This window comes from Methylobacterium sp. BE186, assembly GCF_031457035.1.
Lineage (GTDB): Bacteria > Pseudomonadota > Alphaproteobacteria > Rhizobiales > Beijerinckiaceae > Methylobacterium > Methylobacterium segetis.
The window spans coordinates 1-57,289 of sequence record NZ_JAVDVV010000020.1; the positions used below are offsets into that span (position 1 = coordinate 1).

Genomic DNA, 57,289 nt, shown 5'->3' on the forward strand with positions numbered 1-57,289 from the left:
ACAGGACCGGCCCCGGCGCGGGGTGGAGCAGCCCGGTAGCTCGTCAGGCTCATAACCTGAAGGTCACAGGTTCAAATCCTGTCCCCGCAACCAAAATTCGCTAACGATCAACCCGCCGGGCGCGCTGCCCGGCGGGTTTTTCGTGCGCTCAGCAGGAGGGGGTCTTGCGCAGGATCCGCGTCATCGGCATCGGCACCGGAAATCCGGAGCACCTCACCTTGCAGGCGGTGCGCGCACTCGAGACCGTCGAGGCCGTGTTCGTCCTCGACAAGGGCGCGGGGAAGGCCGACCTCCTGCGCATCCGGCGCGAGATCTGTGAGCGCTTCATCCCGAAGCCCTATCGGTTCGTGGAGGCGCAGGATCCGGAGCGCGACCGCGAGCCCGCCGATTACGCCGCCGCCGTCGAGGCGTGGCACGCCGCACGCGCCGCGCTCTACGAGGCGCTGATCGAGCGGGAGGTCGGGGAGGGGGCGTGCGGCGCCATCCTGGTCTGGGGTGACCCCTCCCTCTACGATTCGACCCTGCGCATTCTCGAGCGCATCGTCGCCCGCGGGCGGCTTGCCCTATCCTACGACGTCGTCCCGGGCATCACGAGCGTGCAGGCCCTGGCGGCCGGCCACCGCATCGCCCTCAACCGGATCGGCGGCCCGGTCCACATCACGACCGGCCGCGCCCTCGCGGACGGCCCGCCCCCGCGGGCCGACAGCACTGTCGTGATGCTCGACGGCGACCCCCGCTTCGACCATCTCGATCCGGACCTGACGATCTACTGGGGCGCGTATCTCGGCATGCCGGAGGAGATCCTTCGCACGGGCCGGCTCGGTGACGTCGGCGCAGAGATCCGGCGCGTACGCGCCGAGGCGAGGGCCCGCCACGGCTGGATCATGGACACCTACCTGCTGCGCGCGCCGGAGACAGGAGCCGGGACCGATTGAGGCCCGGCGCGACCGATCCGCCACGGACGGGACGCCCGATCCCGCGCTAGAGGGCGGCATGCTGCAGCTTCGGGATTATCAGCGCGCCAGCCTCGATGCGCTCGACGCCCATTGGCGCGGGGGAGGGCGGGACGGCCTCGTCGTCCTGCCCACGGGGGCCGGCAAGGCCTTCGTCATCGCCGCCCTCGTCCGGGAGACCCTGGCGCGCGCTCCCGCCACCCGCGTCGCCATCGTCACGCACAGCCGCGAGCTGATCGCTCAGAACCATCAGGAACTCCTCGCCCATTGGCCGGAGGCGCCGGCGGGCATCGACTCGGCCGGGCTCGGGCGGCGGGAATCCGGCGCCCGGGTCCTGTTCTGCGGCATCCAGTCGGTGTGGAGCCGGGTCGAGGCGATCGGCGCCCGCGACCTCGTCGTCGTCGACGAGGCGCATCTGATCCCGCGCTCGGCCGAGACCCGTTACGGCCGCTTCCTCGCGGGCCTTCGCGCCCGGCGCCCCGAGCTTCGGGTGGTCGGCCTGACCGCGACGCCCTACCGGCTCGATTCCGGCCGTCTCGACGAGGGGGAGGGGCGGATCTTCGAGCGCATCGTCTACGAGGCGAATGTCGGCGACCTGATCCACCGAGGCTATCTCAGCCCCCTCGTCTCGAAGGCGACGTTCACGGCCCTCGACGTCTCGGGTGTGGCCAAGCGCGGCGGCGACTACGTCCCGAGCGCCCTCGATGCGGCGGTCAACCAGGATTGGATCACCCGCGCCGCGGTCGAGGAGATGGTGACCTACGGGGAGCGGCGCCGGGCTTGGCTCGCCTTCTGCGTCAGCCTCGCCCATGCGGACGCCGTGCGGGACGCAGTTCGAGCCCACGGCCTCACCTGCGAGACGGTCTCCGGCGAAACCGGCAAGCGCGAGCGCGACCGCATCGTGCGGGCCTTCCGCGAGGGCCGTATCCGCTGTCTCACCTCGGTCGGCGTGCTGGCGACGGGCTTCAACATGCCCGCGGTCGATCTCGTGGCACTGCTGCGCCCGACCCAGAGCACCGGCCTCTACGTGCAGCAGGTCGGGCGCGCCCTGCGCCTCGCGCCGGGCAAGGCGGACGCGCTGATCCTCGACTATGCCGGGCTCGTGCGCATGCATGGGCCGGTCGACATCGTCACCGCCCGTACGGCCGCTTCGGTGCGGGGGCGGGAAGGCGAGGTGCGCGCCAAGCCCTGCCCCGGCTGCGGCGCCCTCATCGCCCTGAACGCCAGCACCTGCGAGGCTTGCTGGGTCGAGGAGGAGGCCGAGACCGAGCCGAAGCATGAGGCCGTGGCCGACGACGCGCTGCCGATCCTGTCGCGGACGGTTTCGGCCTGGACCCCGATCGAGGGTTGGACTCTTCGGGCCTGTCCCGGCGCGGGCGGCACGGAGAGCCTCGGGTTGAGCCTGCGCCGGGCCGATGGTGGCCGTCACGAGCTCCGGCTTGACCTCGAAGGCAGCGGCTACGGCCGCGAGAAGGCGGTGCGCTGGTGGCGCGGCCTCGGCGGCGGCCGCGACGCGCCGCTCACGGTCGCCGAGGCGCTGGGCCGAGCGGACGAGATCGCATGCCCCGTCGCCATCCGGATCCGCGCCAGCGGCCGGATCGCCGAGAGTGTCGAGCTGCGCTTCGCGGACGGGCGCAGCTTCGCGGACCTGCGGCGGACCGACGGGCTCGCGGCCTGACGGGGCGGGGCAGGGGGCTCAGGCCCCCTCGCCCGGTGCCGCCTCTGGCCGGAAGAACAGGCCGGCCTTCAGGCTGTCGCCGATGCGGTGGGCTCGCTCGACGAGAGCGGCGGCGGTCTGGGGCTCGAACGTCTCGCCCGCCGTCTGCTCGAACAGACCCAGCCAGCGGGTGAAGTGAACGGGCTCGAGAGTGCCGAGGGCAAGGTGCTTCCCGAAAGGATTTCCCTTGTAGCGGCCGGACTTGAGCAGAACCGAGGACCAGAAATCCTGGATCACCGCGAGATGGGCCGGCCACGCCGCATCGGGAATCGCCCGGGCGAAGACCGGACCGATCAGGTCGTCCTGCCGCACCTTCGCGTAGAAGGCGGCGAGGAAGGCCGACAGGCTCGCCTCGCTGAGGGTGGCACGCGGGCCATCACGGGCTGGGATTCGGCTCACGCGCGCCATTCCTGCTCCCCGTCGGTTCGGCCTCGGCCCGTACCGGGGCAGGGGAGATGCGCCCTCCCCGGGCCAAAGCCCTGCGGCGTTTCGACCATTCGGGCAATCGGGATCCGACCGGCTCGATTTCGGGGAGGCGCGTATCCGCGCCCGAGGCTCAGCAACTCCTTGACGCCGCTGAGGTCCCACCGGCGCGGCCTGCCAAGCGCCTGTTTCCGATCGGCCTGTCGAGAGGACCGAGCGTCGCAGGAGGGTATAAATTGCGGGTCTGCAGCATCGGAACCCATGAGGGTAACAATTGTTGTTTGCTCAGCGACGTGACAGCGTCGTTCTGCAAAATGGAGACTCGTAATGGCGAACAATCATCAGCAGAACAACGACAGAAACACGCATAACAATACGGAAAAGAACAACAAGAATACCGGAACTCCGCATCAGGGAAGCGTTCAGCACTCGGATGACGGCCGCCTGAAGGAGAATCGCGACAAGGGCGTGCATCGGGGCGACAAGGAGTGACCGACCGGCTCTAACACGTCCGGATCGGGGAGGGCCGCTGTCGAGGCGGCCCTCCTGCCTGTGTGGCATCCGGATCGGATCCGCAGAGTGGCGTTCGGAAACCCCTGGACCGCCACCGCGGCAAGCATCCCCGAACACGGAGATCCAGGCCCCCTACCCGACGATCCCAGACCTTCAAGTTCCATAATATATCTTATGCGAACGCATTCGGGAGGCCTTCGGCTGGGCTTTCCGGTGCTCCTCCGGGTCAGCGCACCGAGACTTTCACCTCCGACTCGAAGCCCGTCCCGTCCGGGTTGATGAGGAAGATCCGGTAGGTGTCGAGGCCCTCGAACCCCTCCTCCGACTCGTAGACCATCTTCAGGCCCGGGACGCGCTTGGCATTGCAGGCGGCGAGCGGCGAACCGGCCGCGTAGCGCGGAAAGGATTCGACTTCCGAGAAGCTGACCTTGCCGTGCTTGGGCGGCGCCAGCAGCCGAACCACGATCGGTCCCTGCGTGCTGCAATCCGGGAAGAGCGCGGCGAAGAAGCCGATGCTGCGCGCCTCGCCCTTCGGCACGACCCGCATCAGCGGCAGCACCGGCGGAGCCTGCGAGGCCGGGGCGCCGGCCGGCGCCTGAGGGCCGGCCGGATCCGGCTCGGCCCGGGCAGAGCGCGCGGAGGCTGCTCCCAGGAGAACTGCGAGCAGGGCGAGGGACGCGAGGCGCATGCTGGTCTCGTTCATGGGAGACGCGACCGGCTCCGGGCCGACCGTCCGACCTGTATCCGCCGGCCGGAGGCTCCTTCGCAAGCGGGCGAGGGCACCCGTCACTCCGCCGCCTGTGCCCTCTCACCCGCCGGAAGCCCCCTCGCCTCACCGAGCCCCCTGCCCTCGTCGGCCCGGAAGCGGCCGTAGCGGAGCGCGAGGGTCGGCAGGATCAGGAGGTTGAGGAGCGTCGAGGTCACGAGACCGCCGAGGATCACGATCGCCATCGGGCCCTCGATCTCGCGACCCGGCTCGCCGGCTCCGAGCGCCAGCGGCAGAAGGCCGAGGCCGGTGACGAGCGAGGTCATCAGGATCGGCACCAGCCGGTCCGCCGCGCCCTCGATGGCGGTCTTCCCGTCCCAGGCGCGACCCTCGACGCTCACCAGATGCTCGTAGTGCGAGATCATCATGATGGTGTTGCGCAACGAGATGCCGAACAGGGTCACGAAGCCGACGATCGAGCCGAGCGAGAGCACGCTGCCGGTCAGCGCCACGGCAAAGACCCCGCCGACGAAGGCGAAGGGCAGGTTCACGAGGACGAGGACGAGGTTGCGCAGCGAGCCCGTAATGACCGCGAGCAGCAGCACGATGCCGAGGCCGGCGAGCCCCGAATAGGTGAGGAGGTCCCGCCGCGCCCGCGCCTGCGCCTCGGCCGAGCCCGCGAAGGAGACGTAGACGCCCTGGGGCAGGCGCACCTCGCGGGCGATCTTGCGCTGGGCGGCGGCGACGAAGGAGGCGACGTCGCGCCCGACCACGTTCGCCGTCACCGCCTGGACGCGCTGCGCGCCCTGGTGCTGCACTTGGTAGCGGCCGGACGTCTCGTAGATGTCGGCCACCTGCGACAGGCGGATGTAGCTGCCGCCGGGCGTCCGCAGGGGCATGTCGCCGACGGCGGTGAGGCGCGCCCTCACCCCCGCATCGAGGATGACGATGACGTTGAAGACGGCGTTGCCCTCGTAGGACTGGCCGACGATGTCGCCCTGGTAGGCGGTGCGCACCGCCTCCAGCACCTCGATCGCGTCGAGGCCCCAGTGGCGCAGGTCGTTCGGGCGCAGGGACACGTTGATCTGCGGCAGGCCGGCGGGTGAGGCCTGCTGGATGTCGCTCGCGCCGCGCACCTCGGCGAGTTCCCTGGCGACCTCGCGGGCGGCGGCCTCGATCCGGTCGAGGTCGTTGCCGATCACGTTGACGACGACGGGGGCCGTGAACCCCGAGACCGTCTCCTCGATGCGCTCGGTCAGGAAGGTCTTGAGCGAGAAGGCAGCGCCGGGAAACCCCGCCATCAGGGTGCGGATCCGCGTCTCGACCGTCTTCTGGCCGGCGCCGTCGAGGCCGGATACGAGGTCGATGTGGATCTCGCTGTAATGCGTGCCCGCCGTGTCCTGCCCGGCCTCGGCGCGGCCGATCTGCGAGGCCACGGCGCGGATGCCGGGGATCGCACGGAGCTCCCCCGTGATCTGCACGCCGAGGCGCTGGGATTCCTGCAGCGAGGTGCCGGGCGCGGCCGCCATGTGCAGGATGAGGTGGCCCTCCTTGAGGTCCGGCAGGAAGGTGCCCCCGAAGAAGGGGGCGATGCCGGCGCCGAGGAGCGTCAGCACGAGGCCGCTGGCGATGACGAGGCGCGGGTGCCGGTTGATGCGGGCGAGGAGGGCGGCGTAGGCCGCCCGCGACCAGCGCATCGTCGGCGGCTCGCGGGTGTCGGCCTCGCGCCGCCCCGTCAGGAGCAGCATGGCGAGGGCCGGCGTCACCGTGAGGGCGACGCCGAGCGAGGCGACGACCGCCAGGATGTAGGCGAGGCTCAACGGGCCGAACAGGCGCCCCGCGACGCCGGAGAGGGCGAGCACCGGCAGGAACACGAGGAGCACCGCGAACGTGGCGTAGGCCACCGCCGTGCGAACCTCCAGGATCGCATCGAGGACCACCCTCCCCTCGGGCCGCGGGCCTCCGAGGCGCCGGTTCTCGCGCAGGCGCCGGACCACGTTCTCGACGCCGATCACAGCATCGTCGACGACCTCGCCGATGGCGATGGCGAGCCCGCCCAGCGTCATCGTGTTGAGGCTCTCGCCGAAGGCCGCGAGCGCCAGCACCGCGACCATCAGCGAGAGCGGGATGGCGAGCCCGCTGATCACGCTGGTGCGCCAATCGTAGAGGAAGACGAACAGGACGACGATGACGAGGAGGCCGCCGAGAGCCAGGGCCTGAAGCACGTTGGCGTTGGCGACCGCGATGAAGTTCGCGGGGCGGAACAGGTCGGGCCGGAGCTCCACGCCCTCGCGGGCGAGGGCCGGCGCAAGGTCGTCGAGGGCCGCCTCGACCCGGGCCGTGACCTCGCGGGTGTTGGCGCCGTACTGCGCGCCGACCATCAGGAGCACGCCGGGCTTGCCGTCGATCAGGGCCGCGCTGATCGGCGGCTCGGGAGCGGCCACGACGTTCGCCACGTCGCCGAGCACGACGCTCGCGCCGCCTTCGTTGACGAGGACGGTGCGGGCCACGTCCTCCGGGGTGAGGGACTGCCCCTCGGTCTGGAGCGCGATGCGCTGGTTGGCCGTATCGACGAAGCCGGCGCCCCGCACGCCGGTCGCCTTGCGGGCGGCCGCCAGCACGTCGTTGATGCCGATCCGGAAGCGGATCAGGTCGTTCGGGCGGACCTGCACCTGGAGCGAGCGCACGCCGCCACCGTAGACCGAGACTTGGGCGATGCCGGGCACCGCGAGGAGCCGCAGCCGCACCGTCCAGTCGGCGATGGTGCGCAGGTCGAGGCTTGAGCGCCGCTCCGAGGTCAGCCCGACGAGGAGCACCGTGCTGGTGGACGAGGTGAGCGCCGTCATGGCGGGCGGCATCACCCCCTGCGGCAGGCGGCCCGCGAGCGCCGCGAGGCGCTCCGAGACGAGCTGGCGCACCCGGTAGATGTCGCTGCCGCGCCCGAAGGTGACGGTGATGACGGAGAGCCCCTGGATCGAGGAGGAGCGCAGGGCCTCGATCCCCGGCAGTCCGTTGACCGAGACCTCGATCGGCTGGGTTACCAGCACCTCGACCTGCTCGGGATTGAGGCCGGGCGCCTCGGTCTGGATCACCACGGAGGGCGGCGCGAATTCTGGAAACACGTCGTACTGGGCGTCCCCGAGGCTCAGGGCGCCGAAGCCGAGGATGGCGAGCGCCAGCGCCAGCACGACTCCACGGAAGCGCACGGCAAAGGCGACGAGGGCCGCCTGCGGGCCGGAGGGAAGCTGGCCCACCTCAGTCGTCGTCCACGCCGCCCGAGACCTGGAGCAGGCTCTTCATCTCCTCGGAGAGGAGTGCCTGCCCACCGCGCAGGACGATCTCGGTCTCGCCGGTCAGGTCCTCGACGACGTAGGCATCGTCCGCCATCGGCGGGTCGGACTTGATCGGGTGGCGCACGAAGGCGTTCTCGTCGAGGCCGCGATAGACCCAGGTGCCCCCCTGCCAGTGCACCACCGCGTCCTCCGGCACCAGCACGCCCGTCACCGTGCGCTCGGCGGGCACGAAGGCGAGCGTGCTCATGCCGGGCAGGAGCCCGCCGTCGCCGGCCACGATGAAGTAGAAGCTCTGGCCCTGGACGCGCTGGTCGGTGCGGGTCGCCGGCGAGACGAAGCGCAGGGACACGCGGCTCGATTGCGGCGGCACCTCCGCGAAGGCCGCGCCCGGCATCCCTTTCAGGGTCTCGCCCGGCGGCAGGGTGACCTGCATCAGGAAATCCTCCCGCTCGATCAGCCGGGTGACGAGGGGTGTGCGCTCGACGATGGCCTTGCCGATCACCGGCCCCCATTCCTGCTGGGCGGTGGCGGCGAGCGTGCGCAGCTGCGATTCCGCGGCCATGAGGGCGGCTTCGTCGGTCTGGAGCGTACCGCTCGTGGTCTCCACCTGCACCGGCGTCGCGTACTGCCCGAGATTCTTCGCCCGGCGGAGAGCGCTTCGCGAGATCTCGACCTTGGCCTGCGCGGTCTGAAGCTGGGCCCGTGCCGTGGCGTAGGAATTGGTGAGCTCCGTCACCCGGGCGAGGTCAAGGACGCTGCCATAGGCCTGCAACTCCTGGCGGTGCGGCCTCGCCGAGACGCGCGCGGTCTCCAGGCCGAGGCGGGTCCGCTCCTCCGGCTTGATCCGCACCACCGTGCGACCGTCCTCGACCGCGGTGCGCGTCGCGGGCAGGTGAGGGCGCTCGGGAGGCGGGGGAGCGACGCGGGCGCGCCACAGGGCGAGGAGGGGTTCCGTCTGCTCTCGGAGTTGCGCGGCGTAGGGCGCACCGCCCTCCGAGACGGCGAGGGCGCCCAGCGCGACGCCGAGGATTGCGAGCCCGATGAGCAGGTTGGGGCGCCGCCGCCGCTCTTCCAAAGCCGCCTCCCCTGCTACTGCGCCGCCACCGCGGTGCCCGGTCACGATTTTCCGGTTCTGCCCGGATTTGATTGCCGAATCTACCTGGAATTTGATCCGTGCGGGGTCTCTCCGACCCCTGTCCCCTACCATAGCGTGTCGGTGGAATGTTGGAGTGAGGCTGATGCGGAATCAGCCCGCGAGCGGCATCTCGATCCGGAACTGCGCCCCCTGCCCGCTCTGCGGCGTCATGATCGTGCCGCCGAGCTGGCGGACGAGGTTCGCCACGACCCGCATGCCGAGGCTGCGCGAGGTCCGGCCGATGTCGAAATCCGCAGGCAGCCCGACCCCGTCATCCGCGACGGCGAGGAGGAGGCGCGCGCCCGCGCGCTCGGACCGGATCCGGATCTCGCCGCCGCCCTGCGGGTAGGCATACTTGATGGCGTTGGTGACGAGTTCGTTGACGAGGAGGCCGAAGGGGATGGCCCGGTCGGCGGGCACGTTGACCGGGTCTGCCCGGCAGACGAGCCGGTGGCCGGGCGCCCCGCTCTGGAGGTTCGCGCAGAGCGTCTCGAGAAACAGCGCGAGGTCCACCTCGCCGGGCTCGGAATGGCGCCAGAGCTGGTCGTGGACGCCCGCGATCGCTTCGACGCGGGTGCGCGCATCGATGAGGGCGCGGCGCACGTCCTCGCTCTCCGAGCCCTTGGCCTGCAGGGCGAGCAGGCTCGCTACGATGGTGAGGCTGTTCTTGACCCGGTGGCTCATCTCCCGGGCCAGCAGGTCCTGCCGGGCCAGCGCCGCCTTGAGGAGCCCCTCCGTGCGCTGGCGCTCGATGGCGCCTCCGAGCAGGTTGGCGAAGCCCTGCATGAAGGCGATGTCGGCCTCCTCGAACATGCCCTCGCGGCTGTCGTCCACCTCCAGCACGCCGAAGGCGCCCTCCCGGTTCTCGATGATCACGTTGATCGCCCGGCGGATGCCGTGCTCCGCCATGAGCTGGGGCGTGCGGAAGCGGGTCTCGTTCTCGAGGTGGTTCGAGATGACGGGCCGCCCCGTCTTCAGGGCGAAGCCCGCGGGCGAGGCGAGGTCGGCGCCGACGCGCGCCGTGCCGATCACGTCCGGCCCCCAGCCGATGCCGGCGCGCACCAGCAGCATGTCTTCGCCCCGCAGGTACTCCAAGGCCTTGCAGAATTCCGCTCCCATCCCCTCCGCGCAGAGCTCGGCCGCCCGCTGCAGCAACCGGTCGACGTCGTCGCCGCGCAGGGCCTCGACCCCGAATTCGGAGAGAATGGCCTGCTGGTGCAGGCGGATCGCCGGGTCGGAGCGGCCACTATCGGCAGGCTTCGCGGGGGCGGTCTCAGTCGCGGGAGGGGCGTGGGACATCGGCGTGGGACATTGGGGCGTGGGACATTGGATTGTGCTGAGCGGGTGGATGCGCGCCGCGCGATGCTTTGCGGGACCGGCGCGGCGGGATGAGGGCAGCGGAGCCGTCCGCGCCCCGTTCGGGCCTTGCGGGAACGCCGTTCCTTCACAGACCCGTGAACGACGGGCCAGCCCGGTGGTCTCCCGGGTACGCCGAGCTACTTGAAACCGTTCCAGACAAGCAAGCCCCCCTGCCCGCCTCCTTCCCCGGCAGGCCCCCACATCCGATCCGAAGCGACGGAGCCCCGGAAGCCGCATGAGCATCCCCATCACGCTGACCGTGAACGGGTCGGCGCGCGAGATCCACCTCGACGATCCCCGCGTCACCCTGCTCGACCTCCTGCGCGAGCGCCTCGACCTCACCGGCACGAAGAAGGGCTGCGACCGCGGCCAGTGCGGCGCCTGCACGGTGCTCGTCGACGGGCGCCGGGTGAATGCCTGCCTGGCGCTCGCCGTCAGCCTCGACGGCGCCGAGATCCTCACGATCGAGGGGTTGGCTCGGGGTGGCGAGCTCCACCCGGTCCAGGCCGCGTTCCTCGCCCATGACGGGTTCCAGTGCGGCTTCTGCACGCCAGGCCAGATCATGAGCGCGGTCGGCCTGATCCGCGAGGGCTGGGCGGGGAGCGATCACGAGCGGGTGCGCGAGGCGATGAGCGGGAACATCTGCCGCTGCGGCGCCTACCAGGGCATCACGGAGGCCGTGCTGGCGGCGCAAGAGACGATGAAGGCGGAGGACGCGGCGTGAACCGGTTCGATTACGTCCGCGCCGGCAGCGTCGCCGAGGCAGTGGCCGCTTCCGCCGCCCCGGGGGCGGCCTACCTTGCAGCCGGCACCAACCTCCTCGACCTCATGAAGGGCGGCCTCGCGACGCCCGCGACCCTCGTCGATATCACCCGCATCCCCGGCCTGTCGTCGATCGAGAGCCTGCCCGACGGAAGCACCCGGATCGGCGCCCTCGTGCGCAACAGCGACCTCGCCCACGATGCGGGCTTCGCCGCCCGCTACCCCGCCGTGGCGGAGGCGCTCCTCTCCGGCGCCTCGGCGCAACTGCGCAACGCCGCGACGACGGCCGGCAACCTGATGCAGCGGACCCGCTGCCCCTATTTCTACGACCCGGCCAGCGCCTGCAACAAGCGCGAGGCGGGGGCGGGATGCGCCGCGATCGGCGGCGAGACGCGGCTCCACGCGGTGCTCGGCTTCAGTGAGGCCTGCATCGCCGTCCACCCGTCCGACCTCTGCGTGCCCCTCGCCGCCCTCGATGCCGCGGTCGAGATCGAGGGGCCGAAGGGCGCCCGCACGGTGCCGCTGACGGAATTTCACCGCCTGCCCGGCGACGCACCGGAGCGCGACACGGTGCTGGAGCCCGGCGAGCTGATCGTCGCAGTGCGTCTGCCGCCGGAGGCCGCGGATTTCTCGGCCCACGCCCGCTATCTCAAGGTCCGCGAGCGCACCTCCTACGCCTTCGCCCTGGTCTCGGCCGCCGCGATGCTGCGGCTCGACGGAGGGCGGATCGGAGCGGCCCGGCTCGCACTCGGCGGCGTCGCCCTGAAGCCCTGGCGGGCGAGAGGCGCGGAGGACCTCCTCGCCGGCCGTGAGCCCGATGCGACCACCTTTCGAGAGGCGGCCGAGGCGGCCCTCGAGGGCGCCCATGCCTCCGGCGAGGCCAACGCCTTCAAGATCGAGCTCGCCCGCCGGGTCGTCACCCGCGCGCTGCAGCGCGCCCTGGCCGGCACCCCGGAACGGGTCCCAGCCCTGCCCGCGAGCCCCTTCGCGGACGCCCCCACGTCCCGCCGAGCTCTCCCCCAAGCCTTCCCCCAAGCCGGAGCCACCGCCCATGTCTGAGCGCGTCCGCCACGGGGCCGCCATCGGCGCCGACCTCACCCGCCTCGACGGGCCGGACAAGGTGACGGGAGCCGCCCGCTACGCAGCCGATTTCCGCTTCGACGGCCTCCTCCACGCGGTGATGGCGGTGAGCGGCATCGCCCGCGGGCGCGTCACCGGCCTCGACGTCACTGCGGCCGAGGCGCATCCGGGCGTCGTGCGGGTGATGACGCCGGCGAACGCCCCGAAGCTTGCCCAGTCGCCCGACGCGAAGGACGGCCCCTTCGCCTTCAAGCGGGACCTCCTGCAGGACGACGGCGTCCGCTACGCCAACCAGCCGGTCGCGGTGGTGATCGCGGAGACCCTGGAGGCGGCGACCGAGGGCGCCCGCCTCCTCGCCCCCCGCTACGCGGCGGAGGACGTGCGGGTCGGCCTCGACGGCGAGCCCTTCGTGCCGGAGGCGGTAGGCCCCGGTGCGCCGACGCGGGCCGGCTACGGCGACGTCGCCGCGGGGCTCAGCGCCGCCCACACCCGGATCGAGGCGACCTACGAGACCGCCGCGCAGTACCACAACGCGCTGGAACCCCACGCCGCGGTGGCGTCCTGGGAGGGCGACCACCTCACCCTCTACACGCCCTCGCAGGCCCTCGCGATGGCGACGGGTCGGATCGCGGCCCTGTTCGGCATCCCGCCCGGCAACATCCACATCGTCTGCCATTACCTCGGCGGCGGCTTCGGCTCGAAGGCCCTCGTCACGCCGCCCCAGTTCCTCGGCATCATGGCGGCCCGCCTGGTCGGGCGGCCGGTGAAGCTCGTGACGCGGCGCGAGCAGATGTTCGGCCCGGTCGGCCACCGCGCCGCGACGCGGCAGACCCTGAAGCTCGGGGCGGAGGCGGACGGCACTCTCACGGCCTGGGACCATCACACCCTGACGCAGACGAGCCGCTACGACGACTTCATCGAGCCTTCCGGCATCATCTCGCGCAACCTCTACGCCTCCCCTGCCCTCGCCTCGACGCACGAGGCCGTGCGGGTCGACATCGCGACGCCGATCTTCATGCGCGCCCCCGGCGAGGCCTCGGGCAGCGTCGCCATCGAGAGCGCGCTGGATGAGCTCGCCGCCGAGCTGAACCTCGACCCGCTGGAACTGCGGCTCAGGAACTATGCCGAGGTCGAGCCGGTCTCGAAGAAGCCCTTCTCGTCGAAGGCTCTGCGGGATTGCTACGCGCGAGGGGCCGAGCGCTTCGGCTGGGCCTCGCGGCCCAAGGCCCCACGCCAAATGCGCAACGTGGACGGGCTCCTGGTCGGCTGGGGCATGGGAACGGCGACCTACCCGGCCTCGATGTTCCAGGCCGAGGCCCGGGCCGTGATCCGGGCCGACGGCTCCGCCCTCGTCGAGACGGCGCAGCACGACATGGGCCAGGGTGCCTGGACGAGCCTCGCGCAGATCGCCGCCGACGGGCTCGGGCTCCCGCTCGACTCCGTGACCCTGAGCATCGGTCACAACCGCCTGCCCAACGGCGGCCTTGCGGGCGGCTCGACCGCCACCGCCACGGCCGGCACGGCACTCCACAAGGCGGGTCAGGCCGCGATCGCGGCGCTCGCCGAACTCGCGGTGAACGATCCCGCCTCCCCGCTCTACGGAGCCGGCAACGCGGGCGTCGTCTCCGCGGGCGGGCGCCTCGCGCGCCGGGACGATCCCTCTCGCTCCGAGAGCTTCTCCGAGATCCTCGCCCGGGCCAGGCGCGACAGCGTCGAGGCCAGGGGCACGGGCGCGAGCGACCCGGCCGCCAAGAAGGCCTACGCCATGCACGCCCACGGCGCCGTCTTCGCCGAGGTGCTGGTCGATCCCGATCTCGGCCAGATCCGCGTCTCGCGGCTCGTCGGGGCCTTCGCGGCAGGCCGCATCGTCAACCCGCGCCTCGTGCGCAGCCAGTATTACGGCGGCATGATCTGGGGCGTCTCCTTCGCGCTCCACGAGCACGCGGCGATGGATGCCCGCACGGGCCGGTTCCTCAACAACAACCTCGCCGAATACCACCTGCCCGTGAACGCCGACATCCCCACGATGGAGGCGATCCTGGTGCCGGAGGAGGATCCTCACGTGAACCCGCTCGGCATCAAGGGGGTCGGCGAGATCGGCATCACCGGCACGGCCGGCGCGATCGCCAACGCCGTCTGGCACGCGACGGGGGTGCGGGTGCGCGACATCCCGATCACCCTCGACAAGCTGCTGGGCTGAAGCGAGGCCGAACGCTGCTCATGCGCCCGGCAGGAAGTATAATCCTCGCGAATTCGAACTATTATTCCTGTCTTGGTGCGATGCGACACAGGGATATTCTCGGATGCGGGATTATATCGCCGGGACTATCATCGTAACGCAGCGCACATTTATTTCCAAAAAGGGGATCTATCGCTCTTCCTCGGAGTGCAGGACATCGTCCTGTCACGAAAACATCTTGAGGAAGGGAACAGACCGGATGAAGCGCTTCGTGGCCGTGCCTCCGTTCGCCGCCCTCGCGAGGTCCCGCGCCGCACGGGCCGGGGCAGCCCGCACCCCGCACCCCGCCGGCGGTGCGTTCGTGAGACCTCAGGTCGGCGATCCCGGCCACGATCCGCGCTCGCTCCGCGCGCGGCGCGAGGGCGGCACCGGCAGGATGCGCCACCGGTCCCTGCCTCCGGACGACGCCGGCCTCCGCGCCCTGCCGCGCGCCGCGCGCCGGGCCGCCTGCGCGGCGGGTCCCGCCGTAAGGCCCGTCCGCTAACGCGGAGGGGCGGCCGACGAGCGACGGGTCTTCGATCCCGGCACGGGCGCTGAGACGTCGGGCGCTCCGCGCCGCAACCGGCCCCGGGGCCTCGTTAATGCCGGGCACGGGCCGCCCGAGCATCCCGGCCCGGCCGATCGCCATCAGGATTGCGAGGTCCATCAGCCGGAGCCCCTCGGCTCCGGACCGGGCGGACGCGTGTCCGTCCGCCGACCCCGCACGTCACCGCAAGACTTTCATCACGAGAGGATCGACGTGGACACCATCATCCAGGGCATCTCCACCTTCCGCGGCACCGTCTTCCCGGGCCAGCAGGCCGTCTACGAGCGGCTGGTCCGCGACGGGCAGAGCCCGAAGGCCTTGATCATCGCCTGCGCCGATTCCCGGGTGGCGCCCGAACACATCACGCAGGCGGGGCCGGGCGAATTGTTCGTCTGCCGGAACGCGGGCAACATCGTGCCCCCCTTCTCCCAGCAGAACGGCGGCGTCTCCTCGGCCATCGAGTACGCCGTGGTGGCGCTCGGCGTCCGCGACATCGTGATCTGCGGCCATTCCGATTGCGGCGCGATGAAGGGGCTGATGACGCCCGAGGCGCTGGCCGCCATGCCGAACGTCGCGGCCTGGCTCCGCCACAGCCACGCGGCGAGCCGGATCGTCTGCGAGGCCTATCCGGACGACCTCGACCCGAAGGACCATCACCGGGCGCTGGCCCTTGAAAACGTGGTGGTGCAGCTGAACCACCTGCGCACGCATCCCAGCGTGGCGGCCGGCCTCGCCAAGGGAGAGCTGCGCCTGCACGGCTGGTTCTTCGAGATCGAGACCGGGGCTGTGCTGGCCTATTGCGGCGAGAAGGGCCGCTTCCTCCCCGTCGAGGAGGCCGACGAGGCGAACCTCCCGGTGGCGCAGGCGCCGGGCCCGCGCGTCGCCGCCCCCGAGATCGCCCTGCCGCTGGCGGCGGAATGAGGGCGGCTCCGATGCAGCGCATCCTCCCCCTCTCGCGCGAAACCCTCGCGCGGGACCTGCCCGCTTCCTTCGTCGTCTTCCTCGTCGCCCTGCCGCTGTGCATGGGTATCGCCATCGCCTCGGGCGTCCCGCCCGAGCGCGGCCTCATCACCGGCATCATCGGCGGGATCGTGGTGGGCCTGCTCGCCGGCTCGCCGCTCCAGGTGAGCGGCCCGGCAGCGGGGCTCGCCGTCATCGTGTTCGAATTCGTGCGCGCGCACGGGCTCGGCATGCTCGGGCCCGTCCTCGTCCTGGCCGGCCTCCTGCAGATCCTCGGCGGGATGCTCCGCGTCGGCGGCTGGTTCCGGGCGATCTCGCCGGCGGTGGTGCACGGCATGCTCGCCGGGATCGGCGTGCTGATCGTGCTGGCGCAGCTGCACGTCCTCACCGATGCGAGCCCGAAGGCGGGGGGCCTCGACAACCTGATCGCGATCCCGCGGGCCTTCATCGAGGTGATGAGTCTCGACCAGTCGGGCAGCCTCGCGGCCGTGGCTGTCGGCCTCTGCACCATCGCGGCCATGGTCGGCTGGGAGCGGTTCCGGCCGGCGCGCCTGAGGCTCCTGCCCGGCGCCCTCGTCGGCGTGCTGGCGGGCACCGCGCTCGCTGCCCTCGCCGGCCTCGCGGTCAAGCGCGTCGAGGTGCCGGAGGCGATCTTCGGCGAGCTGGCGCTGCCCCTCTCCGGGGACTGGGCGCGGCTTGCCGAGCCGACCATGATCGTGGCGGCGCTGACGCTCGCGGTGATCGCGAGCGCCGAGAGTCTGCTCTCGGCCGCGGCGGTCGACCGGATGCACGACGGGCCGCGCACGGCCTACAACCGGGAGCTCGGCGCTCAAGGGGCGGGCAACATCCTCTGCGGCCTCGTCGGCGGCTTGCCGATGACGGGCGTGATCGTGCGCTCCTCGGCGAACGTCCAGGCGGGCGCGGCGACCCGCGCCTCGGCGGTCCTGCACGGCACCTGGATCCTGGCCTTCCTCGTCGCCCTGCCCTGGATCCTCACGCTCGTGCCGACGGCGGCGCTCGCCGGCATCCTCGTGGTGACGGGCTGGCGGCTCGCGAGCCCGGCCCACGCCCTGCACCTGCACGCCCGCTACGGTCTCGCCACGGTCGGGATCTGGCTCGCCACGATGGTCCTCGTCGTGACGATGGACCTCCTGACCGGCGTTCTCACGGGTCTGGCCCTCAGCCTGCTCCAAGTGGTGCCGTCGCTCCGCAAGGGCGCGTTGCGGGTGGAGAACGCGGCCGCGCCCGAGAAGGCCGGCGTGCCGGAGGTGCGCCTGTCCGGCGCGGCGACCTTCCTGCAGCTGCCGCATCTCAATGCGGCCCTGGAGCGGACGCCCGCGGGCGGCGCGGTCCGGCTCGCGGCCAACGACCTGACGGACATCGATCACACCTGCCTGGAGATGATCGAGGACTGGGCCTCCCGGAAGGCGGCCTCGGGCACCCGGATCGAGGTGGTCGGCGGTTCCGGTGCCCTGCAGGACAAGCTCGCCGCGGCGGTCGCGGCGCCGCAGAAGGACTGAGGCCGAGCGGGCGCATCGGTGAAGCCCGGTGCGCCCGTCCCGGCTTCAAGCCTCGGCGCTCAGGACCTCCGCGATGAACGCCGATTTGGCGGCGCGATAGGTCTCCATGGCTCCTCCCGCGTGACGGAGCTTGAGCGCGTTGTAGGCCGCCACGAGGCCGGGCTCCGCGCGGAGCCGGTCGCGGAACCGGGTGAAGACGTCGAATTCCGATTCCCTCACGACGAGTTGGAGGCCGAGGGACGGGTCCGAACCCGCGTCGGCGAAGGCGCGGAAGGTCGGTGTCGCCACCGAGCCCGCATTCGGTGCGAAGCGACCGGCGAGGATCCTGCGGCAGGTTTCGAAATCCTCCGGCCGGACCCGGATCGCGACGTCGAGATCGCCCTTCGTCAGGCAGAGCGGGATCGCCGTCGCGCCGACATGCTCGATCGCGCTGCCTGGCGGCAGAACCGCCCTGAGATCGCCCGCGACAGCCTGGAAGAGGGCGTCCGCCCGCTGCCTCGCCTCGTCGAGCAGCGCGGCGGGGACGAGCCTCAGCGCCTCCGACATGACGGCCCGGGCCTCACGCCCCTCGCCCACCGGCGCGGCCCGGTACGGCGCGAGCCAGGAGAGGCCGACTTCCGTTCCCGACCGGGGATTGTACTCGCAGCCCACGAAGCCGGCATAGCCGAGGCGATCGAGCTCGCCGAACAGGAAGGCCTCGTTGAGCTCGCCGGTGCCGGGCTCCGCCCGGTCCGGCACGCTCGCCACCTGCACGTGGCCGATCAGCGGCATGAGCCGGGCGAGCCGCGCCGTCAGGTCGCCGTGCAGGATCTGGGCGTGGAAGAGGTCGAGCTGCAGGCAGAGATTGGCGTGGCCCTCCGCCCGGAGCGCGGCGACGCGCCCGGCCGCCCAATCGACGTCGTCGAGGAAGTAGCCCGGCATGCTGCGCCGGTTGATCGGCTCGATCGTCAGGTCGAGCCCCTTCTCCGCGAGGCGCCCGGCGGCGTGGCGCAGCGCGCGGTCGTAGGCCGATCGCGCGCTCGGATCCGCCCGCTCGGCAAGGCCCGCCATCAGGTGGAGGCGCGGCACGCCGGTGGCCTCGGCATAGGCGAGCGCCCGCTCGACGCCCTGCGCCACCGCCTCGAAGCGGCCGGGGATCGCGGCGAGCCCGCGCTCGCCGGCCGCCCAGTCGCCCGGGGGCATGTTGAAGAGGGCGAGGTCGAGCCCGCTCAGGCGCAGCGCCCGCGCCACGGCCTCCGGCGCATGCTCGTAGGGGAACAGGAACTCGACCGCGGGAAAGCCCGCGTCGCGCGCCGCCGCGAAGCGGTCGAGGAAGGGATGCTCGGTGAAGAGCAGGCTCAGGTTGGCGGCAAAGCGCGGCACGGGGCCCCGCGCCTCAGCCGGCCCGGGCGAGCCGGCGGGCGCCGCCGAAGCGGTTGAGGAAGCGCGGCTCCTTCTCGGGGGCGATGCGGACGGCGAGGTGCAGCTCGCCCCCGTCGACCGTTCGCCGGTCGAGCACCTCGGCGTTCTCGTAGAGCCAGTTGAGCGAGGCGCCGTCCTCCGGCGGCAGGATCACCGCGAAGGTCGAGCGGCTGCGGGCGATGCGCGCCTCGATCCGGCTCATCAGAACGGGGAGCCCCTCCCCCGTCAGCGCCGAGACGAGGACGGGTGCGGCGCTGTCGCGGTCGTTGCGGCCGGATTCGCGGGCCATGGCGCTGAGGTTGAGCAGGCGCGTGCGCTCGGCCTCGTCGAGGAGGTCGGCCTTGTTCCAGACCTCGATGATGCGGTCGGCGCGGTCGCCGATGCCGAGTTCGTCCAGCACCTCGGCGACGTCCTCGGCCTGCGCCTCGGTGTCGCCGTGCGAGACGTCGCGCACGTGCAGCAGGATGTCGGCCTCGATCACGTCCTCCAGGGTCGCCCGGAAGGCGGCGATGAGGGGCGTCGGCAGGTCGGAGATGAAGCCCACCGTGTCCGACAGGATCACGGTCTCGCCGTGGGGGAGCTTGGTGGCCCGCGCCGTCGGGTCGAGGGTCGCGAACAGCATGTCCTGCGCCCGCACCTCGGCCTTGGTGAGGGTGTTGAAGAGCGTCGACTTGCCGGCGTTCGTGTAACCGACGAGCGCCACGATCGGGTAGGGCACGCGGGCCCGGCTCTGCCGGTGCAGGCCGCGGGTGCGGGTGACGGCGTCGAGATCGCGCTCGATGCGCGTCATGCGCTCCTGGATCAGGCGCCGGTCGGCCTCGATCTGGGTCTCGCCCGGGCCGCCGAGGAAGCCGAAGCCGCCGCGCTGGCGCTCGAGGTGGGTCCAGGAGCGCACGAGGCGGCTGCGCTGGTAGGCGAGATGGGCGTGCTCCACCTGCAGCCGCCCCTCCCGGGTCGAGGCGCGCCGCCCGAAGATCTCCAGGATCAGGCCGGTGCGGTCGATGACCTTGGCGCCCCAGGCCTTCTCGAGATTGCGCTGCTGCACCGGGGAGAGGGCGCAATCCATCACGACGAGGCCGATCTCCTCGGCCTTGATGAGACCCGCGAGCTCCTCCACCCGCCCCTTGCCGAGATAGGTCGAGGGCCGGATCTTCTGCAGGCTCAGGCCCGTCGCCTGCGCCACGTCGAGGTCGATGGCGGCCGCGAGGCCGGCGGCCTCGTCGAGCCGCGCCTCCCCCGACCGGGCCGCCTGCCGGTCGGGGGTGCCCGCGGCCAAGCCCGCGGCGCGGGTGAGATAGGGACCGACCACGAGGGTCTTCGTCGCCGACGCGATCTCGCCCTCGGGGGCAGCCATCGCCTGCAACCGGGCTTCGCCGGGGGGTAGCGTCTCGCTCATGAGTCCTTCGTCGGATCGTCAGGCCGCATCATCCCCCCGTCGCCCCTGGGGGGACAATGGGAGCCCGCGCGCATCCGACAAGGGGCGGACGCGCAGGAAGGGTGTCGATCGGGATGCGGTGTCCGGCCGCGAGGCTCAGGCCTTCTCGGCGGCCTCGTCGGGCTCGAAGAGCTGGACCGGATGGCCGGGCATGATCGTCGAGATCGCGTGCTTGTAGACGAGCTGCGAGTGACCGTCCCGGCGAAGCAGGACGCAGAAATTGTCGAACCAAGTGACCACGCCCTGCAGCTTCACGCCGTTGACGAGGAAGATGGTCAGCGGGATCTTGTTCTTGCGGACATGGTTGAGAAAGGTGTCCTGCAGGTTCTGTGCGCGTTCGCCCGCCATTGTTCTTATCCTTGCGCTGTCCTGGCGCCCGCCACGGGGACGGGTTCTGATTATCGGTCGATTCCCCGGCTGAGTCGGCCCGGGGAGCCTTGATCCGAGAAGCCTCGGCCACGCCTATTACGTGTTCAAATCGCGGCCCGATGCAAGAGTGGTATGCAAGAGTCCGGCCCTCGCGTCCGGACGCGGCACGGGCGCCGTCGGGCCCCGCGCCCCTGTTCTCCCCCGCCCGGACGGGCGCGCCCCGCCCCGGGCCGAATGGCGCCCGTGCCGGCGGCCCCTGCCGGCGCCGGCTCTCTGCTCAGGGACCGATTCCGAGGGATTTCAACTTCCTGTGGAGGGCCGAGCGCTCCATGCCGATGAACTCGGCGGTGCGGGAGATGTTGCCGGAGAAGCGGGCGATCTGTGCGATCAGGTACTCGCGCTCGAAGATCTCGCGGGCCTCGCGCAGCGCGAGGCTCATCAGCTTCTCGCCCCCCGCGCCGTTCGGGGTGGTAGGCACCAGCGTCCCGATCTCGGAGGGCAGCATCTCCGAGGTGACCTCCTGCTCCGGATCGGTGTGGGTGAGGATCATCAGCCGCTCGACGTTGTTGCGCAGCTGGCGGACGTTGCCGGGCCAGTCGTGCGACTGCAGCACCGCCATCGCGTCCTCCGCGATCCGGCGGCGCGGCAGGCCGGTCGCGGCCGAGATCTGGTCCATGAAGAAGGTAATCAGCTCGGGCACGTCCTCGCGCCGCTCCGAGAGCGAGGGCACGCGGATCGGCACCACCGAGAGGCGGTGGAACAGGTCCTCCCGGAAGCGTCCGCCCGCGATCTCCTCGGCGAGGTCGCGCGAGGAGGAGGAGATGATGCGGACATCCACGTGGACGCGGGTGGTGCCGCCGACCCGCTGGAAGTTCTGATCGACCAGGACCCGCAGGATGCGGTTCTGGGTCTCGCGGGGCATGTCGGCGACCTCGTCGATGTAGAGGGAGCCGCCATGGGCCTCCTCCAGCGCGCCGACGCGGCGCACCCGGCCCTCGCCGGCCTCGACCCCGAAGAGTTCGGCCTCCATGTTCTCGGGCGTGATCGTCGCCGCGTTGATGACGACGAACGGCCCGTTGGCGCGGCCTGAGGCCGCGTGGAGCGTGCGCGCGGAGAGCTCCTTGCCCGAGCCCGGCGCGCCCGAGATCATGACGCGGGCATTCGTCGGCGCCACGCGCTCGACGGTCTGGCGGAGCTGGTTGACGGCGACCGAGCCGCCCACGAGCCGGCTCGCCTGGCCCGAGCGGGCCTTGAGATCCTTGACCTCGCGCTTGAGGCGGGAGGCTTCGAGCGCCCGCTCGGCCACGAGGATCAGCCGGTCGGCCTTGAACGGCTTCTCGATGAAGTCGTAGGCGCCGGACTTGATGGCCGCGACCGCGGTCTCGATGTTGCCGTGGCCCGAGATCATCACCACCGGCAGGTCCGGGTGGCCCGCCTTGATCAGGTCGAGCACCTGCAGCCCGTCGAGGCGCGAGCCCTGCAGCCAGATGTCGAGGAAGACGAGGTGGGGGCGGCGGGCCTCGATGGCGGCGAGCGCCTCGTCGGAGCCGCCCGCGGTGCGGGTGCGGTGCCCCTCGTCGTCCAGGATCCCCGCGACGAGGTCGCGGATGTCGGCCTCGTCGTCGACGATCAGGATATCGGCGCTCATGGCTGCATCTCCGGCATCTTCTCCGCGACTTGGACGGGTGTCGTTGGGGTGGGCGTCGTTGGGGCGGGCATCCGTGCGGACGCCGCCTCGGTGATCTTCGCGGCCGGCTCGGGCGACTCCGCCGCGAGGGCGCGCGGCACCCGCAGGCGCACGCGTCCGCCCCGGCCGGCGGGATTGTCGTTGAGCTCGATCCCGCCGCCGTGCTCCTCGAGCACCTTGCTGACGATGGCGAGGCCCAACCCCGTCCCGCCCTCGCGGGTCGTCATGTAGGGCTCGAGCAGGCGCTGGCGTCCCTCGGCGGGGAAGCCCTTGCCGTTGTCGGTGACCTCGATCACCGCGAACTCCTCCTCGACGGCGAGGGTGAGGTCGACATGGCCCTTGCCGAGCTCGGCCTCCGGCACCGCCGCCACCGCCTCGACGGCGTTCTTGAGGATGTTCGTCAGGGCCTGCGACAGCAGCCGGATGTCGAAGGCCGCCGTGACCCGCTCCGCTCCGTCGAGCCCATGGGCCGAGAAGGTGAAATCGAGGTCCGGATGGGCCACCCGCATCATGAACAGGTTCTGCTTGGCAATCTCGGTGAGATCCTGCTCGGCGATGGCCGGTTTCGGCATGCGGGCGAACGAGGAAAACTCATCGACCATGCGCTTGATCTCGTCGACCTGGCGCACGATCGTCGCCGTGCACTGATCGAAGACCTCGCGGTCGCTGACGATCACCTTGCCGTACTTGCGACGGATCCGTTCGGCCGAGAGCTGGATCGGGGTCAGCGGGTTCTTGATCTCGTGGGCGATGCGGCGTGCCACGTCCGCCCAGGCCGAGGTGCGCTGGGCCGAGACGAGGTCGGTGATATCGTCGAGCGTCACGACGAAGCCGCGTGCGCCCCCTTGCGCCTGCTCGGTCGTGATCCGGACCGTCACCGTGCGCTCGCGGCCGTCGCGGATGAGCTGGATCTGCTGCTGGAGCGCCCGCTGGCGCCCCTCGCCCTCCGGCAGGAGCGGCCCGAGCTCCGGCACGGCCTGGGTCACGGGCACGCCGACGAGGGCGTCGCTGGCGAGCCCGAGCATGCGCTCGGCCGCCGGGTTCGCGATGGTGACGATGCCGCCCGCGTCGACGCCGATGACGCCGGGGGAGACGCCCGAGAGCACGGCCTCGGTGAAGCGGCGGCGGCGGTCGATCAGGTCGCTCGCGGCGGTGAGCCCGGCGTGCTGGCGGCGCAGCTCCTGGGTCATCTTGTTGAAGCTCTCGCCGAGATGGGCGAGGTCGCCGTCGGATTTGCGGGCCGGGACCTGCGCGTAGAAATTGCCGGAGGCGACCTGATCGGCGGCGTTGATGAGGCGGCGGATCGGGGCGACGAAGCGGTTGGCGAAATTGAGCCCGAACCAGATCGCCGAGAGCAGCGCGATGAGCGCGATCAGGACGAAGACCGAGGCGAAGGTGACCTGGATCGAGCGCTTGAGCGCGTCGTAGGTCAGGTACTCGGCCGCCGCCGCTCGCGACACGCCGGGGAATTCGATGGCGAGCTGGCTCACCTCGCGCTGCACGAGGAGCACGGCGTCGTCGTAGGCCGGCATCCTGAGGAGGGCGGCGAAGACGCGACCCTCGGTGGGCAGCAGGCAGATCGGGTCGTTGGATTTCCCCGCCTCCTCGAAGGCCGCCGCCGAGGGCAGGCGCGTCTCCTTGAGGATGTCGATCTTGGCCCGCGCGACGACCTCGCTCGGGCCCCGCATGATCTGCGCGACGGGCAGGCCGAGATTGGTGGCCCGGGTGGTCAGGAAGCCCTGGAACCAATCCCGGTTCACGTCGAAGTTCGGCCGGGCGCGCGTGAGGTCGTCGGCGAGGATGCGGATCTCGCGGGCGAGGCTCTGGCACTGGTTCTCCTGGTAGGCGTCGGCCACCTCGACGGATTTCAGCACCACGTCCCGGACCCGGTCGGTGAAGCCGAGCGAGAGGCCGCGGTCGATCGTCACCGAGGCGACGACGGCGAGCAGGATCGTCGGCAGGATCGCGATCAGGCTGAACAGCCCGACGATGCGGGTGTGCAGCCGCGCCACCGCCGCGTTCGCCCGCCGCGCCTGCAGGAAGACGCGCGCCTCCCAGGCGATGATCACGACGAGGCCGAGGACGAGGGCGACGTTGATGGCGAGCAGCGTCACGCCGATCATCGGCGTCGGGGTGACGCGGATGACGCCCGCCAGGATCAGGAAGGTCGCGATGGCCGAGACGAGGGCGAGGGCGACGATGGCGGCCCCGATCCAGCCCGGACCGCGGGGGCCGGGCCGGATGGCGTCGGCGACCCCGCCATGGCCCTCGGCCGGGCCCGCTCCCTCGGGGGGAGCGCCGGCCACCTCGGCACCCTCTTGAGGGGCGCCCGATGTGCGGGAGCGTCGCAGGAACGGCATGCCTGATGCAGGGCCACAACAGTGTGGCGAAATTAATACGAATCGGGGCGTTCCGGCGGCATTTGCGACTGGGGATTGCAGGATCACGGGATCCCGTGAGGGGATGATCCCAGGGCGAGATCACCTGCGAGAGGGCCCGGTTTCCTGGTCCCGGCTGCTCTCACCAGAAGGGGCCGCTTCAGCATTCTCGAAGGCGGGCTGCAGGCAGCACCACACCTCTTGGACGTCTCCTCGAGGGCGCTTCGTGCCACCTCAGGGCGGGTTCGTCGGTCAGGGGAGCCGGATGATCCCGGGGCCGGTCGGGAACCGTACGCGCGGCCCTCTCACAGCTCCACCGTCGCGGTGAGCCCGTCATGGGCCGGGATCACGCCCCGCGGCAGCCGGCAGGCGAGGCTCGCATAATCCAGATCGGTGTGCAGATTCGTCAGGATGGCGCGGCGCGGCGCCACCTCCTCGATCAGGGCGAGCGCGTCCGAGACCGAGTAATGGGTCGGGTGCGGCGTGTCGCGGAGCGCGTCGATGATGAGGAGGTCGAGGCCGCGCAGATGCGCCTTGCTCGCCTCGGGCATCAGGCTGACGTCGGGGGCGTAGGCCGCCGGGCCGAAGCGGAAGCCGAGCGCCGCCTCGTTGCCGTGCTCCATGCCGAAGGGCAGCGCGGAGAGGGGACCGCCGGGCCCGTCGATCGCCACGCGCTCGCCGTCGGCGAGGTCGTTCATGTCGAGGATCGGCGGGTAGGCGCTGCCGGGCGGCGTCTCGAAGCAGTAGCCGAAGCGGATCTCGAGGAGGCGCCGCGTCGTCTCGTCCGCGTAGACGGGGATGCGATGCCGCATGTGGATCACGAGCGGGCGCACGTCGTCGATGCCGTGGGTGTGGTCGGCATGGGCGTGGGTGAACAGGATCGCGTCGAGGCGGCTCACCTCCGCATCGATGAGCTGCTCGCGCAGGTCCGGCGCCGTGTCGACGAGGAGCGTCGTCGCCCCCTCCCCGTCCCGGCGCTCGACGAGCAGGGAACAGCGGCGGCGGCGGTTCTTCGGCTCGGCGGGGTCGCAGGCGCCCCAGCCGTAGCCGACCCGGGGCACGCCGCCGGACGAGCCGCAACCGAGGATGCGCAGGGTCAGCGTCGCCATCCGGACCTCCAGTCCGGTTGGTAGCCGACCGCACCCATGCCTGTCATGCCCTCTCGGCCTTCGTGAACAGGCGGTGGAAATTGTCCGTGCTCGCCCGCGCGAAATCCTCGAAGGGGATGTCGAGGGTCGCGGCGAGCGATCGGGCGGTGTCGGCCGTGTAGGCCGGCTCGTTCGTCCGGCCCCGGTGCGGCTCCGGCGCCAGGAAGGGGGCGTCGGTCTCGACCAGGATGCGGTCGCGCGGCACCGCGCGGGCGATGTCGCGCAAGTCGTGCGAGCGACGGAAGGTGACGATGCCGGAGAACGAGACGAACAGGCCGAGCTCGACGCCGGCTTCCGCGAGGCGGCGGCCGGAGGAGAAGCAGTGCAGCACGCCCGTGAAGGGGCGCTTGCGCATCTCGTCCGTCAGCACGGCCTCCATGTGGGCGTCGGCGTCGCGGGAATGGATCACGAGGGGCAGCGCGCTCGCCCGGGCGGCCTCGATATGGGCGCGCAGCACCCGCTCCTGCACGGCCTCGGGCGCCGCGTCCGCGTAATGGTAGTCGAGCCCGGCCTCTCCGATGCCGATGCAGCGGGGATGACCGGTCAGCGCGGCGATCGTCTCGGCCGGGACGTCCGGCTCCTCGCCCGCCCCGTGCGGGTGGGTGCCCACCGTGTACCAGACCTGAGGGTGCGCCTCCGCGATGGCCCGGTAGGTGTCGGCCTTGGCCACGCGGGTCGAGATCGTGAGCATCCGCGTCACGCCCGCGGCCCCGGCGCGGGCGACGACGCCCGCGATGTCGGCGGAAAAATCCGGGAAATCGAGATGGCAGTGGCTGTCGATCAGCATGTGTGTCGGGTCTGTGCGGGCTCTCGCCTCCCCGCGCGGGGAGAGGGCGGTTCGCCTCAGGCGGCCGGCGCGTCCGGCTCGACGAAGCGGGGGAAGATCGGGGCGGGCGCGGGCAGGCTCGTGCCGGGCTCGAGGCGGTTCTCCGCCCCGACATGCCCGAGCATCCGCGCCTGAGGCGGCACCGCGAGGAGGTCGAGCAGCGCCGCGCCCGCCGTCGGCACGAAGGGCTGGATCAGGATACCGACCGCCCGCAGGGTCTCGACCGTGACGTAGAGCACCGTGCCCATCCGCTCGGGGTCACTCTTGCGCAGGCGCCACGGCTCCTCCGAGGCGAAGTAGCGGTTGGCGTCGCCCACCACCGCCCAGATCTCGGCGAGCAGCGTGTGCAGCGCGAGATCCTTCATGGCAGCCCGCGCCTTGTCCGGCAGCGCGTCGGCGGCGGCGATGAGCGCCCGGTCGGCCTCCGCGAGGGGGCCGGGCTGCGGCACCCGCCCCTCGCAGTTCTTGGCGAGCATCGAGAGCGAGCGCTGGGCGAGGTTGCCGAGGTCGTTGGCGAGGTCCGCGTTGATGCGCCCGATGATCGCCTCGTGGCTGTAATTGCCGTCGCCGCCGAAGGGCACCTCGCGCAGCACGAAGTAGCGGAGCTGGTCGACGCCGTAGGTCGCGATCAGGTCCATCGGGTCGACGACGTTGCCGAGGGACTTCGACATCTTCTCGCCCTTCGAGAGCAGGAAGCCGTGGCCGAAGACGCGCTTGGGGAGCGGCAGTCCCGCCGACATCAGGAAGGCCGGCCAGTAGACCGCGTGGAAGCGGACGATGTCCTTGCCGATGACGTGGAGGTCGACCGGCCAGTTGCGCCAGCGCGGGTCGGCCTCGTCGGGGAAGCCGCAGACGGTGAGGTAGTTCGTCAGCGCGTCCACCCAGACGTACATGACGTGGCCGGGCGCGTCGGGCACCGGCACGCCCCAGTCGAAGGTGGTGCGGCTGACGGACAGGTCCTTGAGGCCCTGGCGCACGAAGCTCGCCACCTCGTTGCGGCGCGTCTCGGGGCCGATGAAGTCGGGCTCGTTCTCGTAGAGGGCGAGGAGCTTCTCGCCGTAGGCCGAGAGACGGAACAGGTAGTTCTCCTCCTCGGTCCACTCGACCGGCGTCTGGGTCGCCCGCGCGCGGCGGGTCCCGTCGGGGCCGAGCTCCGTCTCGTCCTCGCCGTACCACGCCTCGTCGCGCACCGAGTACCAGCCGATGTACTTCGACAGGTAGATGTCGCCCCTCTCCTGCATCCGCCGCCAGATCGCCTGCGCGGCGGCGTAGTGCTCGGGCTCCGTGGTGCGGATGAAGCGGTCGTGGCTGCAGTTCAGGGCCTCGGCCATGTGCCGGAACTTCTCGGACATGGCGTCGACGAGAGCCCGCGGCGTCGTGCCCTGCCGGGCGGCCGTCTGCTGGATCTTCAGGCCGTGCTCGTCGGTGCCGGTGGAGAACAGCACCTCGTAGCCGTCGAGCCGGTGGAAGCGGGCGATGGCATCGGTGGCGATCACCTCGTAGGCGTGACCGATATGCGGCGCGCCGTTCGGGTAGGAGATCGCGGTGGTGAGGCTGAAGCGGCCTCGGGCGGAGGCTTGGGCCGGTTGCTGGGCCGTCACGTCGGAGGTTCCCCGGATAGGCGGTTCATGGTCTCCCCCGATCCCGGGACGCCGGGATCACAGGATCGGAGATCGCGCGCAGGTCAGTACAGGCCGCTCGGTTCTCAGGCCGCCCGCACCGCGCCCGCGAGGTCCCCGAACAGGGAGAGGACGAGGGGCCGGCGGTCGAGGTTGTAGGTCGCGGCCTCCCGGGCGGCGCGGGCGGTCTTGTCACACACCTCGACCAGGGCCGCAAGGCGCGCGGGCGGCTCCGCCCGGCGCCGGTCGAGCTCGGCGGAGACGAAGCGGAACACGGTGTCGAGGCTCGCCTCGAACAGGGCCTCGGCCTCGCGTCCCGCGAGCGTCTCGGCGAGTGCCAGGATGCGGCGCCAATCCGGCCGCTCGATCCCCGCCAGCAGCGCCTCGACCTCGGCGACGAGGCCGGCGGTGGCCGGATCGAGCATCTGGACGGCGCGGGCGACGGATCCCTCGGCGAGCGCGGCCGCGCGGGCGAGCGCCCCCGGATCGGGCGCCCGGAAGGGGCCCGGGAATCCCGAGACCACCTCCGTCACCTGCGCCTCGGAGAGGGGGCGCAGGGCCAGCGCGCGGCAGCGGGAGCGGATCGTCGGCAGGAGGCGCCCCGGCGCGTGGCTGACGATGAGGAAGAGCGAGCGGGGCGGCGGCTCCTCGACCATCTTGAGGAGGGCGTTGGCGCTGTTGGCGTTGAGGTCCTCCGCGCTGTCGACGATGCAGATGCGGTAGCCCGCATTCCCGGCGGTCGAGCCGAACAGGTCCAGGGCCTTGCGGGCCGCGTCGACGCCGATCTTCGTCGGCAGGGCCTTCGAACCCGGCTGCCGGTGGCGGCGCAGGGCGACGAGGTTCGGATGCGAGAGGGCGGCCACCTTGCGGGCGACCGGGTGCGCGGGGTCGACGTCGAGGCTCGCCGGTGCCGCGCCCGACCCCGGGTTGGCGAGGAGGTGGCGGGCGACCCGGTAGGCGAGCGTCGCCTTGCCGATCCCCTGCGCGCCGCCGATCAGCCAGGCATGGTGCAGGCGGCCCGAGGCGATCGCCCCGGCGAAGGCCGCCTCGGCCGCCGCGTGGCCGACGAGGCGCGCGCTCTCCCGCGGGCGCGGCACGTCGGCGAGGTCGCCCGCCTCGACGTCGTCGTCGGCGCGTTCAGGCGGCATCGTCGCGGCTCTCCCCGTCCGATGCCGGCCCTTCCGGCAGCAGGTCCGGCAGCCGCGCCGCGACCGCGGCGCGGATCTCGGCCTCGACGATCTCGGGCTCCCGGGCGGCGTCGATGACGACGCAGCGCTCGGGTTCCGCTGCGGCGATGGCCAGGTACCCCTCGCGCAGGCGCGCGTGGAAAGCGAGCGCCTCCGCCTCGAACCGGTCGGGCGCCTCCCCGGTGGTGGCGCGTGCCCGCGCGCGGGCGAGGCCCGCCTCGGGGGAGAGGTCGAGGATGAGCGTCAGGTCGGGCCGCGTGCCCCCCACGGCCACGCGCTCCAGCGCCAGCAGCGTGCCCGCCTCGACGCCTCCCGCCGCGCCCTGGTAGGCCCGGGTCGAATCCGCGAAGCGGTCGCAGAGGACGATCTCGCCGGCCCTCAGGGCCGGGCGGATCAGGCGGTCGAGATGGTCGATCCGTGCCGCCGCGAACAGGAGGGCCTCGGCGAAGGGGCCGTAGGGCTTGGCGGCGCCGGCGAGCAGCGCGGCGCGGATGGCCTCGGCCCGCTCCGTGCCGCCGGGCTCGCGCGTCGTCACCACCCTGCGCCCCGCCGCCTCGCGCAAGGTCCGGGCGAGACGGCCGAGCTGGGTCGACTTGCCCGCCCCCTCCCCGCCCTCGAAGGTGATGAAGCGGCCTGGCGGCGGCGGGGCCTCGGGGGGCGCCGGGCGGGCGGTCACGAGGGGTTGCCGGCCTTGCTGAAGGCGCGCCGGAACAAGCCGGTGCCGACCTCGATCGCCGCGTCGAGGGCCCGCTGCGGGATCGTGCCGGCGGCCACCGCCTCGCCCGCGTAGAGCGGCTGGTCGAGGGCGAGGGTGTCGCCGCGCATGACGCGCAGGCGCCCGACCTCCCGGCCCTGCTCGACCGGCGCGCTGAGGGGGCCCTGGTAGACCACCTTGGCCGAGACCCGCTCCCCCGAGCCCCGCGGCAGCAGGAGCCGCACCGGCTTCTTCGCCACGAGGGGCACGCTGCCCTTCTCGCCCCCGTAGACCGGGGCCTCGGCCACCGTCTCGCCGGCCGTGAAGATCTGGCGCGGCTCGAAGGCGCGGAAGCCCCATTCCATCAGCTTGCGGGACTCGGCCGCCCGGTCGCGGGCGGTCTTGAGGCCGCTCACCACCATGATTAGGCGCTGGTTGTTCTGCACCGCCGAGCCGGTCAGGCCGTAGCCCGATTCCTCCAGGTACCCGGTCTTCAGGCCGTCCGCGCCGATGTCGAGCGTGAGCAGCGGGTTGCGGTTCTGCTGCTTGATCTTGTTCCAGGTGAACTCGCGCTCGGCGAAGATCTTGTACAGGTCCGGATAGGTCTCGATGATGTGCAGCGAGAGCTTGGCGAGGTCGCGGGCGGTGACCTTCTGGTCGGGCGCCGAGTAGCCGGTCGCGTTGCGGAAGGTCGAGCGCGTGAGGCCGATCTCCTTGGCGCGGGCGTTCATCATGCCGGCGAAGGCCCCCTCGCTGCCGGCCATGTTCTCGGCGATGGTGATCGCGGCGTCGTTGCCCGACTGGACGATGAGGCCGCGCAGGAGGTCGGACAGCTTGATGCGGCTGTTGACCTGCGCGAACATCGAGGAGCCGCCGCCCCCCGCGCCGCCGCGCCGCCATGCGTCCTCCGTCACCGTGAACTCGGTGTCCATGCTCAGGCGGCCCTCTTTGAGGGCGCCGAACACGATCTCGGTGGTCATCAGCTTGGCCATGCTGGCCGGGGCGAACGGCTCGTCCGCCGCCTTCTCGAAGAGCGTCGAGCCGGAATCCGCGTCGATCAGGATCGCGTGGGGCGCGCTCGTCTGGAAGTTCTGCGCCGCCGCGGGCCGGAACGCCCCGGGCGCCAGCAGCAGGCAGGCCGCGGCGAGATAGACCCGGATCGACGTCGTACGCATCCAACAACCCTCGCCTGCACGCCCGGCGCCCTGCCCTGCCGGAAGCGAGACCTTACAGCGGTTTCCCGCGCGAATCGAACGTCCAATAGCCGCGCGGAACGCGGGGCCGCCGCGCGCTCAATTGACCTCGGCGAGGCGGGATCGACGCGGCGACGGCACCTTGCCGGGCGCGGAGGCCGGGCTCGGCTTGGCCTGCGGGTTCGCGGGCGGGGAGGCGGCGAGCTTGGCCATCGCGAGCCGCGATGCGGCGGGCATCGGGGAGGCGGCGAGGCGGCCGGTGGCGGCGTGGCCGGTGGCGACGGGGCCGGAGCCTCCGGACTTGCCGGCGGGCGGCGCGGCAAGGCCGCGCGCCAGCGGGAGCGGGCCGGGCTTCGCGGCGGGGTGCGGCGCGGCGCTCGCGAGGCGGACCGGCGCGGCGGGGGCGTCGGGCCGTCCCTTCGCGGCGGCCTGGGAGGACGGGGAGCGGATCGGGGCGGCCGCGAGCACGGGCCTGAAAGGGGCGCCGCGAGGGGCGGTCGGCTGAAGGGCGGGCGGCACGGGCGCCGCGACGCGCGCGACGAGCACGGGAGCCGTCCGCCGCACCGGACGGGGCGCCTCGTCCGCCTGACGCTCCTCCCCTTGCCGCTCCTCGATCTGCCGCTCCTCCTGCGGCCTGAAGGCGAGCGGGGCCCGCGCGCGGGCCGGCTCGGGCGCGTCCACCGCGGCGTCGGAGCCGAGATCGGCGAGCATGACCGGGCCGCGCCCGCCGATCGCGGCGGGACGTCCGTCGGTGCGCAACGTCGCCAGGAGCTTGCGGTCGTCGCTGCCGGCGATCGAGGCCTTGCCGATATACTCGACGCGCACCCGCGTGGTGCCGCGCCGGTGGAACTCGAGGGACTCGGCCACGGCCTCCGACACGTCCATGACCCGGTCGGCGTGATAGGGGCCGCGGTCGTTGACGCGCACGATCATCGAGCGCCCGTTCGCGGTGTTCGTCACGCGGGCGTAGCTCGGCAGCGGCAGGGTCGGGTGGGCGGCGGCGATCGAATGGCGGTCGAACACCTCGCCATTGGCGGTCTGGCGGCCGTGGAAGGCGCTGCCGTACCAGGAGGCGAGACCCTCCCGCACGTAGCCGCGCGCATCCTCCCGGGGCACGTAGGTGCGCCCGGCCACCACATAGGGCTTGCCCGAGAAGCGGCGCCCGCCGCCCTTCGGGATCACGTCGCCCTCGTTGTAGAGGCGCGGGCTCGCCTTGACGCCGTATTTCGGGTCGATCCCGTTGCCGGGCGCGGAGGCCGCGAGCTTCTGCGGGTTGTTGCTGCAATTGGCGGTGGCCAGCGCGATCGCCGAGACCGCGAGGATCCGGCGGAGCGGGAACGCGGCGAGCCACGCCGTCCCGTCCTTCGTCGAACGCACCATCACCAACACTCGGGCCTCACCGCGTACGCCACATGCCCGGCCCGGCGCGGTGAGCGGCCGGGACGGGTCCGTCCCGAGCGGAAGCCGCCCGGGACGACACCGAGAATTGTCGAGGCGACGTAAAGGAAGGCTGAACGAGACGGACCTTCATGTCCGCCGAGGGGCCCGCGAGACGTTGAGGCGGCGGATGAAGATTTTCGCTCAACGCATTGCCGACATTGCCTGAACGTCACACGGCATTGGGCCGGATGCGCGCGCGGAGCCGAGAGCGTCGGTCCGGCCGGGGCCGAGGCCGGCATTCCTCACGCAAAAACGCAGAAACAGCGCGCAAAGCGCTGTTTCTGCGACCGTTTTCGGAATGATGCTCCGTCGCCTTCCCACGCCCGCGGCAGGGCCGCCGCGTGGCGCCTGTCTCCGCGAAGGGCCGGACGGCGGACGGCTCAGCGCGGCGGTCCCTCGTTCAGCTGGTCGATCGAGCGGGCGCCGCGCTGCTTGAACAGCATGTCGAGCGCCTCCAGCATCAGGGCGTGCATCTTGGTGCGCTCGGCATAGGCGAGGTCGCGCAGCTGGTCGTAGACCGGCGGCTCCAAGTAGACCGACATCTGCCGCGCCCGCTCCTTCAGCGTGGCGCTCGGGCGGCGCGCCGGGGCCGGCGCGACGTCGAGCTGAACGATCTCGGCGCTCTGCTGAACCGGCTGGAGAGCCTGAACCGGCGCGGGCTTGGCGGGTGCGAGCTTCGGCGGGGGGGCCGCCGCCGCGACGATCGAGGCGAGGTTCAGCTTAGGCGGCTTTGACATGCTTGGCCCCCTGCATCCGCCGCTCGATCCAGGACCAGAGCCGGCGCACCTCGCTGGCCGCCTGGCCCTTCGGGTTGAACTCGGTCACGCCCTGGCCGACGCCGATCGCGTCCTGGTGGTCGGTGCGGGCGACGATGTTCACGTCGGGCAGGACGCCGAGCACGGCCAGGCCGTCGGCCGCGTCGCGGATGCGGTAGGAGCGGGGCGGGGTCTGGTTCAGGACGAAGGCGAATTTCTTCTCCAGGCGGTAGACGGCGGCGAGCGTCGGCTTGAAGGCGCGCAGGTCCGCGGGCGTCGGGCGGCAGGGGATGATGCAGAGATCGGCCGCGCGGATCGCCGAGAGGGTGCCCGTGGAATCGACGCCGGGCGTGTCGATGAAGACGTAATCGTAGGCCGACTCGTGCAGCTGAGCCATCACCGCCTCGATCTGCGTCGCGTCGATCTGGGCGACCTCGGGGCCCTGGGCCGTGCGGTGGTCGAGCCAGTCGCTGATCGTGGCCTGCCGGTCCATCTCCAGGATGCAGACGGAGCGCCCGGCTTCCTGGGCCGCGACGGCGAGGGAGATGCAGAGCGTGCTCTTGCCGCTGCCTCCCTTCTGCGTGACGAACGTGATGGCTTTCATCCTGACGTCCTCTGCAACCGGTTTCCGGATCTGCGGCGGCTTCAGCAACTTTAGGTTACATAGGACCCGGGACCGTCTCGCCGGATCCCGGACCCTCAGCGGGTCCCGTCCCCATCCGGCGCGGCACGGCGTCCTGTGACCCAAGGATGCGATGATCCCGGTTTGGCCCATCATGGTTAACGACCGGTTAAGCGGGGCTCCCGGCCCCCTCCCAGCCCGGCCGGCCCCCGTCCGCGAAGCGGGCCGGAGCGCCGGGCGGGCGCTTCGAGGCCCGATCGCCGATCCCTCGGGCCGGCGAATCAAGTCACGGCCGGACTCGATCAGTATAATCTGAGGTTGCGCAACTTGCGTCCTCACGAAATATTGCCCTTTCCGTTGAGAAGGCAGTACCCTAGATCTGATCGCACGGCGCTTCGGCAGAGCGCCTTATAAACCTCAAGTTAATTTGCGCGGCGGGATCTGCGGCCGGCGCGGAGCCGTTCCGGCTCGAGGACCAGCATGGGTGAAGCCCTGACGCTACCGGGGACCGGCGACCTGCAGGCGGCGCTCGACGCCTCCGGCGTCGTGGGGGCCTGGGAGCACGATCTCTGGAGCGGGCGCCTCTCCCTGTCGGCTGCCTTCGCGCGCCTTCTCGGGATCGACCCGGACGTGGCGGCCAAGGGCGTGCCGCTCGCCGCCTTCCTGGCCTGCACCCATCCGGAGGACCGGGTCCGCGTGGAGAATCACCTCCATGCCTCCAGCGAGGCGGCCGGTCCCTTCGAGGCGGAGTTCCGGACCGGCGATGCCCGCACCGGGGTGCGCAGCCTCCTGATGCGGGGCCGGATCGACCGGGACGAATCCGGCCGGGCCGCGCGGGGCTGCGGCATCGCCATCGACCTCACCGAGAACCGCGCCGCGAACCTGCAGCACACCGAGCGCCTCGTGAACCGGATGGCCGAGCACGTGATCGCCCTGCGCAGCCTCGCGGGGGCCCTGCACCGGCCCGCGCTCGCCAAGCTGGTCGACGGGCTGATGATCGAGATCGGCTTCGAGCTCGCCCGCTACCTGCGCGACCCGACGGACGGCCACAGGCACTGAGCGCGGACGGCCCGGTGTTGGCCCGCCCGCGGCACCCCGCCCCGTCCCGTCAGCGGGCGGTGCGGAACACCTGAAGGTCGAGGTCGCGCACCTTCTTGCGCAGGGTGTTGCGGTTGACCCCGAGGAGCTCCGCCGCGCGGATCTGGTTGCCGCGGGTCGCCGCCAGCGCCGCGCCGATCAGGGGTCCCTCGATCTCGCGCAGGATGCGGTGGTAGAGGCCGGGCGGCGGCAGGGTATCCCGGTAGCCGGAGAAATACTCCGACAGGTGCCGCTCCACGGCGCCCGACAGGGTCTCGCTCTCGCCCGCCCCCTTGCGGCCGGACGCTCCCGCCGGGGCGGCGGCCGGCTGGGCCAGGGGCAGGGTGTCGAGCTCGGCCTCGATCACCGGGCCGGTGATCGTCTCCTGCGGGTAGAGGGCGGCGAGCCGCCGGACGAGGTTCTCGAGCTCGCGCACGTTGCCCGGCCAGCGGTAGCGCTTGAGCCGCTCCATGGCGTCGGCATCGAGCGTCTTGCGGGTCAGGCCCTCGCGCTCGACGAGGACGAAGAAGTGGCGCACGAGGTCCGGCACGTCCTCCGAGCGCTCGCGGAGCGCCGGCAGGCGCAGCGGCACCACGTTGAGGCGGAAGAACAGGTCCTCGCGGAAGATCCCCTGCTGGATCGAGACCCGCAGGTCCTTGTTGGTCGCCGCGATGATGCGGACGTTGGTCTTGATCGGCACGCGCCCGCCGACGGTGGTGTACTCGCCCTGCTGCAGCACGCGCAGCAGCCGGGTCTGCGCCTCCATCGGCATGTCGCCGATCTCGTCGAGGAAGAGCGTGCCGCCCTCCGCCTGCTCGAAGCGGCCGGCCGAGCGCGAGAGCGCGCCCGTGAAGGCCCCCTTCTCGTGGCCGAACAGCTCGGATTCGATGAGGTCGCGCGGGATCGCCGCCATGTTGACGGGCACGAACGGGCCGGTGCGGCGGCGCCCGTAATCGTGGAGCGCGCGGGCCACCAACTCCTTGCCGGTGCCGGATTCGCCCGTGATCATCACGGTGAGGTCGGTCGGCATCAGGCGCGCCAGCGCCCGGTAGATCTCCTGCATCGCCGGCGATCGGCCGACGAGGGGGATGTCCTCGTTCTCGGGGCCCGCGCCCGCCGGCGCCGCGCCGCGGGGGCGGGAGAGGGCACGGCCGACGATCGCGATCAGCTCCTTCAGGTCGAAGGGCTTGGGCAGGTACTCGTAGGCGCCCCGCTCCGAGGCGCGGATCGCCGTCATGAAGGTGTTCTGCGCGCTCATCACGATGATCGGCAGCTCGGGCCGCACCCGCTTGATGCGGGGCAGGAGGTCGAACACGTTCTCGTCGGGCATCACCACGTCGGTGATGACGAGGTCGCCCTCCCCTTGCGCCACCCAGCGCCAGAGGGTCGCGCAATTGCCCGTCGTTCGCACCTCGTAGCCCGCCCGCGACAGGGCCTGGTTGAGGACGGTGCGGATGGCGGCGTCGTCGTCCGCGACGATGATATGGCCGTTCGGCATGACTCTTACTCGGCCTCCGCGACCGATTCGCGCCCATCCCGGGCGCTCGACATGGGGAGGAGAAGGCGGAAGGTGGTGCGGCGGGGCACGGGATCGCACTCGACGATACCCCCGTGATCGCCGACGATCTTGGCCACCAATGCAAGACCGAGGCCGGACCCCTGCGCCTTGGTGGTGACGAAGGGGTCGAACAGGTCCGGCAGCAATTCGGCGGTGACGCCGGGTCCGTTGTCCCGCACCGCCACCTCGATCGGCAGGCTCACCCGCTCGCGCGAGCCCGGGATCTGCAGGCGCAGGCCCGTCCGGAAGGCGGTCGAGAGGGTGATCTCCCCATCGACCGCGTCCGCGCCGATCGCCTCGGCCGCGTTCTTCACGAGGTTGAGGATCACCTGGATGAGCTGGTCGCGGTTGCCGAGGACCGGCGGCAGCGAAGGATCGTAGTTCTCGACGAAGCGGATGTGACGGGCAAACCCCGACTGCGCCGAGCGCTTCACCTGGTCGAGCACCCCGTGCACGTTGACGGAGCCGCGCTCGACGGGGCGCTCGTCGCCGAACAGCTCCATCCGCTCGACGATGCGCACGATCCGGTCGGACTCGTCGCAGATCAGCCGGGTCAGCACCCGGTCCTCCTCGGCGCCCGATTGCTCGAGGAGCTGGGCGGCGCCGCGGATGCCGGCGAGCGGGTTCTTGATCTCGTGGGCGAGCATGGCGCCGAGCGCGATCATCGAGCGGGCGGCGCCCCGATGGGTGAGCTGGCGGTTCATCTTGTCGGCGATGGTGCGCTCCTGGAGCATCAGCACCACGGCGTCGCCCTCGTCGCCCAGCGGCGTCGCGAACACGTCGACGCTGCGCTCCTGGCCGGAGCGGGGCTGGGTCAGCTCGACCCGGTACTCGCTGACGCTGGCCCGCCTGCGGCGCACCTCCGCCACGAGGGCGATGATCGGCGAGGAGAAGGGGATGATGTCGCGCAGCCGCCGCCGCTGCATCAGCCGCGCCGAATGGTCGAAGAAGCTCTCGGCGGCGTGGTTGCACTGGAGGATGCGCTCGTCCGCGCCGACGGTGAGCACCGGCAGCGGCAGGGCGTTGATCACGGCCTCCGAGGTCGGCGAGCCGCGCCCCCGCCCGTTGGCCTCGCGGCCCGAACCCCCCTCCTCGCTCATGCCGCCTCCCCGATCGGTTCCGCCGGCGCCGCGCCGGGCGCCGGCTCCAGGAAGGCGCGCCGCAGGAGCGTGAGCGCCACCTCCGGATCGTGGGTGGTGAGGAGCCGGGTGCGGTCGGCGGGCGCGAGCGCCGTCCCCTGCGTCCCGGCCGCCTCGACATAGGCCGCGAGGTGCTTGCGGGCGTGGCGCACGCCCATGGCGGCCCCGTAGAGGTCGATCAGGCCGCGATAATGCTCGGCGGCGATGTCGGCCTTCTCGGCCGGCCCCGGCTCGCGCACGGGCCGACCGGCCAGTGCGTCCGCGATCTGCCCGACGAGCCAGGGCCGGCCGACGGCCGCCCGCCCGACCATGACGCCCGCCGCGCCGGAGGCTGCGAGGCAGGCCCGTGCATCGGCGAGATCCGTGACGTCGCCGTTGGCGATGACGGGGATCGAGACGGCCGCCACGACGGCGCGGATCGCCGCCCAGTCGGCCTGCCCCTTGTAGAATTGCTGGCGGGTGCGGCCGTGGACCGTGACCGCGGCGAGCCCGAGTGCCTCCGCCCGGCGGGCGAGGTCCGGCGCGTTGAGGCTCGCATGGTCCCAGCCGAGGCGCATCTTGACCGTGACCGGCACCCGCACCGCCGCCCGCACGGCGGCCAGGATGCGGGTGGCGTGGTCGAGGTCGCGCATCAGCGCCGAGCCCGCCTCCCCGCCCGTCACGGTCTTGGCCGGGCAGCCCATGTTGACGTCGATCACGTCGGCGCCGGATGCCTCGCAGAGGCGCGCGGCCTCGGCCATCGCTTCCGGCGCGCAGCCCGCGAGCTGCACGACGTGCGGGCTCACCCCCGCCCCTTCCGCGCGCAGGCGCGCCTCGCTGGCGCCGCGGGCGAACTCGGCTGCCGCCACCATCTCGGAGACGACGGCGCTGGCGCCGAGGCGCCGTGCGATGCGGCGCATGTGCAGGTCCGTGACGCCCGAGAGCGGCGCGAGCAGCACCGGCGGCGACACGATGCCGTCAGCGTCCGCGGAAGCCCCCGAGCGCACAACGCTCAAATAATGATCATTCGTCATTCTGCACAAGGAATAGACAAAAGCCGGCCGGACGCAAGCCGCCCGCGCGATTTGATTTCGGGTCGTGCCCCGCTTAAACGAGCGGCGGGCGGGCAGGGCCGGCGCGGGGCGCCGCAGCGATTCGGCCGGTCCTGACCGAATGTCGCACCGCGGCCCGGCGTGATTACGGCACCCGCCTGGACGGGCGATGCCGGGGCGTGGGCCTGAAGAGTATCAGAATCCCTATGTCCAGCACCGCGTTGAGCGTTGCCGCTGTGGTCGTCGCGGCGGGTCGCGGCATCCGCATCGGCGGCGGCATGCCCAAGCAGTACCGTCGCGTGGGCGGGCAGGCCGTCCTCACGCGCACGCTCGCCGCGCTCGGCTGCCATGCGGGCATCGCACGCATTCAGCCCGTGATCGCGCCGGACGCGGCCGCCTTCTACGAGGAATGCCTCGCCGATCTCGACCCGATGGTGCGGGCCAAGCTCGCGGCCCCGGTGCCGGGTGGCGAGACCCGCCAGCAATCGGTCCGCGCCGGCCTCGAGGCGCTCGAGCAGGGAGGGGCGCCCGACCTCGTCCTCGTCCACGACGCGGCGCGTCCGCACGTCGATTTCGGCCTGATCGACCGGGCGATCGCGGCGGGCCGCGACCACCGCGCCGCTGTGCCCGGCATCGCGGTCAGCGACACGATCAAGATCGTGGAGGCGGCGGGCGCCGGCATCGGGCGCGTCCGCGAGACGCCCGCGCGCGAGGCCCTGCGCGCCGTGCAGACCCCGCAATCCTTCGCCTTCCGCCCTCTCCTCGACGGCCACCGGGCCGCCGCGGAGGCCGGCCTTCACGGCTTCACCGACGACGGGGCGCTCGCCGAATGGGCGGGCCTTCCGGTCGTCACCTTCGAGGGCGATCCGCGCAACCGCAAGATCACCCAGCCCGCCGACCTGATCGAGGCCGACCGCGCCTTCGGCTCGGCCGCCTCCGCTCCGGGAACCTCCGCCATGACCCATTACGTCACCCGCCTCGGCACCGGATTCGACGTGCACGCCTTCACGGAGGGCGACCATGTCTGGCTCGGCGGCGTGCGCATCCCGGCCGACCGGGGCGTGCTCGCGCATTCGGACGGCGACGTGGCGCTGCACGCGCTCACCGACGCGCTCCTCGGCGCCATCGCCGACGGCGACATCGGCACCCACTTCCCGCCGAGCGACGAGAGATGGCGCGGGGCGGCGTCCGACCAGTTCCTGGCCCATGCCTGCTCGCTGGTGCGGGCGCGCGGCGGGCGGATCGACCATCTCGACATCACCGTCCTGGCGGAGGCCCCCCGCATCGGGAAGCACCGCGAGGCGATCCGGGCGCGCATCGCCGAGATCGCGGGCGTGCCGCTCTCGTCCGTCTCGATCAAGGCGACGACGACGGAGAAGCTCGGTTTCGTCGGCCGGGCCGAGGGCCTCGCCGCCCAGGCCGCGGCCACGGTCCGGCTCCCCGAGGAGGAGGGCGCGACGCTCCTTGATGCCCAGGCCGAGACGGCCATGCGCCAGGGCTGAGCCGGTGCTCGCCGACGCCGCCCTCCTCGCCCGGGCCGAGGCGCTCGTCGCGGGGTACGCGGCGGCGGGGCTCACGCTCGCCACCGCCGAATCCTGCACGGGCGGCCTCGTGGCCGGCCTGATCACGGCGGTGCCGGGCTCCTCAGCGGTGCTGGAGCGCGGCTTCGTCACCTACTCGAACGCGGCCAAGAGCGAGGCGATCGGAGTGCCGCCCGATCTCGTCGCCGCCCACGGCGCGGTGAGCGAGCCGGTCGCCCGCGCCATGGCGGCGGGCGCGCTCGCCGCCTCGCGGGCCGACGTCGCCGTCGCGGTCACGGGCATCGCCGGCCCCGGCGGCGGCAGCGCGGAGAAGCCGGTCGGCCTCGTCCATTTCGGGCTCGCGCTGCGGGACGGCACCCTGCGCCACCGGGAGCGCCGCTACGGCGATCTCGGTCGGGCCGAGATCCGCGCCCGCGCGGTGGCCGACGCGTTGGGGCTGCTCGAGGGCGCCCTGCCCCGCTCCGGCTGAGGGCACGCGGGACGCGCCTTTCCGGCCCGGTCGTGGCATGCTCGGCCGATCCTTCGCCCGCTTCTCCGAGCGGGCATTCCCGTGCCCGACCGGACCATGCCGCCGCATTCGACCCGGGGACGCCCCCGCACCCGCCGCTCGATGGCGCGCCTGCGCAGCGCCTCCCTCGACGCCTTCGCGATCTGGCGGCGGCGCCTCCTGTTCCTCCTCGGGGGCATCTGCGTCGGCCTCGCCGCGGTGCTCATGGCCAAGCTCGCCGATGCGGCTCAGGCCGGCTTCCGGCAGGTCCTCGCGGTCTCGCCCCTCCTTGCCCTCGTCGTGACGCCCGCGGGCTTCGGGATGGCGGCGCTGCTGGCCCGCACGGTCTTCCCGAACTCGCAAGGGTCCGGCATTCCGCAGGTGATCGCGGCCCGCCACACGCATGATCCGGGCTTGCGCCACGCGCTGATCTCGCTGCGCGTCGCCTTCGGCAAGATCGTGGTGATGGGGCTGGGCCTCCTCTGCGGGGCGGCCGCGGGCCGCGAGGGGCCGACCGTGCAGGTGGGGGCAGCCATCATGGCGGCGGTGGGCCGGCTGACGCCCGAGCGCCTGCCGGGGCTGATCCTGGCGGGGGGTGCTGCCGGCGTGGCGGCGGCCTTCAACACGCCGCTCGCCGGCATCGTCTTCGGCATCGAGGAACTGGGGCGGACCTACGAGGCGCGCACCACCGGGCTCATCGTCGCGGCGATCGTGGCGGCCGGCCTCACCTCCCTCTGGCTCGTCGGCAACTACACCTATTTCGGCACGACCGCGGTGGGCCTCGCGCTCGGCGGAAGCTGGCTCCTCGTGCTCGTCCTCGGCGCCGTCGGCGGCCTTGCCGGCGGCCTGTTCAGCCGCATCGTGATCCTGTTCGGGCGGGGCCTGCCGGGGCGGCCGGGCGCCTGGGTCGCGAGGCGGCCCGTCGCCTTCGCCATGCTCTGCGGCCTCGGCGTCGCGCTCTGCGGCCTCGCCTCGGACGGGACCGTCTACGGAACCGGCTACGAGGAGGCCCGCGCCCTCCTGCACGGGGATGCGGCCGCGCGGCTCGACTTCGCGCCGCTCAAGTTCGCCGCGACCGTGCTCTCCTCGATCAGCGGCATTCCGGGCGGCCTGTTCGCGCCCTCGCTGGCGGTCGGCGCCGGCCTCGGGGCGGCGCTCCGCGACCTCTTCGCGGAGGTGCCGGTCGGTGCGCTCGTCCTGATCGGGATGGTCTCCTACCTCACGGGCGTGCTGCAGGCGCCGATCACCTCCTTCGTCATCGTCACCGAGATGACCCAGGACCACGCCATGATGATCCCGCTGATGATCGCCGCGCTCGTCGCCGACGCGGCCTCGAAGCTCGTCTGCCGGGGCGGCCTCTACCACGTGCTCGCCGAGCAGATCCTGGCCCGCGCCGACGCGTCCGCGAACCCCGTGCCGGCGCAGGGGGCAAGGGGGCGGAACGGTTGAGCTTGGCCCGAGTTGTCGCTCGATTCGCAATCCTCGACTCGGTTCGCCGGAGCTGACGCCATGACCCTCCTGAAATGGGCCCTCATCGCCTTCGTGATCTCGCTGATCGCGGGCGCCCTCGGTTTCACCGGCATCGCCTCCGGCGCGGCCTCGCTGGCGCGCATCCTGTTCGGCCTGTTCCTCGTGATCGCGATCATCATCGTGGTGGTCGCGTTCGTGATCGGTCAGGCGGTGTTCTGAGCGGTGTCGACGCTGCAGGGGCGGATCGCCCTCGTCACCGGCGCGACCTCGGGAATCGGCTACGAGACGGCCCTCGGCCTCGCCCGCGCCGGCCTGCGGGTCGGCCTCGTCGGCCGGGCGCAGGGCCGCGCCCGCGCCTCCGCCGAGGCGATCCGGCAGGCGGTGCCGGGTGCCGAGATCGACGTCTTCGTGGCGGATCTCTCGGCGCAATCCGAGATCCGGCGCCTCGCCGGCGCGGTGCGGGAGGCCTATCCGCGCCTCGACGTGCTGGTGAACAACGCCGGCGCCATCTTCGACCGGCGGGAGACGACGGTCGACGGGATCGAGCGGACCTGGGCGCTCGACCATCTCGGCTACGTGCTCCTGACCCTCGACCTCCTCGACCTCCTGAAGGCCACCGCCCGGGAGGCCGGCGAGGCCCGCATCGTCAACGTCGCCTCGGCCGCCCATGCCCGCGGGCGGATCGACGTCGACGACCTCGAGGGCAGGCGCGCCTACGGCGCCATCAAGGCCTATTCCCAGGCCAAGCTCGGCAACGTGCTCTTCACCTACGCGCTGGCGCGGCGCCTCGACGGCACGGGCGTCACCGCGAACGCCCTGCATCCGGGCGTCGTCAACACGGGCTTCGCCCGCAACACGGGCGGCGTCCTCGGCTTCGCCTGGAGCCTGATCCGCCCCTTCCTGATCGCGCCGAAGAGCGGGGCCGAGACCTCGCTCCACGCCGCCACCGCCCCCGAACTGAGGGGCGTCAGCGGGCGCTACCTCGCCAAGGCGCGGATCGCCGAATCCTCGGCCTCCAGCCGCGACCGGGCCCTGCAGGAACGGGTCTGGGCGCTGAGCCTGCGGCAGGTCGGGCGGGAAGGGTAAGGCCGTTGCCGGCGGCCTCCTTGACATGTCAGGTTTCTGTACGTACAGAAAATCATGAATTTCACCTACGGCGAGCCGAAGCGCCGAGCGAATATCGCTAAGCATGGCTTCGACTTCGCCGATTTCGAGGTGGCTTTCAGCTTCGAGCGGTTCTTCACCATTCCGGCGAATCCGAGCGCGACAGGCCGGGCGCGCTTCAAGCTGATCGGATCCTGGCACGGCCGGACCGTCGTCGTCGCGATCGTCTCGCCTCTGGGATCCGAGGCCGTCGACATCGTGAGTGTTCGCCCTGCCAACGCGAAGGAAAGGGCCTTCTATGCCGAAGCCTGAGCATGCGCCCGGCTACGTGCCGAACCCTGGCTACACGCAGGACGATTGGGACGCGGTGTCCGACAACCCGGCCCTGACCGACGACGAGCTGGCCGCTGCGCGTCCCGGTCCCGACGGGATGCCGCCCGGCGTGGCGGCCGCCTTCGTCAGCCGCATCGGCCGGCCGAAGGCCGAGCGGCGCAAGGTGCCGGTCACGATCCGGCTCGATCCGGACGTGGTCGCGGCCTTCAAGGCGACCGGCCCGGGCTGGCAGACCCGGATGAACGACGCGCTTCGGGCGGCCGCCCGCGACCTGTCGGCCGCCTGACAGCCCTGGCCCTCAATCCGCCTTCGCAAGCCCCGCCTTGAACGCTGCGTGCTCGGTCACGAGCGCGCCGGACAGCGCCCTCGCGATCAGGGCGCGGGTCTCCTCCACCCCGTAGAGGGCGACGAAGGAGCCGAAGCGGGGTCCGCGGGCCTCGCCGAACAGGATGTTGTAGATCGTGGTGAACCACGCCTGCGACACGCCGGGCCGCCCGTCCGGGCTCTTGGCCTTGCCGGACAGGTCCGGGAAGTGGCGGCGGCCCACCTCGTAGACCACCGCTTGGAGCGCCTCGGGGTCGGTCGATCCTGCGTGGTCGGCCAGCGCCTGCGAGAGGTCGGCGAGCGCCGCCCGCTCCTCATCCGTCGGAGGCCGGTAGGTCTTCGCGGGCCGCACGAAATCCCGGTAATAGGCGAGCGCGTGATGCACGAGCCGGTCGAGGCCCGGATGCGTCTCCGGGCCGATCCCGGCCGCGTAGCGCCGGATGAAGCCCCAGAGCACGCCCGGCTCCTCGGCGTTGGCCACCGCCACGAGGTTGAGCAGCATGCCGAAGGTGAGCGTCGTGCCCTTGGCGCCGGCCTCGCCGACCGTCTCCGGCGCCGGCGGCGCGCCGGCATGCAGGTGCCAGACCGGGTTGCCGAGGCGCAGCTTCGGCTCCTGGCCCGGATAGCGGTCGAGGAAGTTCAGGTACTCGTCGACGTGGCGCGGGATCACGTCGAAGAACAGGCGCTTGGCCTCCCGCGGCTTGTTGTACATGAACAGCGCGAGCGATTCCGGGGTGCCGTAGGCGAGCCACTCGTCGATGGTGAGCCCGTTGCCCTTCGACTTCGAGATCTTCTGGCCCTTCTCGTCGAGGAACAGCTCGTAATTGAAGCCCTCCGGCGGCTCGGCGCCGAGCGCCCGGGCGATCTGGCCCGACAGCTTGACCGAGTCGATCAGGTCCTTGCCGGCCATCTCGTAATCGACGCCGAGGGCCACCCAGCGCATCGCCCAGTCGGGCTTCCATTGCAGCTTGGCGTGTCCTCCGGTGATCGGGGTCTCGTAGGCCTCGCCCGTCTTCGGGTCGCGCCAGAGCAGGGTGCCCCGGTCCGCCCGAATCTCGTCGATGGGCACCTGCATTACCTCGCCCGTGACCGGGTGGAGGGGCAGGAAGGGCGAGTAGCTCGCCGAGCGCTCGGCGCGCAGCGAGGGCAGCATGATGTCCATCACCGCGTCGTAGCGCTCGGCCACGAGCATCAGCGTCGCGTCGAACACGCCGGAGCGGTAGCACTCGGTCGCCGAGCGGAATTCGTAGTCGAAGCCGAAGGCGTCGAGGAAGCGGCGCAATTCCGCATTGTTGTGCGCGCCGAAGCTCTCGTGGGTGCCGAACGGGTCCGGCACCCGGGTCAGCGGCTGGTTCAGGGCTGCCCGCAGCATCTCCCGGTTCGGCACGTTGTCCGGCACCTTGCGCAGGCCGTCCATGTCGTCCGAGAAGGCGACGAGCCGGGTCGGCACGCTGTCCCGGGTGAGGACCCGGAAGGCGTGGCGCACCATCGAGGTGCGGGCGACCTCGCCGAAGGTGCCGATATGCGGCAGCCCCGAGGGGCCGTAGCCCGTCTCGAACAGCACCTCGGCCTTGGGGCTACGCTCCAGCCGCGCGACGAGCTTGCGCGCCTCTTCGAACGGCCAGGACGCCGCTGTGGCGGCGGCCTCGATCAGGGCGGGGTCGAGGGAGAGCGGGGACGGCATGGCGGGGAAATATCGGTCTGTTTCAAGGGCGTCGCGAAGCGCGGCACCCTAGTGCGCTTTGCCGCGCTGCGAAATTCCCCAGGCAAGTTTTTGTGCACGCGGCCGGCCGGGCACCGGACGCGACATCGGATCGGCTAGAACGGGCTCACGGGGAAGAAGCGCAGATAGATCTCCGCGTACTTGCCGTCGTCCCACAGGCGCTGGAGGGCGTCGTCGAGGGCGCGGGACAGGGCCGCGTCCTCCTGGCGCGTGACGAGGCCGATGCCCTCGCCGAAATAGCGGTTCTCCAGGTAGGAACCACCCGAGAAGGCGCAGCAGCCGCCGGCCTCGAACCCGCCGAGCCAGAGGGCGAGGTTGAGCCCGTCCGCGAAGAGGTACTCCGTCTCGCCGCGCCGGAGCGCGCTCTCCGCCGCGGAGAGGTCGGTGAAGTCCCGCGGCACCGCCTTCGGGAAGAACGCCTTGAGATAGGCCGCGTGCGCGCTGCCGGCGATCACGCCGACGCTGCGGCCGGACAGAGCCTCCGGCGAGGGCTCGGGCAGGCCGGCACCGGTCCGGGCGATGAAGCGGGCCGGCCAGCGGAAAAAGGGCCGCGTCGCCAGGAACTTGCCGCGCAGGGTCGGCGTCAGCGGGATCGCGGCGGCGACGACGTCGCCCTGCCGCTCGTTCAGCGCATCGAGGAGCGTGTCGAAGCGGCGTGCCTGCACGGTGCAGGTGATCGCGAGGCGCTCGCAGACGGCCCGGGCGAGTTCCACCACGAAGCCGGTCGGGTTGCCGTCCGGCCCGGAAAAGTGCAGCGGCGGGAACTCGTCGTCCGTGAGGAAGCGGACGGCGCGGCCCGTCTGCGGCGCCTCGACCCTCTCGCCGCGGCTGCGCGGGTTCCAGAAATTCGGGATCGCGACGCTCTGGCCAGCCGGCGTCTCGGCCCTGGCCTGTGGCAGAAAGGTTGCGCCCGCAACGAAAAGCGCGGTCAGGAGGGCGGCCGCGGCCCTGCCGGCCCGGCCTTGCCTTGACGCTGGTTTGGCGCGCGTGGTGCGCTTCGGACGGGCGGCGAAGGTACGGCTCACGCGCCTCCCCTAGCACGTTCCGGGGCCTACGGGAGCGGGTCGGTGTCGTTCCCCGGGACAAGCAGATCCGCGGCCGGCGCGGGTGCGCTGCCGCCGGACCTCGCCTTCCTCCTGGCCGAGGGGGTGGACCCCGCCCGCCTCCTGTCCGCGGCGGCCCTCGCCCGTGCGAGCGGCACCGACGCCGCGAGCGCGCTCCTGCGCAGCGGATCGATGGCGGAGGAGCCCTATTACGAGGCGCTCGCCCGCGCCCTCGGCCTCCCCTATCTCGCTCGACCGAACGCCCTCGGGCCGGGGGCCCGTTTTCCCGAGAGCCTCGCGGCGAGGGCGGCTCCGCTCGCCGGGGCGCCCGGGCGCCTCGTGCGCGCCCCGGAGGGCGCCGAGATCGAGGGTCTGCTCACCGGCCGCCTCTCCCTGGACCGCACGGCGGGACTCACGGCCCCAAGCCGGCTGCGCAACGCCGTCTTCGCCGCCCTGCCGCATGCCGTGGCAGCCCATGCCGCCGAGGCGCTGGAGCGGAACAGGCCGGACTGGGCCTATCGGCCGGGCCTCTCCGGACGGCAGGCGGCGGCGCTCGGGCTCACGGCCTGCGCGGGAGGCCTCATCCTGTCGGGCCTTCCCCCCGGTCTGTCCCTCGCCGCCGTCGCGGCCGCGCAGAGCGGCATCCTCGCTACCGCGAGCTTCCGGCTCGGCTCCCTCTTCCTCGCCGCCCCGGTCGAGCCCGCCCCCGGCTCCGTAGCGGCGCTGAGCGATCGGGACCTGCCGGTCTACACGGTGCTCGTTGCCCTCTACCGCGAGGCCGCCGTCGTTCCCCGCCTCGTCGGGGCGCTCGCGCGTCTCGATTATCCGGCGGCCAAGCTCGACATCAAGTTCGTGCTGGAGGCGGACGATGCCGAGACCGCGGCGGCGCTCGCCGCGGTGCCGCTTCCAGCCCGGTTCGAGGTGATCGTGGCGCCGCCGGGCGCGCCGCGCACCAAGCCGCGTGCCCTCAACGTCGCCCTGCCCCTCGCCCGCGGCGAGTGCCTCGTGGTCTACGACGCGGAAGACGTGCCGGATCCGGGCCAGCTGCGCCTCGCCGCCGCCCTCTTCCGACGCGAGCCGCCTGAGACGGCCTGCCTCCAGGGAAGGCTCGTCGTCGACAATGCCGACGATTCCTGGCTCAGCCGCTGCTTCGCCCTCGAATATGCCGGACTCTTCGACGTGCTCGGGCCGGGGCTGGCCAATTGGCGGCTTCCGACGCCGCTCGGCGGCACCTCGACGCATTTCCGAACCGCCGTGCTGCGGGCGCTGCACGGGTGGGATGCCTGGAACGTGACCGAGGACGCCGATCTCGGCCTGCGGCTCGCGCTGGCCGGCTACATGGTCGGGGATCTTCCGAGCGCGACCTACGAGGAGGCGCCGGCGCATCTCGGCCCGTGGCTGCGCCAGCGCGTGCGCTGGATGAAGGGCTTCGTGCAGACGACGGTCACGCATGCGCGCCACCCGTTGCGGACCCTGCGTCGCCTCGGCCCCCTCGACGCCTTCTGCGCCCTGACGATGGTGCCGGGCACGGTGGCCTCGGCGCTCGTCTACCCGTTCCTGACCGGCGCGGCCGCCCTCGCCTTCCTGTGGCACGGGCCGGAGGGAGGGCCGGCCTTCTGGCCGAACCTGCCGCAGGGCCTCGCGCTCACGATCTTCGGCGCGGGACTTGCCGCCATGATGCTGCCCGCCGCCCTCGGCGCGGTCCGGCGCGGCTGGTACGACCTCCTGCCCTTCGTGCTGCTGCTGCCCGTCTACTACATGCTCATCAGTCTCGCGGCTTGGCTCGGCCTCGTCGAGCTCGCCCGCGCGCCGGCGCACTGGAACAAGACCGAGCACGGCCTGTTCCGCACCTCGCGCACGGGCGCGCTGCGGAGGCGGGTGCGGCGCCCGTGACGGAGCCGCCGATCAGATGCGCTTGGCGAGTTCCCCCGCCGTCTCGTCCGCCGGCCGCTGCAGGTTGAGGGCGCCGAGGAAGCGGTTCCTCGCGTCCATCACGTAGACGAGGGCGGTGTGCTCCATCGTGTAGTCGCCCCCCTGCGTGGGCACGCGGCGCGCATAGGCCCGATAGCCCTTCACCGCGGCAGCAACCTGCTCGGGGCTGCCCGTGAGCCCGGTGATGCGAGGGTCGAAGCTCTCCAGGTAGGCCTTGAGGCTCGCTGGGGTGTCGCGCTCGGGATCGACCGTGATGAACGCGACCTTCATCGCCTTCGCCCTGTCCCCGAGCGCCGCCAGCACGTCCGAGATCTGCTGCAGCGTCGTCGGGCAGATGTCGGGACAATGCGTGAAGCCGAAGAACACGAGATGCGTCGCGCCGGAGAAATCCTTCTCGGTGACGGTGCGGCCGTTCTGGTCCACCAACGTGAAGGGGCCGCCGACGCTCGACGTCGCCACCGGCGCCCGCTCCGGCACGAGCATGACCACCGCCGCGACGGTGAGGCCGATCAGGCCGAGGAGGAAGGCCCCGAGCGGCAGGAGAAGGCGGCGCGTCCGGTCGGACATGAATACCTCTGCGCGAACACCCGCGCAGCATAGCGCAGGCCGCGTGTGGCGAACCACGCGGAAGCGGCCCTGGCAAGGGGACGTGCCGTCGCCGTCACGAGGCGGCGGCCGTCGCCTCCCGAATGTCGGCCGGCATCGAGGCCGCGCCACGGCCGAGCGCCTCGCCCACCATCAGGAGCGCGGGTCCCTCGTGCCCCGCGGCCGCGACGCGCTCCGCGAGGTCGGCGGCCGAGCCACTGACCACGGCCTGTCCCGGCCGCGTCGCGTTGAACACGACGAGGGCCGGCGTCGCGGGCGCCAGCCCCTCCGCGATCGCGCGGGCGAGCAGGGCGCCGAGGGTGCGCTTCGGCATGTACACGACGGTGGTGACGCTCGGATCCGCGAGCGCCCCCCAGTTCAAGTCCTCGGGCAACGCCCCGCGGCGGTCGTGACCGGTGACGAATTGCAGGCGGCGCGCGGCGTCGCGGTGGGTCAGGGACACGCCGAGGGAGGCGGCCGCCCCCTGCGCGGCGCTCACCCCCGGCACCACGCTGACCGGGATCCCGGCCGCCCGGCAGGCATCGATCTCCTCGCCGGCCCGGCCGAAGACGAGGGGGTCGCCGGATTTGAGCCGCACCACCTGCTTGCCCGATTTCGCGAGCGAGACCATCAGGGCGTTGATGTCGTCCTGCCGGCAGGATGGGCCGTGCCCGGTCTTGCCGACGAGCATGGTGCGCGCCTCCCGCCGGGCATAATCCAGGATCTCGGGGGCGACGAGATCGTCGTAGAGGATCACGTCCGCGCTGCGCAGCGCCCGCAGTGCCTTCAACGTCAGGAGCTCGGCATCGCCGGGGCCGGCGCCGACGAGGGTCACGGCGCCGCCGCGCGGCGCCTCCTCCATCTGGCCGAGAAGGGCGGCGAGGTCGGCCTCCGTCGGGGCCCGGTCGGGCTCGGCGAAGGCGCGGTCGGTGAAGCGCTCCCAGAAGGCACGGCGCTCGGCGAAGGCGTGGAAGCGGGCGCTGATCCCCTCTCGCCAGTCGCGGGCGGCGGCGACCCAGGCCGAGAAGCCCCGCGGCAGCATCGCCTCGATGCGCGCCCGCACGGTCTGGCCGAAGACGGGCACCGCCCCCTCCGTCGAGATGCCGACGACGAGGGGCGAGCGGTTGACGATGGCGCCGAACTTCACGTCGCAGAGATGCGGCCGGTCGACGGCGTTGACGATGGCGCCGGCCTTGCGCGCCGCTTCGACGAAGGCGACGCAATCCGCCTCGTCCTCCATCGCGCCGATCGCGAAGGCGGCGCCCGCGAGGTCGGCGGGCGTCCAGGCGCGGGCGTGGAGCGTGACGCGCCCCGCCACGATTTCGGCCGGTACGGCGGAGAGTTCCTCGCTCGGGGCCTCGGCATAGACGTCGACCTCGGCGCCCGCGGCCGCGAGCAGCTTCACCTTCCAGGGGGCGCCGCCGCTCGATCCGGCCAGCACCGCCCGCTTGCCTTGCAGCGGCACGAAGACGGGCAGGACCGCCAGGGGTTCGAGGCCGGGGCCGCGCGTCTCGCGGGGCTGGCGGGGTGTGCTCATGGTGTCGATGCCGGTTGGATTCGATGCCTGCCGCTCGTCTCCTCCCCGCGAGGCGGAAGGAAGGCGCTGCCGGCGCAACATGGGCCTCAGGCCGCGCTGCGTGCAAGCGCCTCGGGCAGGAGCTTGCGGATCTCGGGTATGCAGGAGCCGCAATTGGTGCCCGCCTTGCACGCCGCTCCCACCGCCTCGACGCTGTCGGCGCCGCCCGCGATCACGCCCGCGATCACGTCGAGGCCGACGCCGTGGCAGGCGCAGATCGTGGGGCCGGCGGCGGCCGCCGCGGCGCGGCCCGAGAGCAGCGCGCGGCGCACCGGCGCTTCCGGCCGATCCTCCGCAAACAGGGCCTTGGCGGCCTCCCAGTCGGGCTTGTCCTCGGCCGGCGCCAGGGACAGGCAGGCGACGAGGCGGCCGCCGTCGTAGACGGCGCAGCGATAGCGCCCGCGGGCGTGATCGGCGTACTCGGCGAGTTCCAGCCCCTGGAACAGGCCGCGCATCGTGAGGGCGATCTCGCGGGAGCCGTCCTGCGTGGCGAACTGGAGGGCCGAGCCGCCGGAAATCGTGGCGCGCGCCCACCACCAGCCGGCGGGCGCCGCCTGCTGACCGCGCGTCAGCAGGAAGCCGCGGGAGCGGTAGGCGACGGGACGGGCCCGGGCGGGTGTCGCCTTCAGCTCGGGCTGGCCGGAGACGGGGTCCGGCACGCCGCGCACCACGGCGCCGACGCGCGCCTTCGAGGCCGTCATGTCGCTCCAGTGCATCGGCATGAACAGGGTGCCGGGCCGCACGGCGTCCGTGACGACCGCCTCGAGCTCGGCCGTGCCGTGCGCCGTCTCGACCGCGGCGATGGCCCCATCGACCAGCCCGAGCGGGCCTGCATCGTCCGGGTGGATCTCCAGGAAAGGCACGGAGCGGTGCGCCGAGAGGCGCTGGCTCTTCCCCGTGCGCGTCATCGTGTGCCAGTGGTCGCGCACGCGGCCGGTGTTGAGGACGAGGGGGTACTCCGCGCTGGTGTCCTGCGCGAGCGCCGGCGGCTGCACCGCGACGAAGCGGGCGCGCTGGTCGAAGGTGTAGAATCGCCCGTCCGCGAAGAGGCGCGCCCGTCCCTTGCCGCCCGCCGGCCCCCGCTTCGGCAGCGGCCACTGCACCGGCGCGTTGTCCGCGTAGGCCGCGTCGCTGATGTCGCTCAAGGCCCCGATGTCGAAGTCGCGGGTCCCGTTGTTCTCGAAGCCCGAAAGCGCCGCGTGCTCGCGGAACACGGCCGCCGCCGAGAGGTAGGAGAAGCCCTTGCCGTGCCCGAGCCGGCGGGCGACGTCGCTGATCACCGCCCAGTCCGGCCGCGCCTCGCCGGGCGCCTTGAGGAAGCTCTTCTGGCGGGAGATCCGCCGCTCCGAGTTCGTGACCGTGCCGTTCTTCTCGCCCCAGGCCAGCGCCGGCAGCAGCACCGTGCGCTTGCCCCGCGCCTTCGCGGTGTCGCTGTCGGAGACGGCCTCCGAGACGACGTAGAGGTCGAGCTTGCCGAGCGAGGCCTTGATCGCGTCGGCGCGGGGCATCGAGACGAGGGGGTTCGTCCCCATCACCCAGAGCGCCTTGATCTTCCCCCGCTCGATCGCCTCGAACAGGGCCACCGCCTTCATGCCCTCGCCGCTGATGATCCGCGGCGCGTCCCAGAAGCGGCGGACCCGGTCGACCTCCTCGGGGGCGAAATGCATGTGGGCGGCGAGCATGTTGGCCAAGCCCCCGACCTCGCGCCCGCCCATGGCGTTCGGCTGCCCGGTCAGCGAGAACGGCCCCATCCCGGGCTCGCCGATCCGCCCCGTGGCGAGATGGCAGTTGATGATGGCGTTGCCCTTGTCGGTGCCTTGAGCCGACTGGTTGGCGCCCTGCGAGAAGGCGGTGACGACCCGGCGCGTCTTCGCGAACAGGTCGAAGAACCGGGCGATGTCGGCCTCGGTGAGACCCGTCGCGGCGGCGATTGCCGACAGGCTCGGGGCGATGAGGCGCGCGCGCTCGAGCGCCGCCTCGAAGCCTGCCGTGTGCTCGGCGATGAAGCGCTGGTCGAGGGCGTTCGTCTCGGAGAGATGGACGAGGAGGCCCGAGAACAGGGCCGTGTCGCTGCCGGCCTTGAGACCGAGGAACAGGTCCGACTCCTCGGCGGTCTGCGTGCGGCGCGGGTCGATCACCACGAGCTTGGTGCCGCGCTTCGTGCGGGCATCCACCATGCGGCGGAACAGGATCGGATGGCACCACGCGGTGTTCGAGCCCATCAGCACGATGAGGTCGGCCTCGTCGAGATCCTCGTAGCAGCCGGGCACGGTGTCCGCGCCGAAGGCCCGGCGGTGGGCGGCGACCGCCGAGGACATGCAGAGGCGGGAGTTGGTGTCGACGTGGGGCGTGCCGATGAAGCCCTTCGCGAACTTGTTGGCGACGTAGTAATCCTCCGTCAGGAGCTGGCCCGACAGGTAGAAGGCGATCGAATCCGGCCCGTAGGTCTCGGCGGCCTTGCGAAAGCCCCCGGCGACGGCGCCGAGCGCGGCTTCCCAGGAGACGCGGGCCCCGTCGAGCATCGGGTGCAGGAGGCGGTTGTCGAGCGACAGGGTCTCGCCGAGCGCCGAGCCCTTGGAGCAGAGCCGCCCGAAATTCGCCGGATGGGCCGGATCGCCCGCGATGGCCGCCCCGCCCTGCCCATCCGGGGTGGCGAGCACGCCGCAGCCGACACCGCAATACGGGCAGGTGGTCCGCACGGCGGACGACGTCTCCGGCTGAGGTGCGGTCATCGGGGGATCCTCGGGCGATGCGTCTTGAGGCGTCGAGCTGAGCAAGAGTCGGGCCGGGGCGGCGGGCCGCCCCTCCGATCCGGGAGAGGCGCCGCCGCAGGCCCGTCAGTACACGTCGGCCTGATAGCGCCCGGCCTTCTTCAGCGCCGCGAGGTAGGCCACCGCCTCGTCGGGGTTCTTGCCTCCGTGCTCGGCGGCGACGTCGATGAGCGCGCGCTCCACGTCCTTGGCCATGCGCTTGGCGTCGCCGCAGACGTAGAAATGGGCGCCGCCCTCGAGCCACTTCCACAATTCTGCGCCGTTCTCGCGCATGCGGTCCTGCACGTAGGTCTTCTCCGTGCCGTCGCGCGACCACGCCAGCGACAGGCGGGTCAGCACCTTGTCGTCCTTCAGCCGGTTCAGCTCGTCCTTGTAGAAGAAGTCCGAAGCCTGCCGCTGGTGGCCGTAGAACAGCCAGTTGCGACCGGGCGCCTGCGTGGCGGCGCGCTCGCGCAGGAAGGCGCGGAACGGGGCGATGCCGGTGCCCGGCCCGCACATGATCACGTCCTTCGAGAGATCGTCCGGCAGCGCGAAGCCGTGCGCCTTCTGCAGGTAGACCTTGACCGTGGTGGTCTCGGGCAGGCGCTCGCCGAGATGGGTCGAGGCAACGCCGAGCCGCAGCCGCGAGCGGTGATTGTAGCGCACCGCGTCGACCGTGAGCGAGACGCGACCCGGATCGGCCTTGGGCGAGGAGGAGATCGAGTAGAGCCGCGGCTGCAGCTCGTCGAGGGATTCGAGGAACACCTCCGCGTCGGGCCGTGCGCCCGGGAACTTGTGCAGGGCGCCGAGCACGTCGAGGAAGGCCGCGTCCCCGTCCGGATCCTCGCCGGCGGCGAGCGCCTGCGCCTTCTTGCGGGCCGGGCCGGAGGTGAGGAGCGAGAGGAGCTGATAGAGGCCGTCGGGCGCGGGCCCGAGAGCGTAGTCGGTGAGCAGCGCCTGCCGCAGGGTCTTTCCCCCGATGATCCGCTCGGGCCGCGCGCCGAGCTCGGCGATGACCGCGTCGACGAGCGCCGGGGCGTTGGCCGGGAACAGGCCGAGGGAATCGCCCACCACGTACTCGATCGGCGTGTCCGTCAGGTCGATCTCGATGTGCCAGGTCTCCTTCTCGCCGCCCGGCGCGTTCAGCCGCGTGCGGGAGACGAAGGTCGCCTCGACCGGGTTCTCGCGGCAGAAGCCGAGCGGCCCGAGCGCGGCCTCCTTCCTCGGAGCGGCCTCGCCGTCCGTGGCGGGCGCCTTGGCCGCGCCGCCGCCCGCGCCGAACTCCTCCTCCAGCTTCTTCAGCATCCGCAGCGTCTCCTTGCCGCCGGGCTGGCAGAGGTTCAGCCGCTCCTCGCTCTTCAGGAAGATCGCGTTGGCATAGTCCGCGCAATTGTAGCCGCACTGGCCGCAATCCTGCTGGGCCATCGCCGCCATCAGCTTCTGCGGCTCCGAGCGCTCACGCGCCATGTCCATGCGCTCGTTGATCGCGATCGACGGGTCGTGCCAGGGCGCATCGCCATTGTCGGCGAGCACCGGGCCGCCCGGCACCTCTCCGGCGCCGATCGCGGTCGCGCCCTCGACCGCCGGGCCGAGAAGCGCCGCGAAATAGCCGGACAGCCAGGAGCGCTGATCGGCCGAGAACGGGGCGCTCTCGGGGATCAGGACGAGGGGAGGCGTCACGTGCTCGCTCATGCTGCGGCCTTCAGGACGGGCTGGTCTTCGGCCAGCGAACGCAGGGAATCGGGGCCCGTGCGGGCGGTGAAGGCCTGGAAGCTCTCGGAGGGCCCCTCGCGGCCCTTGAGGTAGGCGCGCAGCAGCGCCTCGACCCGGCCGGGGCAATCGTCGGCCTTCACGGCCTTCCAGATCTCGGTGCCGATCTTCGGGCTGTCGCCGAAGCCGCCGCCGACCACGATGTCGTAGCCCTCGACCGTGTCGCCCTCGTCCGAGACGACGACCTTGGCGCCGATGAGACCGATATCGCCGATGTAGTGCTGGGCGCAGCTGTGATGGCAGCCCGTGAGGTGCAGGTTCACCGGCACGTCGAGCTCCTTCACGCTCGCCTCGATGTAGTCGGCGATGATCAGGGCGTGGCCCTTCGTGTCGGAGGCCGCGAACTTACAGCCGCGGTTGCCCGTGCAGGCGACGAGCCCGGCGCGGATGCTCGACGCTTTCGTCGTGAAGCCGAGCGCGGCGACCCGAGCCTCGACCTCGGCGACCTTGGCGTCCGGCACGCCCGAGAACAGGAAGTTCTGCCAGACGGTCAGGCGGATCTGCCCGTCGCCGCACTCCCGCGCGATCTCGGCCAGCGCCCGCATCTCGTCGGTCGTCATCTTGCCGACGGCCAGCACCACGCCGACCCAGTTGAGTCCCTCCTGAACCTGCTTGTGCGCACCGATATGGGCGTAGCGGTCGAAGCCGCCGCGGGGCTTCACATGGGCGGGATCGACCCGGTCGAGCTTGCGGCCGAGCTTCTCCTCGACGGCGGCGAGGTACTTGTCGAAGCCCCAGGCGTCGAGGACGTACTTCATCCGGCTCTTGTTGCGGTTTGTGCGGTCGCCGTTCTCGATGAAGACGCGCAGGATCGCGTCGGCGACCCTGTTGCAATCCTCGGGTCTCAGCACGACGCCGGTGTCGCGGGCGAGGTCCTTGTGGCCGGAGATGCCGCCGAGCACGAGGCGCATCCACACGCCCGGCGCCACGGCGGCGCCCTCCCTCACCTCGATCGCCTGGAAGCCGATGTCGTTGGTCTCCTCCAGCACCGGCAGGATACCGCCGCCGTCGAAGGCGACGTTGAACTTGCGCGGCAGGCCGAAGAGCGAGCGGTCGTTCAGGATCCAGTTGTGCCAGGATTTGGCGAGCGGGCGCGTGTCGAGGAGTTCCTGCGCGTCGATGCCGGCGACCGGCGAGCCCGTGACGTTGCGGATGTTGTCGGCGCCCGCTCCCCGCGCGGTCAGCCCGAGATCGATCAGCCCGTCGAGGAAGGGCTGTCCGTGCTCGGGGGTGATCTCGCGAACCTGCAGGTTGGCCCGCGTCGTCACGTGGGCATAGCCGCCGCCATGCGCGTCGGCGAGGTCGGCGATGCCGGCGAACTGCCAATGGTGCAGGATGCCGTTCGGAATACGCAGCCGGCACATGTAGGAGTTCTGTGCGGGCGCGACCCAGAACAGGCCGTGATAGCGCCAGCGGAAATTGTCCTCGGGCTTCGGCGCCTTGCCGGTGGCGGCCTCCGCGATCAGCCGGTTGTGGCCCTCGAAGGGGTTCTCGGCGCGCTTCCACTTCTCCTGGTCGCAGAGCTTGCCGCCTGCCTTGACGGTCCTCTCCTGCGCCTTGATGTGGATCGCGTCGGGTCCCGTGGGCTCGGTGACGCCGCCCGCGGGCGCCTGCCCCGGGCTGAGGCCGCCCGTCATCCGGGCGGCGGCTATCCCTGAGGCGAAGCCTTCGAGGTAGCGCTTCTGCTCGGTGTTGAAGTCGTCAGCCACGAACAGCCTCCGTCACGCTGCGAGGGTCTGGGGCGCCGCCGGGCGCCCGAACATGAGATCGTCGAGATGGGCGGCGACCGGCTCGCCGGAGCGGATCAGGGCCTTGCACCAGCCCTGCTCGCCGATGTCGCCGACGAAGACCGCGCCGATCAGCCGTCCGTCCTCCACGAGGAGCTTGCGGTAGAGGCCCGCGCCCG

At 72.0% G+C, this 57,289-nt stretch carries 48 protein-coding genes, 1 tRNA gene and 1 pseudogene (1 of these 50 cut by a window edge); 19 read left to right on the top strand and 31 right to left on the bottom strand.

Annotated features, from left to right (window positions below):
* The first annotated feature begins 16 nt into the window (after nt 1–16).
* The 3 genes from J2X36_RS18690 to J2X36_RS18700 all read left to right on the top strand — a co-directional run bounded on the left by J2X36_RS18690 (nt 17) and on the right by J2X36_RS18700 (nt 2,631).
* Nucleotides 17–93: transfer RNA gene (locus J2X36_RS18690), tRNA-Met, on the top strand.
* Nucleotides 94–164: 71 nt separating this feature from the next.
* Nucleotides 165–935, top strand: coding sequence for a precorrin-6A synthase (deacetylating) (gene cobF, locus J2X36_RS18695; protein WP_310352552.1), 771 nt, complete (start codon nt 165–167; stop codon nt 933–935).
* 58 nt (nt 936–993) lie between these two features.
* Nucleotides 994–2,631 (top strand): DEAD/DEAH box helicase, encoded by a 1,638-nt coding sequence (locus tag J2X36_RS18700; RefSeq protein WP_310352555.1) that lies wholly within the window; start codon nt 994–996, stop codon nt 2,629–2,631.
* Nucleotides 2,632–2,649: 18 nt separating this feature from the next.
* Here the strand turns inward: J2X36_RS18700 and J2X36_RS18705 are convergent, their stop codons facing one another.
* On the bottom strand, nt 2,650–3,069 hold the full coding sequence (locus J2X36_RS18705; protein WP_310352558.1) for a group III truncated hemoglobin: 420 nt from the start codon (nt 3,067–3,069) through the stop codon (nt 2,650–2,652).
* A gap of 351 nt (nt 3,070–3,420) precedes the next feature.
* Between J2X36_RS18705 and J2X36_RS18710 the strand changes: the two genes are divergently transcribed.
* Complete coding sequence (locus J2X36_RS18710; protein WP_165937909.1) at nt 3,421–3,585, top strand: hypothetical protein; 165 nt, start codon at nt 3,421–3,423, stop codon at nt 3,583–3,585.
* A gap of 247 nt (nt 3,586–3,832) precedes the next feature.
* Here J2X36_RS18710 and J2X36_RS18715 read toward each other — a convergent pair whose 3' ends face one another.
* From J2X36_RS18715 to J2X36_RS18730, 4 genes are all read right to left on the bottom strand, one after another.
* Nucleotides 3,833–4,309: a hypothetical protein gene (locus tag J2X36_RS18715; protein ID WP_310352560.1), complete on the bottom strand. Its 477-nt coding sequence runs from the start codon at nt 4,307–4,309 to the stop codon at nt 3,833–3,835.
* An 83-nt stretch (nt 4,310–4,392) separates the two neighbouring features.
* Nucleotides 4,393–7,566, bottom strand: a complete 3,174-nt coding sequence (locus tag J2X36_RS18720; protein WP_310352565.1) for an efflux RND transporter permease subunit — start codon at nt 7,564–7,566, stop codon at nt 4,393–4,395.
* Between the two features lies 1 nt (nt 7,567).
* Complete coding sequence (locus tag J2X36_RS18725; RefSeq protein WP_310352568.1) at nt 7,568–8,725, bottom strand: efflux RND transporter periplasmic adaptor subunit; 1,158 nt, start codon at nt 8,723–8,725, stop codon at nt 7,568–7,570.
* A 126-nt stretch (nt 8,726–8,851) separates the two neighbouring features.
* Nucleotides 8,852–10,039: a sensor histidine kinase gene (locus J2X36_RS18730; protein ID WP_132255251.1), complete on the bottom strand. Its 1,188-nt coding sequence runs from the start codon at nt 10,037–10,039 to the stop codon at nt 8,852–8,854.
* Nucleotides 10,040–10,334: 295 nt separating this feature from the next.
* Between J2X36_RS18730 and J2X36_RS18735 the strand changes: the two genes are divergently transcribed.
* The 6 genes from J2X36_RS18735 to J2X36_RS18760 all read left to right on the top strand — a co-directional run bounded on the left by J2X36_RS18735 (nt 10,335) and on the right by J2X36_RS18760 (nt 17,186).
* The gene (locus J2X36_RS18735) at nt 10,335–10,823 is read left to right on the top strand and encodes a (2Fe-2S)-binding protein (protein WP_132255250.1); all 489 of its coding nucleotides are present in this window, start codon (nt 10,335–10,337) and stop codon (nt 10,821–10,823) included.
* Entirely contained in the window at nt 10,820–11,920 is a 1,101-nt protein-coding gene (locus J2X36_RS18740; protein WP_310352572.1) for a xanthine dehydrogenase family protein subunit M, read from the top strand. The genes J2X36_RS18735 and J2X36_RS18740 overlap by 4 nt, the downstream gene beginning before the upstream one ends.
* The gene (locus tag J2X36_RS18745) at nt 11,913–14,141 is read left to right on the top strand and encodes a xanthine dehydrogenase family protein molybdopterin-binding subunit (RefSeq protein ID WP_310352575.1); all 2,229 of its coding nucleotides are present in this window, start codon (nt 11,913–11,915) and stop codon (nt 14,139–14,141) included. Before J2X36_RS18740 ends, J2X36_RS18745 begins: the two co-directional genes overlap by 8 nt.
* 217 nt (nt 14,142–14,358) lie before the next feature.
* On the top strand, nt 14,359–14,664 hold the full coding sequence (locus tag J2X36_RS18750; protein ID WP_310352577.1) for a hypothetical protein: 306 nt from the start codon (nt 14,359–14,361) through the stop codon (nt 14,662–14,664).
* 255 nt (nt 14,665–14,919) lie between these two features.
* A complete protein-coding gene (locus tag J2X36_RS18755; protein ID WP_132255247.1) occupies nt 14,920–15,627 on the top strand; it encodes a carbonic anhydrase in 708 nt (235 codons plus the stop codon).
* An 11-nt stretch (nt 15,628–15,638) separates the two neighbouring features.
* Entirely contained in the window at nt 15,639–17,186 is a 1,548-nt protein-coding gene (locus tag J2X36_RS18760; RefSeq protein ID WP_405029816.1) for a SulP family inorganic anion transporter, read from the top strand.
* A 45-nt stretch (nt 17,187–17,231) separates the two neighbouring features.
* Here the strand turns inward: J2X36_RS18760 and J2X36_RS18765 are convergent, their stop codons facing one another.
* From J2X36_RS18765 to J2X36_RS18835, 15 genes and pseudogenes are all read right to left on the bottom strand, one after another.
* The gene (locus J2X36_RS18765) at nt 17,232–17,732 is read right to left on the bottom strand and encodes a GrpB family protein (RefSeq protein ID WP_165937910.1); all 501 of its coding nucleotides are present in this window, start codon (nt 17,730–17,732) and stop codon (nt 17,232–17,234) included.
* Between the two features lie 39 nt (nt 17,733–17,771).
* Nucleotides 17,772–18,548, bottom strand: a pseudogene (gene otnI / locus J2X36_RS18770) (2-oxo-tetronate isomerase); the annotation flags it as partial.
* 13 nt (nt 18,549–18,561) lie between these two features.
* Nucleotides 18,562–19,983, bottom strand: a complete 1,422-nt coding sequence (gene hflX / locus J2X36_RS18775) for a GTPase HflX (RefSeq protein ID WP_310352583.1) — start codon at nt 19,981–19,983, stop codon at nt 18,562–18,564.
* Nucleotides 19,984–20,118: 135 nt separating this feature from the next.
* Nucleotides 20,119–20,370 carry an RNA chaperone Hfq gene (gene hfq / locus J2X36_RS18780; protein WP_132255243.1) on the bottom strand — a complete coding sequence of 84 codons (252 nt, stop codon included), beginning with the start codon at nt 20,368–20,370 and terminating at the stop codon, nt 20,119–20,121.
* A gap of 298 nt (nt 20,371–20,668) precedes the next feature.
* A complete protein-coding gene (locus J2X36_RS18785) occupies nt 20,669–22,039 on the bottom strand; it encodes a sigma-54 dependent transcriptional regulator (protein ID WP_132255242.1) in 1,371 nt (456 codons plus the stop codon).
* Entirely contained in the window at nt 22,036–24,438 is a 2,403-nt protein-coding gene (locus J2X36_RS18790; protein ID WP_310352588.1) for a PAS domain-containing sensor histidine kinase, read from the bottom strand. The genes J2X36_RS18785 and J2X36_RS18790 overlap by 4 nt, the downstream gene beginning before the upstream one ends.
* Before the next feature lie 323 nt (nt 24,439–24,761).
* On the bottom strand, nt 24,762–25,565 hold the full coding sequence (locus tag J2X36_RS18795) for an MBL fold metallo-hydrolase (RefSeq protein ID WP_310352590.1): 804 nt from the start codon (nt 25,563–25,565) through the stop codon (nt 24,762–24,764).
* A gap of 43 nt (nt 25,566–25,608) precedes the next feature.
* Nucleotides 25,609–26,391, bottom strand: a complete 783-nt coding sequence (locus tag J2X36_RS18800; RefSeq protein ID WP_310352593.1) for a TatD family hydrolase — start codon at nt 26,389–26,391, stop codon at nt 25,609–25,611.
* Nucleotides 26,392–26,447: 56 nt separating this feature from the next.
* Complete coding sequence (gene metG / locus J2X36_RS18805) at nt 26,448–28,031, bottom strand: methionine--tRNA ligase (RefSeq protein WP_132255238.1); 1,584 nt, start codon at nt 28,029–28,031, stop codon at nt 26,448–26,450.
* Nucleotides 28,032–28,135: 104 nt separating this feature from the next.
* Complete coding sequence (locus J2X36_RS18810; RefSeq protein ID WP_310352596.1) at nt 28,136–29,197, bottom strand: DNA polymerase III subunit delta'; 1,062 nt, start codon at nt 29,195–29,197, stop codon at nt 28,136–28,138.
* Complete coding sequence (gene tmk / locus J2X36_RS18815; RefSeq protein ID WP_310352598.1) at nt 29,187–29,912, bottom strand: dTMP kinase; 726 nt, start codon at nt 29,910–29,912, stop codon at nt 29,187–29,189. Before tmk ends, J2X36_RS18810 begins: the two co-directional genes overlap by 11 nt.
* Nucleotides 29,909–31,105: a D-alanyl-D-alanine carboxypeptidase family protein gene (locus tag J2X36_RS18820; protein WP_310352600.1), complete on the bottom strand. Its 1,197-nt coding sequence runs from the start codon at nt 31,103–31,105 to the stop codon at nt 29,909–29,911. The genes tmk and J2X36_RS18820 overlap by 4 nt, the downstream gene beginning before the upstream one ends.
* A 117-nt stretch (nt 31,106–31,222) precedes the next feature.
* A complete protein-coding gene (locus J2X36_RS18825) occupies nt 31,223–32,503 on the bottom strand; it encodes a septal ring lytic transglycosylase RlpA family protein (RefSeq protein WP_310352602.1) in 1,281 nt (426 codons plus the stop codon).
* A 440-nt stretch (nt 32,504–32,943) separates the two neighbouring features.
* Nucleotides 32,944–33,300, bottom strand: a complete 357-nt coding sequence (locus J2X36_RS18830; protein WP_132256440.1) for a ribbon-helix-helix domain-containing protein — start codon at nt 33,298–33,300, stop codon at nt 32,944–32,946.
* Nucleotides 33,284–33,922 (bottom strand): ParA family protein, encoded by a 639-nt coding sequence (locus J2X36_RS18835; protein ID WP_310352607.1) that lies wholly within the window; start codon nt 33,920–33,922, stop codon nt 33,284–33,286. The genes J2X36_RS18830 and J2X36_RS18835 overlap by 17 nt, the downstream gene beginning before the upstream one ends.
* A 498-nt stretch (nt 33,923–34,420) precedes the next feature.
* Here J2X36_RS18835 and J2X36_RS18840 point away from each other — a divergent pair, with 498 nt between their 5' ends.
* Nucleotides 34,421–34,999, top strand: a complete 579-nt coding sequence (locus J2X36_RS18840; RefSeq protein WP_132256444.1) for a PAS domain-containing protein — start codon at nt 34,421–34,423, stop codon at nt 34,997–34,999.
* Between the two features lie 49 nt (nt 35,000–35,048).
* Here the strand turns inward: J2X36_RS18840 and ntrC are convergent, their stop codons facing one another.
* Genes ntrC through dusB form a run of 3 tightly spaced genes read right to left on the bottom strand, consistent with a single transcriptional unit; the run spans nt 35,049 to nt 38,727 of the window.
* A complete protein-coding gene (gene ntrC / locus J2X36_RS18845) occupies nt 35,049–36,515 on the bottom strand; it encodes a nitrogen regulation protein NR(I) (RefSeq protein WP_132256446.1) in 1,467 nt (488 codons plus the stop codon).
* Nucleotides 36,516–36,520: 5 nt separating this feature from the next.
* On the bottom strand, nt 36,521–37,675 hold the full coding sequence (locus J2X36_RS18850) for a nitrogen regulation protein NR(II) (protein ID WP_132256449.1): 1,155 nt from the start codon (nt 37,673–37,675) through the stop codon (nt 36,521–36,523).
* Nucleotides 37,672–38,727, bottom strand: a complete 1,056-nt coding sequence (dusB, locus tag J2X36_RS18855) for a tRNA dihydrouridine synthase DusB (RefSeq protein WP_310352614.1) — start codon at nt 38,725–38,727, stop codon at nt 37,672–37,674. Before dusB ends, J2X36_RS18850 begins: the two co-directional genes overlap by 4 nt.
* A 224-nt stretch (nt 38,728–38,951) precedes the next feature.
* On the opposite strand from dusB, the gene J2X36_RS18860 reads away from it, so the two are divergent.
* The 7 genes from J2X36_RS18860 to J2X36_RS18890 all read left to right on the top strand — a co-directional run bounded on the left by J2X36_RS18860 (nt 38,952) and on the right by J2X36_RS18890 (nt 43,966).
* Nucleotides 38,952–40,247, top strand: coding sequence for a bifunctional 2-C-methyl-D-erythritol 4-phosphate cytidylyltransferase/2-C-methyl-D-erythritol 2,4-cyclodiphosphate synthase (locus tag J2X36_RS18860; protein ID WP_132256453.1), 1,296 nt, complete (start codon nt 38,952–38,954; stop codon nt 40,245–40,247).
* Between the two features lie 4 nt (nt 40,248–40,251).
* The gene (locus J2X36_RS18865; RefSeq protein WP_310352616.1) at nt 40,252–40,755 is read left to right on the top strand and encodes a CinA family protein; all 504 of its coding nucleotides are present in this window, start codon (nt 40,252–40,254) and stop codon (nt 40,753–40,755) included.
* 141 nt (nt 40,756–40,896) lie between these two features.
* A complete protein-coding gene (locus J2X36_RS18870; RefSeq protein ID WP_310352696.1) occupies nt 40,897–42,222 on the top strand; it encodes a chloride channel protein in 1,326 nt (441 codons plus the stop codon).
* A gap of 60 nt (nt 42,223–42,282) precedes the next feature.
* Nucleotides 42,283–42,462, top strand: coding sequence for a DUF1328 domain-containing protein (locus J2X36_RS18875; protein ID WP_132253388.1), 180 nt, complete (start codon nt 42,283–42,285; stop codon nt 42,460–42,462).
* Nucleotides 42,463–42,465: 3 nt separating this feature from the next.
* A complete protein-coding gene (locus J2X36_RS18880; RefSeq protein ID WP_405029817.1) occupies nt 42,466–43,329 on the top strand; it encodes an SDR family oxidoreductase in 864 nt (287 codons plus the stop codon).
* 54 nt (nt 43,330–43,383) lie between these two features.
* A complete protein-coding gene (locus tag J2X36_RS18885) occupies nt 43,384–43,659 on the top strand; it encodes a BrnT family toxin (protein WP_310352619.1) in 276 nt (91 codons plus the stop codon).
* Nucleotides 43,646–43,966 (top strand): BrnA antitoxin family protein, encoded by a 321-nt coding sequence (locus tag J2X36_RS18890; RefSeq protein WP_132253393.1) that lies wholly within the window; start codon nt 43,646–43,648, stop codon nt 43,964–43,966. The genes J2X36_RS18885 and J2X36_RS18890 overlap by 14 nt, the downstream gene beginning before the upstream one ends.
* 12 nt (nt 43,967–43,978) lie before the next feature.
* On the opposite strand, the gene J2X36_RS18895 is transcribed toward J2X36_RS18890, so the two are convergent.
* Together J2X36_RS18895 and J2X36_RS18900 are read right to left on the bottom strand one after the other, a co-directional pair.
* Complete coding sequence (locus tag J2X36_RS18895; RefSeq protein WP_310352623.1) at nt 43,979–45,688, bottom strand: lysine--tRNA ligase; 1,710 nt, start codon at nt 45,686–45,688, stop codon at nt 43,979–43,981.
* 134 nt (nt 45,689–45,822) lie between these two features.
* Nucleotides 45,823–46,626, bottom strand: a complete 804-nt coding sequence (locus J2X36_RS18900; RefSeq protein WP_245516529.1) for a transporter substrate-binding domain-containing protein — start codon at nt 46,624–46,626, stop codon at nt 45,823–45,825.
* Nucleotides 46,627–46,794: 168 nt separating this feature from the next.
* On the opposite strand from J2X36_RS18900, the gene J2X36_RS18905 reads away from it, so the two are divergent.
* Complete coding sequence (locus tag J2X36_RS18905; RefSeq protein ID WP_310352626.1) at nt 46,795–48,663, top strand: glycosyltransferase family 2 protein; 1,869 nt, start codon at nt 46,795–46,797, stop codon at nt 48,661–48,663.
* 12 nt (nt 48,664–48,675) lie between these two features.
* Here J2X36_RS18905 and J2X36_RS18910 read toward each other — a convergent pair whose 3' ends face one another.
* From J2X36_RS18910 to J2X36_RS18935, 6 genes are all read right to left on the bottom strand, one after another.
* On the bottom strand, nt 48,676–49,269 hold the full coding sequence (locus J2X36_RS18910; RefSeq protein ID WP_165937832.1) for an SCO family protein: 594 nt from the start codon (nt 49,267–49,269) through the stop codon (nt 48,676–48,678).
* Nucleotides 49,270–49,363: 94 nt separating this feature from the next.
* Nucleotides 49,364–50,824, bottom strand: a complete 1,461-nt coding sequence (cysG, locus tag J2X36_RS18915; RefSeq protein WP_310352630.1) for a siroheme synthase CysG — start codon at nt 50,822–50,824, stop codon at nt 49,364–49,366.
* A gap of 86 nt (nt 50,825–50,910) precedes the next feature.
* Nucleotides 50,911–53,595 carry a molybdopterin-dependent oxidoreductase gene (locus J2X36_RS18920; protein ID WP_310352632.1) on the bottom strand — a complete coding sequence of 895 codons (2,685 nt, stop codon included), beginning with the start codon at nt 53,593–53,595 and terminating at the stop codon, nt 50,911–50,913.
* A 105-nt stretch (nt 53,596–53,700) separates the two neighbouring features.
* Nucleotides 53,701–55,305 carry a sulfite reductase subunit alpha gene (locus J2X36_RS18925; protein WP_310352635.1) on the bottom strand — a complete coding sequence of 535 codons (1,605 nt, stop codon included), beginning with the start codon at nt 55,303–55,305 and terminating at the stop codon, nt 53,701–53,703.
* On the bottom strand, nt 55,302–57,092 hold the full coding sequence (locus J2X36_RS18930) for a NirA family protein (RefSeq protein WP_132253404.1): 1,791 nt from the start codon (nt 57,090–57,092) through the stop codon (nt 55,302–55,304). Before J2X36_RS18930 ends, J2X36_RS18925 begins: the two co-directional genes overlap by 4 nt.
* Before the next feature lie 12 nt (nt 57,093–57,104).
* On the bottom strand, nt 57,105–57,289 hold the final stretch of the coding sequence (locus J2X36_RS18935; RefSeq protein WP_132253406.1) for an NAD(P)/FAD-dependent oxidoreductase. The gene runs 1,066 nt beyond the window's last position; the window shows 185 of its 1,251 coding nt (coding positions 1,067–1,251); its start codon lies off the right edge, out of view; it ends in the stop codon at nt 57,105–57,107.

Coding starts and splice junctions, on each gene's coding strand:
- J2X36_RS18820 (WP_310352600.1), bottom strand. CDS start 31,105: ATGCGTACGACGTCGATCCGGGTCTATCTCGCCGCGGCCTGCCTGCTG.
- J2X36_RS18860 (WP_132256453.1), top strand. CDS start 38,952: ATGTCCAGCACCGCGTTGAGCGTTGCCGCTGTGGTCGTCGCGGCGGGT.
- J2X36_RS18850 (WP_132256449.1), bottom strand. CDS start 37,675: ATGAGCGAGGAGGGGGGTTCGGGCCGCGAGGCCAACGGGCGGGGGCGC.
- ntrC (WP_132256446.1), bottom strand. CDS start 36,515: ATGCCGAACGGCCATATCATCGTCGCGGACGACGACGCCGCCATCCGC.
- J2X36_RS18890 (WP_132253393.1), top strand. CDS start 43,646: ATGCCGAAGCCTGAGCATGCGCCCGGCTACGTGCCGAACCCTGGCTAC.
- J2X36_RS18710 (WP_165937909.1), top strand. CDS start 3,421: ATGGCGAACAATCATCAGCAGAACAACGACAGAAACACGCATAACAAT.
- J2X36_RS18700 (WP_310352555.1), top strand. CDS start 994: ATGCTGCAGCTTCGGGATTATCAGCGCGCCAGCCTCGATGCGCTCGAC.
- J2X36_RS18800 (WP_310352593.1), bottom strand. CDS start 26,391: ATGCTGATCGACAGCCACTGCCATCTCGATTTCCCGGATTTTTCCGCC.
- J2X36_RS18910 (WP_165937832.1), bottom strand. CDS start 49,269: ATGTCCGACCGGACGCGCCGCCTTCTCCTGCCGCTCGGGGCCTTCCTC.
- J2X36_RS18875 (WP_132253388.1), top strand. CDS start 42,283: ATGACCCTCCTGAAATGGGCCCTCATCGCCTTCGTGATCTCGCTGATC.
- J2X36_RS18920 (WP_310352632.1), bottom strand. CDS start 53,595: ATGACCGCACCTCAGCCGGAGACGTCGTCCGCCGTGCGGACCACCTGC.
- J2X36_RS18895 (WP_310352623.1), bottom strand. CDS start 45,688: ATGCCGTCCCCGCTCTCCCTCGACCCCGCCCTGATCGAGGCCGCCGCC.
- J2X36_RS18835 (WP_310352607.1), bottom strand. CDS start 33,922: ATGAAAGCCATCACGTTCGTCACGCAGAAGGGAGGCAGCGGCAAGAGC.
- J2X36_RS18785 (WP_132255242.1), bottom strand. CDS start 22,039: ATGAGCGCCGATATCCTGATCGTCGACGACGAGGCCGACATCCGCGAC.
- cysG (WP_310352630.1), bottom strand. CDS start 50,824: ATGAGCACACCCCGCCAGCCCCGCGAGACGCGCGGCCCCGGCCTCGAA.
- hfq (WP_132255243.1), bottom strand. CDS start 20,370: ATGGCGGGCGAACGCGCACAGAACCTGCAGGACACCTTTCTCAACCAT.
- J2X36_RS18765 (WP_165937910.1), bottom strand. CDS start 17,732: ATGTCGGAGGCGCTGAGGCTCGTCCCCGCCGCGCTGCTCGACGAGGCG.
- J2X36_RS18745 (WP_310352575.1), top strand. CDS start 11,913: ATGTCTGAGCGCGTCCGCCACGGGGCCGCCATCGGCGCCGACCTCACC.
- J2X36_RS18735 (WP_132255250.1), top strand. CDS start 10,335: ATGAGCATCCCCATCACGCTGACCGTGAACGGGTCGGCGCGCGAGATC.
- J2X36_RS18840 (WP_132256444.1), top strand. CDS start 34,421: ATGGGTGAAGCCCTGACGCTACCGGGGACCGGCGACCTGCAGGCGGCG.
- J2X36_RS18885 (WP_310352619.1), top strand. CDS start 43,384: ATGAATTTCACCTACGGCGAGCCGAAGCGCCGAGCGAATATCGCTAAG.
- J2X36_RS18830 (WP_132256440.1), bottom strand. CDS start 33,300: ATGTCAAAGCCGCCTAAGCTGAACCTCGCCTCGATCGTCGCGGCGGCG.
- J2X36_RS18925 (WP_310352635.1), bottom strand. CDS start 55,305: ATGAGCGAGCACGTGACGCCTCCCCTCGTCCTGATCCCCGAGAGCGCC.
- J2X36_RS18870 (WP_310352696.1), top strand. CDS start 40,897: ATGGCGCGCCTGCGCAGCGCCTCCCTCGACGCCTTCGCGATCTGGCGG.
- J2X36_RS18795 (WP_310352590.1), bottom strand. CDS start 25,565: ATGGCGACGCTGACCCTGCGCATCCTCGGTTGCGGCTCGTCCGGCGGC.
- J2X36_RS18760 (WP_405029816.1), top strand. CDS start 15,639: ATGCAGCGCATCCTCCCCCTCTCGCGCGAAACCCTCGCGCGGGACCTG.
- J2X36_RS18715 (WP_310352560.1), bottom strand. CDS start 4,309: ATGAACGAGACCAGCATGCGCCTCGCGTCCCTCGCCCTGCTCGCAGTT.
- J2X36_RS18790 (WP_310352588.1), bottom strand. CDS start 24,438: ATGCCGTTCCTGCGACGCTCCCGCACATCGGGCGCCCCTCAAGAGGGT.
- J2X36_RS18730 (WP_132255251.1), bottom strand. CDS start 10,039: ATGTCCCACGCCCCTCCCGCGACTGAGACCGCCCCCGCGAAGCCTGCC.
- hflX (WP_310352583.1), bottom strand. CDS start 19,983: ATGAGCGAGACGCTACCCCCCGGCGAAGCCCGGTTGCAGGCGATGGCT.
- J2X36_RS18810 (WP_310352596.1), bottom strand. CDS start 29,197: ATGCCGCCTGAACGCGCCGACGACGACGTCGAGGCGGGCGACCTCGCC.
- dusB (WP_310352614.1), bottom strand. CDS start 38,727: ATGACGAATGATCATTATTTGAGCGTTGTGCGCTCGGGGGCTTCCGCG.
- J2X36_RS18825 (WP_310352602.1), bottom strand. CDS start 32,503: ATGGTGCGTTCGACGAAGGACGGGACGGCGTGGCTCGCCGCGTTCCCG.